The 57,113-nt window shown below is 30.8% G+C and carries 63 protein-coding genes, 2 tRNA genes and 1 pseudogene (1 of these 66 running past the window's edge); 44 read left to right on the top strand and 22 right to left on the bottom strand.

The window, feature by feature from the left end:
• The 9 genes from murI to map form a co-directional block, all read left to right on the top strand.
• Positions 1–143, top strand: partial view of a glutamate racemase gene (gene murI / locus L8W40_RS01480; RefSeq protein WP_258107768.1) — the 3' portion only. The gene continues 598 nt to the left of window position 1, outside the view; only the last 143 of its 741 coding nucleotides appear in the window; the start codon falls outside the window, past its left edge; the stop codon is at positions 141–143.
• Between the two features lie 114 nt (positions 144–257).
• Positions 258–1,289: a type II asparaginase gene (locus L8W40_RS01475; protein ID WP_263664537.1), complete on the top strand. Its 1,032-nt coding sequence runs from the start codon at positions 258–260 to the stop codon at positions 1,287–1,289.
• 85 nt (positions 1,290–1,374) lie between these two features.
• Entirely contained in the window at positions 1,375–2,022 is a 648-nt protein-coding gene (locus L8W40_RS01470) for a ferritin family protein (protein WP_220567003.1), read from the top strand.
• Between the two features lie 54 nt (positions 2,023–2,076).
• Positions 2,077–2,550 carry a DNA-deoxyinosine glycosylase gene (locus L8W40_RS01465; RefSeq protein ID WP_263664498.1) on the top strand — a complete coding sequence of 158 codons (474 nt, stop codon included), beginning with the start codon at positions 2,077–2,079 and terminating at the stop codon, positions 2,548–2,550.
• Positions 2,550–3,101 carry a ribonuclease HII gene (locus L8W40_RS01460; RefSeq protein ID WP_263662692.1) on the top strand — a complete coding sequence of 184 codons (552 nt, stop codon included), beginning with the start codon at positions 2,550–2,552 and terminating at the stop codon, positions 3,099–3,101. The genes L8W40_RS01465 and L8W40_RS01460 overlap by 1 nt, the downstream gene beginning before the upstream one ends.
• 160 nt (positions 3,102–3,261) lie before the next feature.
• Positions 3,262–4,290 (top strand): tRNA-dihydrouridine synthase, encoded by a 1,029-nt coding sequence (locus tag L8W40_RS01455; RefSeq protein WP_220567006.1) that lies wholly within the window; start codon positions 3,262–3,264, stop codon positions 4,288–4,290.
• Between the two features lie 98 nt (positions 4,291–4,388).
• Positions 4,389–5,672 (top strand): aromatic amino acid transport family protein, encoded by a 1,284-nt coding sequence (locus L8W40_RS01450; protein WP_133319191.1) that lies wholly within the window; start codon positions 4,389–4,391, stop codon positions 5,670–5,672.
• Between the two features lie 11 nt (positions 5,673–5,683).
• Positions 5,684–7,051 carry an L-serine ammonia-lyase gene (locus L8W40_RS01445; protein ID WP_263664497.1) on the top strand — a complete coding sequence of 456 codons (1,368 nt, stop codon included), beginning with the start codon at positions 5,684–5,686 and terminating at the stop codon, positions 7,049–7,051.
• A gap of 89 nt (positions 7,052–7,140) precedes the next feature.
• The gene (map, locus tag L8W40_RS01440; RefSeq protein ID WP_263664496.1) at positions 7,141–7,896 is read left to right on the top strand and encodes a type I methionyl aminopeptidase; all 756 of its coding nucleotides are present in this window, start codon (positions 7,141–7,143) and stop codon (positions 7,894–7,896) included.
• A 16-nt stretch (positions 7,897–7,912) separates the two neighbouring features.
• Here map and L8W40_RS08100 read toward each other — a convergent pair whose 3' ends face one another.
• The 4 genes and pseudogenes from L8W40_RS08100 to L8W40_RS01425 form a co-directional block, all read right to left on the bottom strand.
• Positions 7,913–8,539 (bottom strand): methyl-accepting chemotaxis protein, encoded by a 627-nt coding sequence (locus tag L8W40_RS08100; protein ID WP_263665375.1) that lies wholly within the window; start codon positions 8,537–8,539, stop codon positions 7,913–7,915.
• Between the two features lie 501 nt (positions 8,540–9,040).
• A pseudogene (locus L8W40_RS08095) lies at positions 9,041–9,715 on the bottom strand (DAHL domain-containing protein); the annotation flags it as partial.
• On the bottom strand, positions 9,699–10,622 hold the full coding sequence (locus L8W40_RS01430) for a cytochrome-c peroxidase (RefSeq protein WP_263659248.1): 924 nt from the start codon (positions 10,620–10,622) through the stop codon (positions 9,699–9,701). The pseudogene L8W40_RS08095 and the gene L8W40_RS01430, both read right to left, overlap by 17 nt.
• Positions 10,623–10,677: 55 nt before the next feature.
• Entirely contained in the window at positions 10,678–11,967 is a 1,290-nt protein-coding gene (locus tag L8W40_RS01425; RefSeq protein ID WP_133319144.1) for an MFS transporter, read from the bottom strand.
• A 135-nt stretch (positions 11,968–12,102) separates the two neighbouring features.
• On the opposite strand from L8W40_RS01425, the gene infA reads away from it, so the two are divergent.
• From infA to flgE, 17 genes are all read left to right on the top strand, one after another.
• Positions 12,103–12,321, top strand: a complete 219-nt coding sequence (gene infA / locus L8W40_RS01420; protein WP_012660842.1) for a translation initiation factor IF-1 — start codon at positions 12,103–12,105, stop codon at positions 12,319–12,321.
• A gap of 173 nt (positions 12,322–12,494) precedes the next feature.
• The gene (rpmJ, locus tag L8W40_RS01415; protein WP_002781429.1) at positions 12,495–12,608 is read left to right on the top strand and encodes a 50S ribosomal protein L36; all 114 of its coding nucleotides are present in this window, start codon (positions 12,495–12,497) and stop codon (positions 12,606–12,608) included.
• Between the two features lie 3 nt (positions 12,609–12,611).
• The gene (rpsM, locus tag L8W40_RS01410) at positions 12,612–12,977 is read left to right on the top strand and encodes a 30S ribosomal protein S13 (protein WP_012660843.1); all 366 of its coding nucleotides are present in this window, start codon (positions 12,612–12,614) and stop codon (positions 12,975–12,977) included.
• Between the two features lie 9 nt (positions 12,978–12,986).
• Positions 12,987–13,379, top strand: a complete 393-nt coding sequence (gene rpsK / locus L8W40_RS01405; RefSeq protein WP_133319145.1) for a 30S ribosomal protein S11 — start codon at positions 12,987–12,989, stop codon at positions 13,377–13,379.
• Between the two features lie 30 nt (positions 13,380–13,409).
• Positions 13,410–14,036 carry a 30S ribosomal protein S4 gene (gene rpsD / locus L8W40_RS01400; protein WP_263659172.1) on the top strand — a complete coding sequence of 209 codons (627 nt, stop codon included), beginning with the start codon at positions 13,410–13,412 and terminating at the stop codon, positions 14,034–14,036.
• Between the two features lie 14 nt (positions 14,037–14,050).
• Positions 14,051–15,064 (top strand): DNA-directed RNA polymerase subunit alpha, encoded by a 1,014-nt coding sequence (locus L8W40_RS01395; RefSeq protein ID WP_039627711.1) that lies wholly within the window; start codon positions 14,051–14,053, stop codon positions 15,062–15,064.
• A gap of 3 nt (positions 15,065–15,067) precedes the next feature.
• Complete coding sequence (gene rplQ / locus L8W40_RS01390) at positions 15,068–15,421, top strand: 50S ribosomal protein L17 (protein ID WP_012660847.1); 354 nt, start codon at positions 15,068–15,070, stop codon at positions 15,419–15,421.
• A 116-nt stretch (positions 15,422–15,537) separates the two neighbouring features.
• Complete coding sequence (hisG, locus tag L8W40_RS01385; protein ID WP_133319147.1) at positions 15,538–16,437, top strand: ATP phosphoribosyltransferase; 900 nt, start codon at positions 15,538–15,540, stop codon at positions 16,435–16,437.
• A gap of 9 nt (positions 16,438–16,446) precedes the next feature.
• Positions 16,447–17,727, top strand: a complete 1,281-nt coding sequence (hisD, locus tag L8W40_RS01380; protein WP_263664494.1) for a histidinol dehydrogenase — start codon at positions 16,447–16,449, stop codon at positions 17,725–17,727.
• Positions 17,724–18,791, top strand: coding sequence for a bifunctional histidinol-phosphatase/imidazoleglycerol-phosphate dehydratase HisB (hisB, locus tag L8W40_RS01375; RefSeq protein ID WP_263660371.1), 1,068 nt, complete (start codon positions 17,724–17,726; stop codon positions 18,789–18,791). Before hisD ends, hisB begins: the two co-directional genes overlap by 4 nt.
• Complete coding sequence (gene hisH / locus L8W40_RS01370; RefSeq protein WP_263659168.1) at positions 18,788–19,369, top strand: imidazole glycerol phosphate synthase subunit HisH; 582 nt, start codon at positions 18,788–18,790, stop codon at positions 19,367–19,369. Before hisB ends, hisH begins: the two co-directional genes overlap by 4 nt.
• Positions 19,370–19,375: 6 nt before the next feature.
• Positions 19,376–20,110 (top strand): 1-(5-phosphoribosyl)-5-[(5-phosphoribosylamino)methylideneamino]imidazole-4-carboxamide isomerase, encoded by a 735-nt coding sequence (gene hisA, locus L8W40_RS01365; RefSeq protein WP_263664493.1) that lies wholly within the window; start codon positions 19,376–19,378, stop codon positions 20,108–20,110.
• Entirely contained in the window at positions 20,092–20,859 is a 768-nt protein-coding gene (hisF, locus tag L8W40_RS01360) for an imidazole glycerol phosphate synthase subunit HisF (protein WP_263664492.1), read from the top strand. Before hisA ends, hisF begins: the two co-directional genes overlap by 19 nt.
• A gap of 11 nt (positions 20,860–20,870) precedes the next feature.
• Positions 20,871–21,497, top strand: coding sequence for a bifunctional phosphoribosyl-AMP cyclohydrolase/phosphoribosyl-ATP diphosphatase HisIE (hisIE, locus tag L8W40_RS01355; protein WP_263664491.1), 627 nt, complete (start codon positions 20,871–20,873; stop codon positions 21,495–21,497).
• Between the two features lie 122 nt (positions 21,498–21,619).
• Positions 21,620–22,765, top strand: coding sequence for a methyl-accepting chemotaxis protein (locus L8W40_RS08035; protein WP_012660856.1), 1,146 nt, complete (start codon positions 21,620–21,622; stop codon positions 22,763–22,765).
• A gap of 344 nt (positions 22,766–23,109) precedes the next feature.
• Positions 23,110–23,715 (top strand): NYN domain-containing protein, encoded by a 606-nt coding sequence (locus L8W40_RS01345; protein ID WP_263664490.1) that lies wholly within the window; start codon positions 23,110–23,112, stop codon positions 23,713–23,715.
• 135 nt (positions 23,716–23,850) lie between these two features.
• Complete coding sequence (flgE, locus tag L8W40_RS01340; RefSeq protein ID WP_263664489.1) at positions 23,851–26,307, top strand: flagellar hook protein FlgE; 2,457 nt, start codon at positions 23,851–23,853, stop codon at positions 26,305–26,307.
• Positions 26,308–26,474: 167 nt separating this feature from the next.
• Here flgE and L8W40_RS01335 read toward each other — a convergent pair whose 3' ends face one another.
• Both L8W40_RS01335 and L8W40_RS01330 read right to left on the bottom strand, forming a co-directional pair.
• The gene (locus L8W40_RS01335; protein ID WP_263664488.1) at positions 26,475–27,056 is read right to left on the bottom strand and encodes a zeta toxin family protein; all 582 of its coding nucleotides are present in this window, start codon (positions 27,054–27,056) and stop codon (positions 26,475–26,477) included.
• 133 nt (positions 27,057–27,189) lie between these two features.
• Positions 27,190–28,431, bottom strand: coding sequence for a multidrug effflux MFS transporter (locus tag L8W40_RS01330; RefSeq protein WP_263664487.1), 1,242 nt, complete (start codon positions 28,429–28,431; stop codon positions 27,190–27,192).
• Between the two features lie 122 nt (positions 28,432–28,553).
• Here L8W40_RS01330 and L8W40_RS01325 point away from each other — a divergent pair, with 122 nt between their 5' ends.
• The 12 genes from L8W40_RS01325 to L8W40_RS01270 are packed head-to-tail and all read left to right on the top strand — an operon-like array spanning position 28,554 to position 38,555.
• Positions 28,554–28,823, top strand: coding sequence for an iron-sulfur cluster biogenesis protein NfuA (locus L8W40_RS01325; RefSeq protein ID WP_039619526.1), 270 nt, complete (start codon positions 28,554–28,556; stop codon positions 28,821–28,823).
• Positions 28,810–29,349: a histidine kinase gene (locus L8W40_RS01320; RefSeq protein ID WP_133319159.1), complete on the top strand. Its 540-nt coding sequence runs from the start codon at positions 28,810–28,812 to the stop codon at positions 29,347–29,349. Before L8W40_RS01325 ends, L8W40_RS01320 begins: the two co-directional genes overlap by 14 nt.
• Positions 29,333–30,616, top strand: a complete 1,284-nt coding sequence (locus tag L8W40_RS01315) for a UDP-N-acetylmuramoyl-L-alanyl-D-glutamate--2,6-diaminopimelate ligase (protein WP_263664486.1) — start codon at positions 29,333–29,335, stop codon at positions 30,614–30,616. Before L8W40_RS01320 ends, L8W40_RS01315 begins: the two co-directional genes overlap by 17 nt.
• Positions 30,617–30,922, top strand: a complete 306-nt coding sequence (locus L8W40_RS01310) for a YbaB/EbfC family nucleoid-associated protein (RefSeq protein WP_039667857.1) — start codon at positions 30,617–30,619, stop codon at positions 30,920–30,922.
• Positions 30,919–31,998 carry a PDZ domain-containing protein gene (locus L8W40_RS01305; RefSeq protein ID WP_263664485.1) on the top strand — a complete coding sequence of 360 codons (1,080 nt, stop codon included), beginning with the start codon at positions 30,919–30,921 and terminating at the stop codon, positions 31,996–31,998. Before L8W40_RS01310 ends, L8W40_RS01305 begins: the two co-directional genes overlap by 4 nt.
• Positions 31,998–32,843: a polyprenyl synthetase family protein gene (locus L8W40_RS01300; protein ID WP_220567046.1), complete on the top strand. Its 846-nt coding sequence runs from the start codon at positions 31,998–32,000 to the stop codon at positions 32,841–32,843. Before L8W40_RS01305 ends, L8W40_RS01300 begins: the two co-directional genes overlap by 1 nt.
• A gap of 3 nt (positions 32,844–32,846) precedes the next feature.
• The gene (gene tkt / locus L8W40_RS01295; RefSeq protein ID WP_263664484.1) at positions 32,847–34,751 is read left to right on the top strand and encodes a transketolase; all 1,905 of its coding nucleotides are present in this window, start codon (positions 32,847–32,849) and stop codon (positions 34,749–34,751) included.
• Between the two features lies 1 nt (position 34,752).
• A complete protein-coding gene (locus tag L8W40_RS01290) occupies positions 34,753–35,853 on the top strand; it encodes an MlaE family lipid ABC transporter permease subunit (RefSeq protein ID WP_393921358.1) in 1,101 nt (366 codons plus the stop codon).
• A complete protein-coding gene (locus tag L8W40_RS01285; protein ID WP_220567028.1) occupies positions 35,850–36,572 on the top strand; it encodes an ABC transporter ATP-binding protein in 723 nt (240 codons plus the stop codon). Before L8W40_RS01290 ends, L8W40_RS01285 begins: the two co-directional genes overlap by 4 nt.
• A complete protein-coding gene (locus tag L8W40_RS01280; RefSeq protein ID WP_133319166.1) occupies positions 36,572–37,399 on the top strand; it encodes an MlaD family protein in 828 nt (275 codons plus the stop codon). Before L8W40_RS01285 ends, L8W40_RS01280 begins: the two co-directional genes overlap by 1 nt.
• Position 37,400: 1 nt before the next feature.
• Positions 37,401–37,991 (top strand): hypothetical protein, encoded by a 591-nt coding sequence (locus L8W40_RS01275; protein ID WP_133319167.1) that lies wholly within the window; start codon positions 37,401–37,403, stop codon positions 37,989–37,991.
• Positions 37,992–38,033: 42 nt separating this feature from the next.
• Positions 38,034–38,555, top strand: coding sequence for a flagellar FLiS export co-chaperone (locus L8W40_RS01270; protein ID WP_133319168.1), 522 nt, complete (start codon positions 38,034–38,036; stop codon positions 38,553–38,555).
• Between the two features lie 28 nt (positions 38,556–38,583).
• Here the strand turns inward: L8W40_RS01270 and L8W40_RS01265 are convergent, their stop codons facing one another.
• Entirely contained in the window at positions 38,584–39,123 is a 540-nt protein-coding gene (locus tag L8W40_RS01265; protein ID WP_133319169.1) for a superoxide dismutase family protein, read from the bottom strand.
• A gap of 110 nt (positions 39,124–39,233) precedes the next feature.
• Between L8W40_RS01265 and L8W40_RS01260 the strand changes: the two genes are divergently transcribed.
• Positions 39,234–40,115 (top strand): helix-turn-helix domain-containing protein, encoded by an 882-nt coding sequence (locus tag L8W40_RS01260; RefSeq protein ID WP_133319170.1) that lies wholly within the window; start codon positions 39,234–39,236, stop codon positions 40,113–40,115.
• A 66-nt stretch (positions 40,116–40,181) separates the two neighbouring features.
• Complete coding sequence (locus L8W40_RS01255; protein WP_220567032.1) at positions 40,182–41,018, top strand: ATP-binding protein; 837 nt, start codon at positions 40,182–40,184, stop codon at positions 41,016–41,018.
• A 20-nt stretch (positions 41,019–41,038) separates the two neighbouring features.
• On the opposite strand, the gene L8W40_RS01250 is transcribed toward L8W40_RS01255, so the two are convergent.
• From L8W40_RS01250 to L8W40_RS01225, 6 genes are all read right to left on the bottom strand, one after another.
• On the bottom strand, positions 41,039–41,293 hold the full coding sequence (locus L8W40_RS01250; RefSeq protein WP_133319172.1) for a zf-TFIIB domain-containing protein: 255 nt from the start codon (positions 41,291–41,293) through the stop codon (positions 41,039–41,041).
• Between the two features lie 48 nt (positions 41,294–41,341).
• Positions 41,342–42,031, bottom strand: coding sequence for a uracil-DNA glycosylase (gene ung, locus L8W40_RS01245; protein ID WP_220567033.1), 690 nt, complete (start codon positions 42,029–42,031; stop codon positions 41,342–41,344).
• Positions 42,032–42,039: 8 nt separating this feature from the next.
• Positions 42,040–43,347 carry a sensor histidine kinase gene (locus L8W40_RS01240; protein ID WP_263664483.1) on the bottom strand — a complete coding sequence of 436 codons (1,308 nt, stop codon included), beginning with the start codon at positions 43,345–43,347 and terminating at the stop codon, positions 42,040–42,042.
• Complete coding sequence (locus L8W40_RS01235) at positions 43,337–44,023, bottom strand: response regulator transcription factor (protein WP_263661454.1); 687 nt, start codon at positions 44,021–44,023, stop codon at positions 43,337–43,339. The genes L8W40_RS01240 and L8W40_RS01235 overlap by 11 nt, the downstream gene beginning before the upstream one ends.
• Position 44,024: 1 nt before the next feature.
• Positions 44,025–44,450 carry a DUF1104 domain-containing protein gene (locus tag L8W40_RS01230; protein WP_258108242.1) on the bottom strand — a complete coding sequence of 142 codons (426 nt, stop codon included), beginning with the start codon at positions 44,448–44,450 and terminating at the stop codon, positions 44,025–44,027.
• Between the two features lie 62 nt (positions 44,451–44,512).
• Positions 44,513–45,265, bottom strand: coding sequence for an SIMPL domain-containing protein (locus L8W40_RS01225; protein ID WP_263660360.1), 753 nt, complete (start codon positions 45,263–45,265; stop codon positions 44,513–44,515).
• Between the two features lie 89 nt (positions 45,266–45,354).
• Between L8W40_RS01225 and mutY the strand changes: the two genes are divergently transcribed.
• The gene (mutY, locus tag L8W40_RS01220; RefSeq protein WP_263661456.1) at positions 45,355–46,383 is read left to right on the top strand and encodes an A/G-specific adenine glycosylase; all 1,029 of its coding nucleotides are present in this window, start codon (positions 45,355–45,357) and stop codon (positions 46,381–46,383) included.
• Positions 46,373–47,224 (top strand): radical SAM/SPASM domain-containing protein, encoded by an 852-nt coding sequence (locus L8W40_RS01215; RefSeq protein ID WP_263664482.1) that lies wholly within the window; start codon positions 46,373–46,375, stop codon positions 47,222–47,224. The genes mutY and L8W40_RS01215 overlap by 11 nt, the downstream gene beginning before the upstream one ends.
• Here the strand turns inward: L8W40_RS01215 and L8W40_RS01210 are convergent.
• Genes L8W40_RS01210 through L8W40_RS01195 form a run of 4 tightly spaced genes read right to left on the bottom strand, consistent with a single transcriptional unit; the run spans position 47,214 to position 50,738 of the window.
• Positions 47,214–47,891 (bottom strand): class I SAM-dependent methyltransferase, encoded by a 678-nt coding sequence (locus tag L8W40_RS01210; RefSeq protein ID WP_263664481.1) that lies wholly within the window; start codon positions 47,889–47,891, stop codon positions 47,214–47,216. The two genes, L8W40_RS01215 and L8W40_RS01210, sit on opposite strands and share 11 nt — an antisense overlap.
• Before the next feature lies 1 nt (position 47,892).
• On the bottom strand, positions 47,893–48,768 hold the full coding sequence (locus tag L8W40_RS01205) for a CsgG/HfaB family protein (RefSeq protein ID WP_243705634.1): 876 nt from the start codon (positions 48,766–48,768) through the stop codon (positions 47,893–47,895).
• Positions 48,762–49,382 (bottom strand): penicillin-binding protein activator LpoB, encoded by a 621-nt coding sequence (gene lpoB, locus L8W40_RS01200; protein WP_133319180.1) that lies wholly within the window; start codon positions 49,380–49,382, stop codon positions 48,762–48,764. Before lpoB ends, L8W40_RS01205 begins: the two co-directional genes overlap by 7 nt.
• Before the next feature lie 9 nt (positions 49,383–49,391).
• Entirely contained in the window at positions 49,392–50,738 is a 1,347-nt protein-coding gene (locus L8W40_RS01195) for a hypothetical protein (protein ID WP_263664480.1), read from the bottom strand.
• A 53-nt stretch (positions 50,739–50,791) separates the two neighbouring features.
• Here L8W40_RS01195 and L8W40_RS01190 point away from each other — a divergent pair.
• Positions 50,792–50,879, top strand: a tRNA-Ser gene (locus L8W40_RS01190).
• Here the strand turns inward: L8W40_RS01190 and L8W40_RS01185 are convergent.
• The gene (locus tag L8W40_RS01185; protein ID WP_220567041.1) at positions 50,880–51,530 is read right to left on the bottom strand and encodes a putative metalloprotease CJM1_0395 family protein; all 651 of its coding nucleotides are present in this window, start codon (positions 51,528–51,530) and stop codon (positions 50,880–50,882) included.
• 126 nt (positions 51,531–51,656) lie between these two features.
• Here L8W40_RS01185 and L8W40_RS01180 point away from each other — a divergent pair.
• Positions 51,657–51,733 (top strand) — tRNA-Met (locus tag L8W40_RS01180).
• Positions 51,734–51,970: 237 nt separating this feature from the next.
• Here the strand turns inward: L8W40_RS01180 and L8W40_RS01175 are convergent.
• The 4 genes from L8W40_RS01175 to L8W40_RS01160 all read right to left on the bottom strand — a co-directional run bounded on the left by L8W40_RS01175 (position 51,971) and on the right by L8W40_RS01160 (position 56,811).
• The gene (locus tag L8W40_RS01175) at positions 51,971–52,612 is read right to left on the bottom strand and encodes a potassium channel family protein (protein ID WP_133319183.1); all 642 of its coding nucleotides are present in this window, start codon (positions 52,610–52,612) and stop codon (positions 51,971–51,973) included.
• The gene (locus tag L8W40_RS01170) at positions 52,609–53,952 is read right to left on the bottom strand and encodes a TrkH family potassium uptake protein (RefSeq protein ID WP_263664479.1); all 1,344 of its coding nucleotides are present in this window, start codon (positions 53,950–53,952) and stop codon (positions 52,609–52,611) included. The genes L8W40_RS01175 and L8W40_RS01170 overlap by 4 nt, the downstream gene beginning before the upstream one ends.
• Positions 53,953–54,045: 93 nt before the next feature.
• Positions 54,046–55,380, bottom strand: coding sequence for an anaerobic C4-dicarboxylate transporter (locus L8W40_RS01165; protein WP_263664478.1), 1,335 nt, complete (start codon positions 55,378–55,380; stop codon positions 54,046–54,048).
• 18 nt (positions 55,381–55,398) lie between these two features.
• Positions 55,399–56,811 (bottom strand): aspartate ammonia-lyase, encoded by a 1,413-nt coding sequence (locus L8W40_RS01160; protein ID WP_263661463.1) that lies wholly within the window; start codon positions 56,809–56,811, stop codon positions 55,399–55,401.
• Positions 56,812–57,113 lie beyond the last annotated feature (302 nt).

The raw sequence follows: 57,113 nt of genomic DNA, 5'->3' as shown, positions 1-57,113 counted from the left end.
AACTTATTCATTCAGGCGAGGCTATAGCTTTGCAATTGCAACAAGAATTTAACTTAACATCAATCCAAGAAGAAGCTAACATTCAATTTTATGCTTCAAGCGATGTGGAAAAACTAAAAAAAATTGCAAATTTATGGCTTTAATTAATGAATATTTACTAAAGTATTTTTTATATTAATAATTTATTTTTATTTAAACATAGTTGCATTATAATTTTTATCATTTCTAATGAAAGGACTAACATGAAAAAAATGTTAATGTGCGCAGCTATGGCACTAAGTTTAGGAGCAGGAATTTTGGAAGCAAAACCAAAAGTTGCAATTTTAGCTACAGGTGGAACTATTGCAGGCTCGATTGATAGTTCGGTAGCTACAACAGGTTATACAGCTGGTGTTTTAGGGGTTGATGCTTTGATTAAAGCAGTGCCTCAAATTCAAGATTTAGCAGTAATTAGCGGGGATCAAATTGCAAATATTGATAGTAAAGATATGACAAATGAAATTTGGCTAAAACTTGCTAAAGAAGTCAATAGGCTTTTAAAATCTGATGTAGATGGAGTTGTGATTACTCATGGTACTGATACCATGGAAGAAACTGCATATTTCTTAAATTTAACCGTAAAAAGCGATAAACCTGTTGTTTTAGTTGGTGCAATGCGCCCATCAACTGCAATTAGTGCAGATGGTCCTAAAAATCTTTACAACGCTGTAGCGTTAGCAGCAGATCCACAAGCAAAAAATAAAGGCGTAATGGTGGCTATGAATGATAGAATTCAAAGCGCTAGAGGCGTTATGAAAACTCATAGTTTAAATGTAAATGCATTTAGTTCACCGGATATGGGTGATATGGGTTATATAGTAGATGGAAAAGCATTCTTCTACAATACTAATACAAAATTACACACTAAAAAATCTCCATTTGATGTTAGCAAGCTAAAAGAATTGCCAAAAGTAGATATTCTTTATAGTTATGCAAATGATGGTAGCGGTGTTGCAGCAAAAGCTTTGTTTGAAAATGGAACTAAAGGTATAGTTGTAGCTGGAACAGGTGCTGGCAGTATTCATGATTATCAAAAAGATGTATTAAAAGAATTGCTTAAAAAAGGTCTTAATGTAGCGGTAAGCTCACGCGTAGTAGCTGGTAGAGTTGCAGTAAGTGATACTGATGCAAAACTTGGTTTTATTGATACAGGTGATATGAGTCCTCAAAAAGCTAGAGTATTGTTAATGCTTGCTTTAACTAAAACAAGTGATCCTAAGAAAATTCAAGAATATTTCTTAAAATACTAAAATCTTTTAGCACCCAAATGCTACAATAACATTTGAGTGAGTTTTTCAATCAAAATCTTACTTAAATTAATCACAAGGATATTAAATGAGACAATATGAAAGCTATAAATGCCAAAAATGCGGCAATGAAGTAGAAGTGCAAAATGTAGGTGGTGGAAAGCTTAGTTGCTGTGGTCAAGAAATGGAGTGCATTACTAAAGATTTAACAGCCATAAATTTGATGAAAGCTTTCGCAGGTGAATCTATGGCAAGAAACAAATATGATTTATTTGCAGATATTGCTCAAGAAGAAGGTTGGCATGCTATTGCAAAGCATTTTAGAGAAGCTGCAGAAAATGAAAAATGGCATGCAAGAGCTGAGTTTAAAGCTTATCATGAATTAGTAGATGGTAAAGCTTTAGAAGAAACTGCTAAAAATTTAATCTGTGCAGCAGAGGGTGAAAATTACGAGCATACTACCATGTATCCAAATTTTGCACAAATTGCAGAAGATGAAGGCAAGAAAAACATAGCAAGATTATTTACTGCTATTGGTAAAGTAGAAATTGAGCATGAAAGAGAATATTTAGCACTTAAAAAAATGCTTGAAGAAGAAGATTTCTTTAATTCAGAGGTAGAAGAATTATGGGTTTGTGAAGTTTGTGGGCATATACACCGTGGTAAAAAAGCACCAAATGCCTGTCCTTTGTGTAAAGCTCCAAAAGAATACTTCAAACGAGAATTTTTAGGATAATTTTAAAAATCTTGATAAAAATGATAAAATATTTTATTTTTATCAAGGCCTAATATGCAAATTCTAACTCATCCTTTTGAACCTTTTTTTGATGAAAACTCAAAAGTTTTGATACTAGGTTCTTTTCCATCTATTAAATCAAGAGAAGAAAATTTTTATTATCAACATAGTAAAAATCGTTTTTGGCGTATTTTTGAAATATTATTTGAGTGTGAGTTAAAAACAGTGCAAGAGCAAAAGGCTTTTTTAAAAGCAAATCATATAGCACTTTGGGATGTTATAGCAAGTTGTAAGATAAAAAATTCAGATGATAAAACTATTTCTTATGCCAAAGCAAATGATATAAGTATTATTTTAGATAAGGCAAATATAGAAAAAATTTGTGTATTAGGTAAAGTTGCAAGTAAATATTTTGCTAAATTTTATCCTGAGCAAGAATTTTTTGAACTTCCTTCAAGCTCACCTGCCAATATAAATTATTCTTTAGAAAATTTAGTAGAAAAATATACTACTATAAAGGAAAAATAATGGCTTTAGTTGGAGTAGATGAGGCTGGGCGTGGAGCTTTAGCTGGAGATATGCACTTGGCAGCTTGCAAGCTTTTAAAAAATATTGATGGTTTAGCTGATTCTAAAAAATTAAGTGCAAAAAAAAGAGAAGAATTATATGAGCAAATTCTTTCTAATTCAAATTTTTTAATCCTTGCTTTTTCACCTTTGCAAATTGATATTTTAGGACTTAGTCAGTGTTTAAATTTGGGCTTAAAGATAATAAAAAAACATTTTAACCAAGATGAGATTTTATATGATGGAAATTTAAATTATGGTGTTTTGGGTATTAATACTATGATTAAAGCTGATATGAAAGTGCAAGAAGTTTCAGCCGCTAGTATATTAGCTAAGGTAAGTCGTGATCAAAAAATGTGTTATTTTTCTAAATTATATAATCATTATGATTTTGATAAACACAAAGGTTATGGTACAAAAGCTCATATAGAAAAGATTAAAGTATTTGGTTATTCACCTTTGCATCGCAAAAGCTTTATGTTAAAGTGTTTTGAGAAAAGCTTATTTGATTAGATTGTGTTTTGTAGTTTTAATAATGAAAAAATATAATTAAAAACTATTTTTTTAATAATAATCTATTAAAAATTATAATATTGGTCTAAAATACTCTATGTTTTAAGAAAAATTAATTTTTTTCTATTATAGTAATATAAAAAATATTTTAAGGGGTATTATGTCTTTACTTTTGAGTGAGCTAAAGATTGGAAATTTTTATGTAAAAAATCGCATCGTAATGCCTCCTATGGATATGTATGAAACACAAGTTTTAGATGGTAAGATTAATCAATTTCACTTGATACATTATGGAGCTAGAGCTTTGGGTGGTGTTGGGCTTATCATAGTTCAAGCTTGTGCGATTAATGAAAATGCAAAAATTGCTGATAATGATATAGGCCTTTGGGGAGATTTTCAAATTCGAGGACATAAGGAGCTTGTCGATCTTTGTCATCATTTTGGTGCTAAAGTTGCTATCCAACTAAATCATAGTGGTCGTAAAAATTCATGCAAACAAGCTATATCAAAAGCCCCAAGTAATATCGCTTTTAGTGAAAAATTTTCTAAACTTCATGTTTTAAGTAAAGATGAAATTTTACAAATAGAGCAAGAATTTATCCAAAGTGCTAAAAGAGCTAAAGAAGCAGGCTATGATGCGATAGAACTTCATAGTGCTCATGGGTATTTGCTTAGTTCATTTTTATCTCCTTTATCAAATCAAAGAGATGATGAATATGGTGGTAGTTTTGAAAATAGAGCGCGTCTTTTGTGTGATATCATTAAGCGTATAAAAAAAGAAGTTGATATTACTTTATTTGTAAGAATTTCAGCTACAGAGTGGCAAGAGGGTGGTTGGAATTTGGAAGATAGTAAAAAACTTGCCTTGATTTTAGAAAATTTAGGCGTTGATATGTTAGATATTTCAGCAGGTGGAAATATCAACAAACCTTCTTTAGTGCCAAATATAGCACCACTTTACCAAGCTCCTTATGCTAAGGCTTTAAAAGAAGTTGTTAAAATTCCTATATCTTGCGTGGGTCTTATAAATAGTGCTAGCGAAGGTGAGGCTTTGCTTTTGGGTGAGGTGTGTGATTTAGTTTGTTATGGTAGAAAATTATTAAGAAATCCAAATTTTGCAAATGAAGCCGCAGTTGCTTTAAATGAAAGGGAAAAAATCACGCCAAACTACTCAAGAGCATATTTGTAAAATAATACAAAAAGTTTTTAGGTAAAAGCTTTTTTTATTATTTTTTACAAGGAGAAAATGTGGATAATCTTAAGTGGAATTCTTTTGATACGCGTTGGATGCTTTCTCTTTTTGGGACTGCAGTTGGTGCGGGGATTTTATTTTTACCTATTAAAGCAGGTGTTGGTGGTTTTTGGCCAGTTGTTGTAATGGCTTTGATTATTTTTCCAATGGTGTATTTAAGCCATAGAGCCTTAAGTCGTTTTGTATGTCAAGCAAATGGTAATGATAAAGATATTACTCATGCGGCTGAAGAGTATTTTGGTAGAAAAGTAAGTATTTTTATTTCTGTGCTTTATTTCTTTGCAATTTTCCCAATTTGTTTAGCATATTGTGTAGGTATAACTAATACTTTTGAGAGTTTTATTTATAATCAATTCTTACCACTTTTAGATCCAAATGGTTCTTTCGCAAACGCAATTAGTGCTATGTATCAAACAAGTGTAAATGAGCAAGGAAAAACTATAGCTAATTTACTTCCTTTTTATAGGGCGCTTTTTGCTTTTGTTTTGGTAAGTATTTTTATGCTTATTATGCTTTTTAGTGAAGAATTAATTACCAAAGTATGTGAGTGGCTTGTATATCCTTTATGTGCTATTTTATTTTTATTTTCTTTATATCTTATCCCGCAATGGTCGTTTGAAAGTTTTAGTGCTATTCCTGGAACAAAAGAATTTATTACTATAGTATGGCTAACTTTACCGGTTTTAGTGTTTTCATTTAATCACTCACCAGCGATTTCTACTTTTTCTTTAAGTGTAAAAAGACAATATCCTGAAAATTCAGTACAAAAAGCAAATCAAGTGTTATTTAGAACTTCTGTAATGTTACTTGCTTTTGTAATGTTTTTTGTGGTATCTTGTGTGCTTTCTTTAACTCCTGCAGAACTTGCTGAAGCTAGAGCACAAAACATACCTGTACTTTCTTATTTTGCTAATAAACTTGATAATCCATTTATTTCTTATGGTGGTCCACTAATCGCATTTTTAGCAATTTCTAGTTCATTCTTTGGGCATTATTTTGGTGCTAGGGAAGGTGCTTATGGTATAGTTAGAAAATGTTGCAAATTAGCAGGTAATGATAATCCGGATTTGAAAAAAATCGCAGTTTATTCAACTTTGGTAATGTATATTGTTATGTTAATTACTGCTTATGTAAATCCAAGTATTTTAGGTTTTATTGAAAGCTTAGGTGGTCCAATCATTGCCGCAATCTTGTTTTTAATGCCTATGATTGCAATTTACACTGTATCTAAAATGAAAAAATTCCAAAACAAAGCTTTAGATGCATTTGTGTTTATCACAGGTATTTTGACAATCATCACTGTAATTTATACTTTTTAAGGTGCTGATGAATGAGTAGTAATTTAAGTATATTTAAAGTTGGTGTCGGTCCTTCATCTTCTCATACTTTAGGACCAATGCTAGCAGGGAATATGTTTTGTGAAAAAATCAAAGATAAAATCACACAAATTACAAAAATTCAAATCAAACTTTATGGCTCTTTATCGCTTACTGGTAAAGGCCATTTAAGTGATAAAGCTATTATATGGGGGTTGAGTGGCTTAAGAGCAAAAGAATTAAATGTTGCTTTGCAAGATCGTGTGTTTAATAAAATTTTGCAAGATAAAATTTTGGTTTTAGATGCTCAAAAAGAATTAAATTTTGATTATGATAAAGATTTGATTTTTGAAAAAGACTTTTTACCTTTGCATGAAAATGGATTGAAAATAAGTGCTTATAATGAAAATGGAGAAATCATTGCTGAAGAAATTTATTATTCAGTAGGTGGTGGTTTTGTTATGAGTGAAGCTGAACTTCAAAAACACAAAGACGGAGCTTGTGAGCAAAAACATACTAAATTAGAACTTGATATTAATAACGCAAGCGATGCTTTAAGAATTTGCGAAGAAAATTCATGGGATCTAGCAAAACTCTCTTATGAATATGAGCTTCAATTTCACACTAAAGAAGAAATTAGAGCTTATTGTTTAGAAATTTGGGAAGTAATGCAAGAAGTTTATTATAATGGTATTCATCCAAGCTCAGATTTTCTTCCAGGGAATTTACATTTAAAACGCCGCGCCAAAGGACTTAATGAGCGTTTGGCTATGACAAGTGATCCTTTAGGAATTATTGATTTTATTTCTTTATATGCTATTGCTATTGCAGAGGAAAATGCAAGTGGAGCTAGAGTGGTAACTGCACCAACTAATGGCGCATGTGCTGTTGTGCCTGCTGTAATGCTTTATCTTAAAAATCATACTATTGGTTTTAACGATGAAAAAGCCATTAATTTTTTACTTACTGCTATGTTAATAGGCTCTTTTTATAAGAAAAATGCAAGTATAAGTGGTGCTGAAGCTGGCTGTCAAGCTGAAATTGGTAGTGCAAGTTCTATGGCAGCAGGAGCTATGGCTACTGTAATGGGTTTTGATGCAAAGATAGCTTGTAATGCTGCTGAAATTGCAATGGAGCATCATTTAGGTTTAACTTGTGATCCAGTAAGTGGTTTAGTGCAAATTCCTTGTATAGAAAGAAATGCCTTTGGAGCGATTAAAGCAATTTCAGCTGCTAGAATGGCAATGAGTAGAAAATCAACTCCAAAAGTAAGTCTTGATGAGGTTATAAAAACTATGTATGAAACCGGCAAAGACATGAACTCAAAATACAAAGAAACTTCTTTAGGTGGTCTAGCTACTAATCTTACAAGTGTATGTTAAAACCTTAAGTTTTAAAACTTAAGGTTTTTCCTTAAAGCTTTTAAAAGCGCATAAATGCTAAATTTTTAAAAATTTTAAGGAAAATATAAATGATAGAAATCAAAAAACCAGCAGAAATAGAAAAACTACGCAAGGCAAATGAACTTGTAGCTAGAACGCTTGACTATCTAGAGGGCATTATAGTTCCGGGTATGAGCTTAAAAGAAATTGACATTAAAGCAGAAGAATTTATACTTGATCATGGTGCAAAACCATCTTTTAAAGGCTTATATGGTTTTCCAGGCAGTATTTGTATCTCGCTTAATCAAGCTTGCATTCATGGTGTAGGGGATGAGCGTATTTTAAAAGAAGGCGATATTTTAGGGCTTGATGTGGGTACTTGCATAGATGGATATTATGGAGATGCAGCAAGGACTATACCTATAGGTCAAATTTCAGCCACTGATGAGGCTTTGATTGCTTGTGCTAAAGATGCTTTGTATTATGCTATAGATATTATCAAAGAAGGTATGCGTTTTAAAGAGCTTTCATATGAGCTTGGCGAGTTTATCGCTAAAAGAGGATTTGTACCTTTGAAAGGTTATTGTGGTCATGGTATAGGTAAAAAGCCACACGGTGAGCCTGAAATTCCAAATTATTTAGAACCAGGTGCTAGTGCAAAAAGTGGACCTAAAATCAAAAATGGCATGGTATTTTGCATAGAGCCTATGGTATGTCAAAAAGATGGCACACCAATACATTTAAAAGGTAATTGGGAAGCAGGAAGCAAAGATGGATTAAATGCTGCTCATTATGAGCATTGTGTTGCAATTATAAATGGCAAAGCAGATATTTTATCTAAGTAAGAAAGTTTAAACTTTCTTACTCAAATGTTTTTAGTTTTTCTGAAAGTTTAGAGGCATTTTCTAAAACATCTTGTGAAATTTGTGTTAGCTCGAGTGAATAGTTTTTAACACAATTTGCAAGTTCAGTCACTTTTTCTACATTTTGTTCTAACTCATTCATTTTAGCTTTTGACTCATCACTTTTTTCTTCCATAATTTTAGTAGAATGGATACTTGTTTTTAATTTTTCTATAGAAGCACCGACTTCACCTTGTAAGATATTAGCTTTGTTGGAAGTATCACTCATGGATTGATGAATTCCATCCATCAAGCTTTTGTTGTCATTGATTTGTTGTACTATAGTTCTTACAGTAGTTTCTATAGCGACTAAAGATTTTGTAGTTTTATCAGCTAAGTTTCTAACTTCATCAGCAACAACAGCAAAGCCTCTACCATGTTCTCCTGCACGAGCTGCTTCAATAGCTGCATTTAAAGCTAGCAAGTTAGTTTGATCGGCTATATCTTTAATAGCTGCTGTAACTTCTACAATACTATCAGCACTTTGTACTAGTATATCCATAGCACTTAAAACACTTTGTTCTTTTTCTCCACTTAGTAATATAAGCTCTACTAACTCTTTAAGTGTTTTTTCAACTTCTCCCATAACTTCTTGCATATCATGCATATCTTTTATAGTATTTTTAGCTAGATTTTGAGTTAAGTCTATATGACTTTCTAAAACAGAACTTATTTCATGGACATTAGAAATTTGCTCATGCTGTAAAAGTGAACTTTGCTGTAAAATTTCAGCATTTTGGGAAAGTTTTTGTGAGCTTTTGTGGCTTGAATTTGCAGTTTGTATGGCTTCTAAAACTGAATTTTGCACTATCTGTATGAAAGAATTAATATAGCCAGCACTTGTAGCTAATTCACTTTTTTTATCAATGTCTAATCTTGCACTTAAATTCGCATGTTCTCCCGCTAGATTTGCACTTAGTTTTTCAAGTAAAGATATAGGTATGATTACTTTTTTTAATGTTAAAAGTATGAAAAAAATCAATACAACTAAGGTAAATAGGAAAATTCCTATAGCTGTATAAAGATTATATTTATTTTGTAGATTGATATTTTTAGCAATTAAATTTTGGTGTGCTAGAATTTGTTTTTGCAGTTCTTGATCAAGAAAACTTTGAGAATTATCTTTTAATATTTTAATTTGACTTAATATCATCTTACAATGTGTATTAAAAAGCTCAAATAACTCTTGTGGTAATTGAGAATCTTTTGCGTTTAAATTTGTGACAAGATTTTGTAATCTATTTTGCGCTAAAGGTTCTAATATATCCATAGTTCCTATAATGCTTAAAATATTTCCTATATATTCTATTTGTTTAGCCTCTTGAGTAGTGAGTGCTAATTGATTTGTTTGTTTGATGATTTCTTGTTGAATTTCGTAAAGATAAAGCTTTGAATTTATAGCAATAGAATTGGCTGATTTAAAATGTTGTAGTTGTGTATTTTTTTTCTGAAAAATTGCTTCTAGCTTTTTAGTATCTATTTCATTGGCTTTTAAAATAGCTAAAGTATTTTCAAAATCTCTTACTAGTTTGACGCTAATGTCATAGTTTTGTAGATTTAGTTTATTTTTAAAAATTTCATCTATTTTAGTATCTAGAATTTCTAATTTTTGAAAAGAATCCATAATAAGTGAATTTCTTTTGGTGGTATTGTAAGTATTAAAAATAAATAAAGTCAAAGTTAAAAGCAATACCAAAACCACTATGGATAAAGTGATGAATTGTTTTAAAAAAGAGAAAGTTTTTTTATTTGAGTGGATCATGGTATTCTCCTGTTAAAGAATTTAAAAATGCAACTATATCATCAACTACATCTTGCTCTAAAAATTTACCAAGCTGATAATACGCCATAAATTGTACGCAAGCATCAAGTGTTGGCATAGAACCATCATGAAAATAAGGAGCAGTTTTGGCTATGTTTCTAAGACTTGGCACTTTTACTACAAATTGATCGTGAGGATCTTGAGTGATCTCATAGCGTCCTTTCCAATTTGTTCCATTATCATAAGGAACAAATACCCCCATTTTTTGATACATATTTCCACCTATATTTTGTCCTTGATGGCACGCTATACAACCATTTGATAAAAAGGCATTATAGCCTCTTTTTGCTTGTTCGCTTATAGCATTTTTATCTCCCTTTAAGTAGCGGTCAAATGGGGAATTTGGCGTAAGTAAGGTTTTTTGAAATTCAGCTAAAGCATCTGCTATATTATCAAAGGTAACTTCTCCGTAAAGTCTTTTAAATTCTTTTTCATAAATTGCGTTAGTTTTTACTATTTGCACCACTTCATCTGCATCTTTTAACCCCATTTCTTTAGGGTTTAACAAAGGATGTTTGGCTTGTTCTTGTAAATCTTTTGCATTGCCTCTCCAAAATTGTGCTAGGCTAAAAACGGCATTAAAATTTGTAGGAGTATGGAATGGCTCATCTATTATGCCATTAATACCTGTTGAAAAAGTTTTATTATCTACTCCAAAATTTGCAATATCATGACAACTATTGCAAGATACTTTTTTATCTTTTGATAAACTTGTATCCATATAGAGTTTTTTTCCTAAAATAGCTTTTTCTTTATTATAAGGAATGCCTTCTGGTATAGGTGTAATCATTTCAAATGCTAAAAGTGGTAACAAAGAAAGTATTAAAACAATAAAAATTTTCATAATCATTTTCCTTTAATTTTATAAATTTTTAATTAATAATTTTTTTTTAATTATAACATTAAAATCTTAACCTCTTATAAGTAAATATGGTAGTTATCAGTGTTATCAGGGATAAGAACAAAATATAAATAAAAATTCCATACACGAAAGGATTTTCAGGTTTTATAGCCAAAGAATGTAATGCAAATACAAGTTGAGGAGTGAAGCCACCCGCTATTGCATAAGCTATATTATAAGAAAAAGAAATTCCACTAAAACGAATGCTTGGCTTAAAAATTTTACACATTAAAATAGGTGCTAAAGCATTAATACCACCAAAAAAACACGCTATAAAATAAAAATATATACTCAAATGCAAAATTTGAGCATAGAAAAAATAAAAATAAAAAAAGCACGATAAACTAAATCCTATGGTAAAAATTAAAGCGGTAGCTAAAAAACCAAATTTATCAACCCAAATTCCAGCAAGTAAAGTTCCACAAGATAAAATTACTATTGCAAACATTTGGATTAAAATCGCATCTGTTTTATCAAGAATCAAAACTTCTGATATAAAATTAGGCATAAGTAAAATAAGTATTATCACGCAGGCCGTGAGCATCCAAGTTAAAAGCATAGAAGCAATGATGTCTAAATAAATATTTTTTTCTTTAAAAAGTGTTTTTAAAGGAAATTTTTCTAAATCATTTTCTTGTCGCATTTTTTGAAAAACAGGTGTTTCTTCTAAAAATTTTCTAAGATATATAGAAATGATACCAAAAAATCCACCTATAGCAAATGGAATACGCCAAGCATATTCATAAATTGCTTCTTGATCAAAGTAATGATTAATCGCTAAGGCAACAATACAACCTAAAAGAATTCCAAAAGCCATAGAAGCATTAATAGCGCTAATATAAAAACTATCTCTTCCATCGGGTGCATGTTCTTTTACAAATACCCAAGCGCCAGGGAGTTCTCCGCCTATAGCTATACCTTGAGCTATTCTAACAAGTAGTAAAAAAATAGGAGCAAAATATCCTATAGTTTCAAAAGTAGGTATAAAAGCTAGAGAGAAAGTTGGAAGCACCATGAGTAATATACTAAGCATAAACATCTTTTTGCGACCCATTTTATCTCCAAAATGTGCCATAATTATACCACCGATTGGTCTAGCTAAATATCCTGCCGCGAAAGCTCCATAAGTGTTTAAAAGTTTCCAAAAATCACTTAAATCACTAGGAAAAAAATTTCTTGAAATATAATTAGCAAAAAATACAAAAATAACAAAATCATAAAATTCTAAAGCTCCACCCAAAGAAGATAAGGAAAGAGTTTTAAAATCACCTCTTTTTAAAGTTTTTGACATCTATAAATACTTTCTTTTTGTAGTAATTTTGTAATTATAGTAAAAATATTATAGTTTGTAAAAAAATATTAAAAATTTAAAAAGAAAAATTGTGATAAAATAATAGCTTTGTATTTTATAGAAAGGAGAGAAATATTGGCAAAAGATGATATTATCGAAATCGATGGTAATGTAATCGAAGCTTTACCTAATGCGACTTTTAAAGTCGAATTAGATAATAAACATGTGATACTTTGTCATATTGCAGGTAAAATGCGTATGCATTATATTAGAATTATGCCTGGCGATAGAGTTAAAGTAGAGCTAACGCCTTATAGTCTTGATAAGGGTCGTATTACATTTAGATACAAATAAGTCTAAGTTGTTTAAAAGCAAAAGTAAAGTATAATTAGCACTTTTGCAGAAATTGCAATAAAACTGTATGAAGAAGTATTTTCAAAATCACCACTTATTTTGAAAATAGTTGGTTGCTCTAAAAACCTGGTGCAGTTGTAAAAAAGTGGAATTTACAATAACAGGAGTAAAGCATGAAAGTTAGACCATCTGTTAAAAAGATGTGTGACAAATGCAAAGTAGTTCGTCGTAAAGGCGTAGTTCGCATTATTTGCGAAAATCCAAAACACAAACAAAGACAAGGATAATTTATGGCTCGTATTGCAGGTGTAGATTTACCAAAGAAAAAAAGAATTGAATATGGTTTGACTTATATTTATGGTATAGGTTTACATACTTCAAGAAAAATCTTAGATAAAACCGGAATTTCTTATGATAAAAGAGTTCATGAGTTAAGTGAGGACGAAGCAGCGGCTATCCGTAAAGAAATTCAAGAAAACTATATGGTTGAGGGTGATCTTAGAAAACAAGTTGCTATGGATATCAAAGCATTAATGGATCTAGGAAGCTTTAGAGGCTTAAGACATAGAAAAGGCTTACCGGTTCGTGGTCAAAAAACAAAAACAAATGCCAGAACTAGAAAAGGTAAGAGAAAAACCGTTGGTGCAAAATCATAAGGATAGAAAATGGCAAAAAGAAAAGTTGTTAAGAAAAAAATAGTTAAAAAAAATATAGCTAAAGGTATAGTTTATATCAGTGCAACATTTAATAATACTATGGTTACTGTAACTGATGAAATGGGAAATGCTATTGCATGGAGTAGTGCAGGTGGTTTAGGATTTAAAGGTTCTAAAAAATCAACTCCTTATGCGGCGCAACAAGCAGTAGAAGATGCTTTAAATAAAGCAAAAGAACATGGTATTAAAGAAGTAGGCATTAAAGTACAAGGGCCAGGAAGTGGTCGTGAAACAGCAGTTAAAAGTGTAGGTGCTATGGAAGGTATCAAAGTAACTTTCTTAAAAGATATTACCCCATTAGCTCATAATGGTTGTAGACCACCAAAACGTCGTCGTGTCTAAGAATAAGATATAAGATTTAGGAGAATTATAATGGCAAGATATAGAGGACCAGTAGAAAAATTAGAAAGACGACTTGGTGTAAGCTTGGCAATGAAAGGCGAAAGAAGATTAGCAGGTAAAAGTGCTTTAGATAAACGCCCTTACGCACCAGGTCAGCATGGACAAAGAAAAGCTAAAATTAGTGAATATGGACTTCAATTAAGAGAAAAACAAAAAGCTAAATTTATGTATGGTGTTAGTGAAAAACAATTTAGAAGATTATTTAGTGAAGCTGCTAGAAAAGATGGCAATACCGGTGCGCTTTTGATCCAGCTTTTAGAACAAAGACTTGATAATGTTGTTTATAGAATGGGTTTTGCTACAACACGCCGTTTTGCTAGACAACTTGTAACTCATGGACACATTTTAGTAAATGGTAAAAGAGTAGATATTCCTAGTTATAGAGTAGAAGCAGGCCAAAAAGTTGAAGTGATTGAAAAAAGCAAAAACAATCCTCAAATTTCAAGAGCGATCGAACTTACTGCTCAAACTGGTATAGTTGCTTGGGTTGATGTAGAAAAAGATAAAAGATTTGGAATTTTTACAAGAAAACCTGAAAGAGAAGAAGTTATCATTCCAGTTGAGGAAAGATATATCGTTGAGTTGTACTCTAAATAATAAAGGTTTTTGATATGAGACATATTACAACTTCTGCTTATACACCAACAGAGTTTAGTATTGAAAATATCAGTGATACAGTAGCAAAAGTAAGTGCATGGCCTTTTGAAATTGGTTATGCTATTACTTTGGCGCATCCTTTGCGTCGTTTGCTTTATTCAAGCACAGTAGGTTTTGCTCCAACAGGAGTTAAAATCAAAGGCGTAGCACATGAATTTGATAGTATGCGTGGTATGCTTGAAGATGTAGCATTGTTTATTATCAATCTAAAAAAATTAAGATTTAAACTAAAAACAGATTCTGAAAAAGAAATCGTAACTTTTAGTTTTAAAGGACCAAAAGAAATTTGCGGAAAAGACTTAGACAATGAAGTTGTTGAAGTTGTGAATGCAGATAGCTATCTTGCAACGATTAATGAAGATGCAGATTTAGAATTTACTTTAATCATTGAAAAAGGTATAGGTTATGTGCCTTCTGAAGAAATTCAAAATTTCTTAGATCCTGAATTTATAGCACTTGATGCGTTCTTTACTCCGGTAAAACATGCGGTTTATGATATAGAAAAAGTGCTTTTTGAAGATAATCCAGATTATGAAAAAGTTGTTTTTACAATCACAACTGATGGTCAAATTTCACCAAGTGACGCTTTTAAAAATGCTTTAGAAGCAATGTATAAACAATTATCAGTGTTTGATAAAATCACTAATGCACAAAGCGTTGTAAGAAGTCAAACACCAAATAATGAAGTAGAACATGTAAAATTACTTCAAAATATAACTGAGTTAAATTTAAGTGCAAGAAGTTTTAACTGCTTAGAAAAAGCAAATGTAGTTTATATTGGTGAACTTGCTTTAATGAGTGTTAGCGAACTTGCAGATTTAAAAAATCTTGGTAAAAAATCTTTAGATGAGATTAAAAGTGTAATGGAATCTATAGGTTTCCCTATAGGAAATTCAAAACTCAGTGATAGTGCAAAAGAAACGCTAAAGAAAAAAATTACAGAATTAAAAGCACAAAATGAAGGATAATCAATGAGACATAGACATGGATATAGAAAGTTAGGTCGCACTTCTACTCATCGTGCAGCCTTATTAAAAAACCTTACCATTGCTATTATTAAAGCAGGTAAAATAGAAACAACATTACCTAAAGCAAAAGAATTAAGAGGTTATGTTGAAAGATTGATCACTCGTGCAAGAAAAGGTGATTTCAATGCTCACAGAGCAGTTTTTGCTAGCTTGCAAGATAAAGAAGCTACAAATAAACTTGTAACAGAAATTGCACCTAAATTCGCAGATAGAAATGGTGGTTATACAAGAATTATCAAAACAAGAATCCGCCGTGGCGATGCTGCAGAAATGGCTTTCATCGAATTCGTAGCTTAATTTTTAGCCTTTTAAAGGCTAAAAACTTCTTATTTTTATTTATTTACTTACTATTTTTTGTATTTTTATCCATTTTTTGCTACTATTAATTTTTTTAACTACAAAAAAGGAAAAAAATGCAAGAAAATTCAAGATTACGCATAGCTATACAAAAATCAGGTCGTTTGAGTAAAGATTCTATTGCCTTGCTTGAGTCCATAGGCGTAAAACTTCGCATACATGATCAAAGTTTAATTGCTTTTTCTACAAATTTACCTATTGATTTACTTAGAGTAAGAGATGATGATATACCAGGATTAATTTTTGATGGAGTAGTAGATCTTGGCATAGTTGGAGAAAATGTTTTAGAAGAAAATGAGTTAGAAAGAAAATCAAAAAACGAAAATGCAGATTTTATAATGCTTAAAAAGCTTGATTTTGGTGGGTGCCGCTTGTCTTTAGCATTACCAGAAAATAGTGAGTATAAAGGTATAGAAAGTTTTAAAAATTTACGCATAGCAACTTCTTATCCACAGCTTTTAAAGCGTTTTATGGAAGAAAATAATATCCCCTATAAAACTTGTATGTTAACAGGCTCAGTTGAAGTAGCACCAAGTGCAAATTTAGCTGATGGAATTTGTGATTTAGTTTCAAGTGGAGCTACTTTAAAAGCAAACGGACTTAAAGAAGTTATGGTGATTTATAAGTCAAAAGCTTGCATTATCCAAAGAAAAGAAAGTTTAGCTTCACACAAACAAGAATTAATCGATAAATTACTCATTAGAATTCATGGAGTTATGCAAGCAAGAGAGTCAAAATACATCATGTTGCATGCTCCTATTGAAAAGTTAGAAAAAATCACAGCCTTGTTACCAGGTGTTGAAAAACCTACGATTTTACCTTTAGAAAATGATAAAGCTAGAGTGGCACTGCATATGGTAAGTCAAGAAAATTTATTTTGGGAAACTATGGAAGCTTTAAAAAAAGAAGGTGCAAGTGCGATTTTAGTTTTACCTATTGAAAAAATGCTCTCTTAAAGGATAAAAATGCAAATACTTGATTTTGAAAAATTAAACCAAAGCGAACAAGAATTAGCACTCAAGCGTCCTGCTATGAGTGCTAATGCGCAGGTTAAAACCATAGTAGAACAAATCATTGAAGATGTTAAAATAAATGGCGATGAAGCTTTAAAACAAATGGCTATAAAATTTGATAAAGTAGAGTTAAATTCCATCAAACTAAGTGATGAAGAGCTTAGTAATTTAGCAGAGCAAATTGATGATGAGTTAAAACAAGCTATCAAAATAGCTTATGAAAATATCTATAAATTCCACAAAGCTCAAGAAAGTCAAACCATAGAGGTTCAAACCTTTGAAGGGGTAACTTGCAAGGTGCTAACAAGAGCCATTGAAAAAGTAGGGCTTTATATACCAGGAGGCTTAGCACCACTTTTTTCAACCGCACTTATGCTAGCTATCCCTGCTAAAATTGCAAAATGTAAATTCATAGCCTTAGCTTCCCCAGCGCCATTACATCCTGCCATTGCTTTTGTGGCAAAACTTTGTGAAGTTGATGCAGTGTATCAAATAGGTGGAGCAGGAGCTATAGCAGCGCTTGCTTATGGAACGCAAAGTGTGCAAAAAGTAGATAAAATTTTTGGCCCAGGAAATGCTTTTGTAACTGAAGCCAAAAAGCAAGTTAATAATCATGGAGTAGCTATTGATATGCAAGCAGGGCCTTCTGAAGTGTTAGTTTTAGCAGATGAGTTTGCTAATGCTAAATTTATAGCTTCAGATTTACTCTCGCAAGCTGAACATGGAGCAGATTCTCAAGCGATTTTAGTTTGCACAAGTGAAAAATTAGCTAAAGAAGTAGATAATGAAGTTGCTTTGCAGCTTGAAAAACTCTCGCGTAAAGAGATTGCTTCAAAATCTTTAGCACACTCTAAAATCATTCTTGCAAAAGATATAAAACATGCCATAAGTATTTCAAATGACTATGCACCCGAGCATTTGATCATTCATACACAAAATCCATCTAGCTTGCTTGATGATATTATGCATGCAGGTTCGGTATTTTTAGGTGAGTATTCTCCAGAATCCATGGGAGATTATGCAAGTGGAACAAATCATGTATTGCCAACTTATGGTTTTACCAAGTCTTATTCTTCACTAGGGCTTGCTGATTTTATGAAAAGAATGACTGTACAAGAACTTAGCAAAGAAGGCTTTAAAAAGCTTGGTCCTGTGGTGGAAATTTTAGCAGCAGCTGAAGGGCTTGATGGGCATAAAAATGCCGTGAGTTTAAGATTAGAAAGTCTAAAATGAGTGCAAAAATTTTATTTATCGATAGAGATGGCACGCTCATTGATGAGCCAAAAGATGATTTTCAAATCGATTCTTTGGAAAAACTTGAGTTTGAAAAAGGTGCTATCAATGCGCTTTTAAAGTTAAAAAATTTTGGTTTTAAATTTGTTATGGTAAGTAATCAAGATGGTCTAGGCACAAATTCTTTTCCTAGGGAAAATTTTGACAAGGCTCATGAAAAAATGCTAAGTGTTTTTCAAAGTTGTGGCATAGAATTTGAAGATATTTTTATATGTCCGCATTTTGAGCATGAAAATTGCGCCTGCAGGAAGCCAAAAACTGCCATGCTTGAAAACTACATCAAAAATAAACTTTATGACAAAAATAAAAGTTTTGTTATCGGCGATAGAGACAGCGATATGCTTTTGGCACAAAATCTTGAAATTCAAGGTTTAAAATATGACAAAAATGACTTTAATTGGGAGCAAATCGCTGATTTTATTTTGCAAAATTACCGCAGCGCCTGTATAGAGCGTAATACCAAAGAAACTCAAATTCAAGTTAAAATAGCTTTTAATGAAAAAGCAAAAGCTAATATAAAAACAAATATCGCATTTTTTGATCATATGTTAGAGCAAATTGCTACGCATGCAAATATATCTTTAGAGATAAAATGCAAAGGGGATTTAGAAGTTGATGAACATCACAGCGTAGAAGATATCGCACTTGCTTTGGGCGAGGCTATTAAAAATGCACTTGATCAAAAAATAGGTATTGCAAGATATGGCTTTGTTTTACCTATGGATGAGTGCTTGGCAAGTTGCGCGATTGACTTTTGTAATAGACCGCATTTAGTTTATAAGGCTAAATTTAAAAAAGAAAAGCTTGGAGAATTAAGTACAGAAATGATAGAGCATTTTTTCTACTCACTAAGCTATGCTATGGGTGCGAGTTTGCATTTAAAAGTTAAAGGCAAAAACGATCATCATAAAGCCGAAGGGCTTTTTAAAGCCTTTGCAAGAGCTTTAAAAATGGCTATAAAAATAGAAAATGAAAATCTAGCAAGCTCAAAAGGAGTGATATGAAACTAGCTATTATAGATACAGGTTGTGCGAATTTAGCTTCACTTGCTTTTGCACTCGAGCGTTTAGGACAAAAAAGTATTATCACGCATGATTTAAAAGAACTCTCACAAGCAGATAAGCTTTTACTTCCTGGGGTTGGCACAGCAGCTAAAGCAATGGCTAATCTACAAGCACTTAATTTAGAAAATTTTATCCAAACTACCACAAAACCACTTTTAGGCATTTGTCTTGGTATGCAAATTTTGGGTAAATTTTCAGAAGAATTACACCAAAAAACACTTGGTATTATGCCTTTTGAAACACAAAAATTCCAAGAAAAAGCAAATTTTACTTTCCCACATATGGGGTGGAATCAAGTCTTTAGCCCTCATGAGCTTTTTAAAGGCTTAGATGGAGCTTATTTTTATTTTGTGCATAGTTATTGTGTGAGTTTAAATGAATACACCATCGCAGAGTGTGAGTATTCTACCAAATTTAGTGCAAGTTTAAACAAAGATAATTTTTATGGTGTGCAGTTTCACCCTGAAAGAAGCGGCGAAGCGGGCGAAGTATTATTAAAAAATTTCATAAATATGTAGGTAAAAATGCAAACTCAAATCATTCCGGCATTAGACTTAATAGATGGCAAAGTAGTAAGGCTTTATAAAGGAGATTATACTAAAAAGCAAGAATATAGCTTCGATCCTTTAGCTAAATTTCAAGAGTATGAGACTCAAGGTGTTGTTTGGCTTCATTTGGTGGATTTAAGTGGTGCAAAAGATCCTAGCAAAAGACAACTAAAACTCATAGAAAACCTAGCTTCTAAGATTAGAGTAAATCTTCAAGTAGGTGGAGGAATTCGCACTAAAGACGAGGTTAAAGCTTTGTTTGATAGTGGTGTTAAACGCGTAGTTATAGGCTCTTTAGCGGTTAAAAATAAGCCCCTTACACAAGAGCTTTTAAATGAATTTGGCGTAGAAAATATAGTCTTAGCACTTGATAGTATTTGCGTTAAAGATGAGTTTTTTGTGGCTGTTGATGCATGGAGTAAAACAAGCGATGAGAGTTTGTTTGAGCTTTTAAATTTTTATAAAGATGTAAAACATATCTTATGCACAGATATTTCTAAAGATGGCACGATGAGTGGAGCAAACATCACTTTATACAAAGCTTTGCATGAGAAATTCCCACATTTGCAAACCCAAGCAAGTGGAGGCGTGGCGAGCTTAGAAGATTTTAAAAAGCTAAATGGCATAGTAAGTGGTATCATCGTAGGTAAAGCCTTGCTTGATAAAGAATTTAGCATAAAGGAGGCTCAAGAATGCTTACAAAACGCATAATTGCATGTTTAGATGTAAAAGATGGTAGAGTAGTTAAAGGGGTGCAGTTTAAAAATCATGAAGATATGGGAGATGTTATAGAACTTGCTAAATTTTACTCACAAAATGGCATTGATGAGCTTGTGTTTTATGATATTACAGCTTCAGCCAAGAATGAGCGTATCAATAGAGCTTGGGTAAGCAAAGTAGCACAAAATATCTCTATACCATTTTGCGTCGCAGGGGGTATAAAAAGCGAAGATGACGCAAAAGAACTTTTAGCAAATGGTGCTGATAAAATTTCTATTAATTCCCCTGCTTTAAATGACCCTGATTTAATCTCACGCCTTGCAAAAAGCTTTGGAGTTCAATGCGTAGTCGTAGGCATAGATACTTTTAAAGATGAAAACAACGAGCTTTTAGTATATAAATACACTGGAGATGAGAGCAAATCTCATCATAGTGGTAAAAAAACACTAGAATGGGTAAAGCAAGTATGTGAGCTAGGAGCTGGCGAAATCGTGCTAAATATGATGAATCAAGATGGTATGAGAAAGGGCTATGATCTTGATCAACTTGCTAAAGTTAGACAAATTTGTCCCGTACCTTTAGTAGCAAGCGGTGGCGCAGGAGCTAAAGAGCATTTTTTAGATGCTTTTAAGCTTGGTGTTGATGGGGCTTTAGCAGCTTCAGTGTTTCATAAAAAGCTGATAGATATTAAAGAATTAAAACTATTTTTAAAAGATCAAGGCATACAAATTCGCATTTAAAAGGAAAAGCTATGAATATAAATGAAGAAGAATTTATAAAAAGTATAAATTGGCAAAAGGTTAATAACCTTATCCCTGTGATCATTCAAGATTATCATTCTTGTGAAGTTTTAATGCAAGGTTTTATGAATGAACAAGCTCTAAGAGAGAGTTTTAAGCACCAAAAGGTTGTATTTTACTCACGCACTAAAGAGCGTTTGTGGATGAAAGGTGAGCAAAGTGGGAATTTCTTGCATATCATAGATATGGGACTTGATTGTGATAGAGATTGTATTTTAATCCTTGTAAAAGCTCAAGGCGCTACTTGTCATACAGGCGATACTTCTTGTTTTGAAACGCTTTCTAAAAAAGCTGATTTTGTATTTTTATCGCGTCTTGAAAGACTTATCAACTCACGCAAAAACACTTGTGCAAGCTCTTCTTACACGGCTGAACTTTTTTCAAAAGGCACTAAACGCATAGCACAAAAAGTAGGTGAAGAAGGCGTTGAAACCGCTTTGGCTGCTACTATTAAAGATAAAGATGAGTTGATAAATGAAGCTGCTGATTTACTTTATCATTTAGAAGTGTTATTAGCTGATGCGGATTTGAGTTTAAATGATGTGATTGCTAAATTAAAAGAAAGAAATACTAAATGATTGTTGCGAAATTCTACATATTATTTTTTAAATAAGATTAATTTAGTTTTATTAACATAAATCAAGAAAATTCAATAACACTTTATGTTAAAAGTCTATAAAACAAAAAAAAGGATTTTAATATGTTTCGTTCATTGTATTTTCGTATGAGAATAATTCATATTGTAGGTATTATAGTTTTGTTGATTAATGCTTATTTTTTTACTCAAAATATAATAGGTCAGATTATCCAATATTTTATGGCTCTCGCTTTGATTTTTCACGACACAGATGAGAAGAAATGGGGTGTGGATATGACTAAAACTATTACTAATGAGTTGGAAAATCTTTCTTTAAATTCTACTAGCAAAATTAATACTTATTTAAGTATAGAAAATGAGAAAATTCTTTCTTTGATAGAAAAATTCAAACAAAAAATCAAAAATATTCTTGTTGTTATCACACAAAAAAGCATCTGTGTAGAAAAAAATATAAAAGGTTTAGATGGTATCTCAAATGCCTTGTTTGATTCTAGTAAAACTATGAAAGAATTGATTGATTATACGCAAGATAAAAGTATGCAAAGTAATGATTTATTAGACAATTTTATAAAAGATATTTTATCAGGAAAAAATAATCAAGAAAATATGTTTGAAGTGGCACAAGAAATCAAATCATTGCTAGAAAATGTAAAAATCATAGTTGAAAAAATAGTTCTTCAAAATTCAGATTTAATCAAGCATTTTGATGATTTGCACTCGAATACACAATCTATTACTAAAATAGTAGAAGCTGTAAGAAATATAGCTGATCAAACCAATCTTTTATCACTTAATGCAGCTATAGAAGCAGCTCGTGCAGGCGAGCATGGAAAGGGTTTTGCTGTGGTAGCTGATGAGATTAGAAAACTAGCAGAATCGACTCAAAATTCTCTTTTAGATATTGATTTAAATGTAAAATCTATCACTCAAAATGTAGATAAAAGCAAGGAAAGTTTAAATTCTAGTAAGTTTAGCGTGGAAAATCTTCTTTTAGAAAGTAATACTACAAGCGAAAAGATAGATAGTTTTGAAACATTATTTCAACAAAATTTTAAAAACATAGAACAAATCATATCTCATAGTTCCACTACTAAAGAAAATTTAAATTTTATAGTAAAAAGTATCAATCACATAGTTGCTTTAGCAGATGAAAATCTTCAAAATTCACATAATATAAAAGAATTTTCAAGATACATAAAAGATGATTTTTCACAATTACAAAAAGAAGTTTCTAATCTATCAAGCTAGTATAAAGTTAAGCGTGATTTCTCACGCTTAATTAAGCAATATTTTTGAAAAGATTCACTAACTATATCGAGTAATTTTAAAAAAACTTTACAAAATTTTTACAAATGCCTTTTTGAAAAGTTATAGCAATTTTAATTTATTATGTTATAATAAATCATCATTGCATAGCGAGAAGTCGTCTAGCCGTTTATTTTTAGATTGACATCTCGTTATGTATTTAGAATTTTTATGAGTAACCTTAACGAAAACATAAATTTTTCCATCATACAGCCTAGAAAAACCGCAGTTTTAGTGGATTTGTCTTTTTTATAGAAAGATATAACACTTTAAAACATATCAAAGATATGACTCCTGAAGAATTAGCTAAAAGATTAAAAGATTATGTGTTTGAGTCTGTTAAAAGAAATAGAGATTATTTATATAGAGTTTATGTTCATGACTGCGAACCATTAAATAAAAATGTTCCTATGCCACCTATAGAAAAAACAGATAAATCATTAAATCTTGGAAAAACTGATACTTTTAAATTTAGAACTAGTTTGTTAGATTGTCTAAGACAGCAACCATATTTTGCTGTAAGATTGGGCGAGATTGATGAAAATAACTTCCAATGGAAAATCAAAAATTATGATAAATTTAAACAACTTTTATATAAAGAGATAGAAATCGATAGTTTAACTGAGGATGATTTTGTTTTAGATATTAGGCAAAAAGGTGTTGATATGAAAATAGGACTAGATATTGCTACTTTATCTATAAAAAAGCAAATTGAAAAAATCATTCTTATCACTGCAGATAGCGATTTTATACCGGCTATAAAACACGCAAGAAAAGAAGGGGTTATTGTTCAGTTAGATCCTATGAGAGTTCCAAATTCTCAAATCAAAAAAGGTTTATTAGAGCATATAGATATTCTTTCATCAGTCTTTAAAAATACTAGCAATTCTTAATTACACAATTCACATTATAAATTTATACAAGTTTTAGAAATATTTACATTTTTGGAACACTTATTGCTTTGTCTTGGTTAAGCAATAGAAGATTGTGAGATATTCACAAAGCAATATTTTTTAAAGGATTTAATTATGATGAGATCTCTTTGGGCTGGGGTTTCAGGACTCCAAGCACACCAATACGCAATGGATGTAGAAGGTAATAACATAGCCAATGTTAATACATTTGGTTTTAAGTATTCTCGTGCGGATTTCTCAACGCTTATGAGCCAAACTTCTAAGATAGCTACAGCTCCAGATGGCAACCTAGGTGGTAAAAACCCTATGCAAGTTGGACTTGGTGCAGGCGTAAATTCTACGACTAGAATTCACTCTCAAGGTAATATCCAAACCACAGATAAAAACACCGATATGGCTATTAATGGAGATGGATTTTTCATCGTATCAAATGATGGTGGTACCACTCAGTATTATACTCGTGCAGGGGACTTTAAAACAGATGCAGTAGGAAATTTCGTAGATAATAACGGCTATACTGTTCAAGGTTGGAATTATAATCAAGAAACAGGCCAAATTGACTCTTCAACCTCAGTAGGTGATATCGTGATCCCACCTGGTATGAGTATGCCAGCTAGACCAAGCTCTTCAGTAAAACTTACAGCAAATTTAGATAGTGGTAATACTTTAGGTATGAATGCTTCTGCTAAGCGTCCTATTTATGCACTAGATTCTACTCATGGTATGAGAACTGATACAGGAACAGCTATAGATGAAAATGATACCGGCCATACTGAATTTTACACTACTTCAAAAAGTGGAGCCCAAGTAACCGAAAAAGGTGTAGATATGGGCGTAGTGTTTAATGCTCAGGGTGAGGGTTTAAATTTAAGAAGTGGTCAAGGTATATGGGTAAGTTATGCTGATGCCAAACATACTTCAAATGTTAAAATGCACGCTGATTTACCACAAGATAGAGCAAAATGGCAAGCAAATACTCAATATACATATTGGGGTTTTAAAGATGGTGAAACAACTCATGCTGCAAAATTGAATATTACTATTAATGGTGTAAATATTCAAGCAGAAGGTGTGGGGCAAGAAACTTTCATCAATGCTATTAATGCTAAGACAGCTGAAACTGGTGTAGTAGCTTCGGTGGTAAATGGACAAATCACTTTTACAAACGATAATAGCACAGGAACCACAGCAAAATCTAAAAATTTGGATATTGTTATACATGATGATACTACAGCAGGAGGGCAAATTCAGACCAATGGAAATCCTCAAACAGACCCTTTAAACAATGTATTAACTTTGCAAGGTACTGCACGTAGGGCTTGGCTAGGAACAACAGATAATGATCCAGTAAATGGGGCAGCTAAAACTTCTGTTCAGGTTGTAACAGCTCATGAATATATTTATAGTCCAAATAGTGTAGATATAGGACCAAATCCTAATCCAAGCAACAACCCACCACAAAATATGCCTACAGCAAATGGACAAAGAGTTTTTCACACTACGGAAGATTTAAGAGAGCTTTTACAAAGAGATGCAAGATGGGGTGTGGATTATGATGGCGATGGAAGTTTAGAAAATGCAACCAATAATGGGCAAGGTGTTGGTGAAGATGCAAATCCTTTGGTTGAAGTAGTAGTAGAAAGTGATGGTAGATTTAAAATCACCAATCCTAAAGGGACAAATTCTAAGGATATGACTTTTAAAGTTACGGGTTTTTCAGATGAGGTAAATAAAATCGCTACAAATGATAAATTCACAGCGATGTTTAGTGCTTTAGATGGAAATTTCAATGCAGGTAATAATGAAAAATACTCTCAAGACATGTATCTTTCAGCTCATACTGCTAGTATAGAAATTTTTGATTCATTAGGAACTAGACATGAGCTAACTGTGCAATTTACTAAGCAAAGTAAAACAGCAGATGGTGGAGCTGAATGGTCTATCATCATCTCAGTACCTGAGCCTGCAGAGATTAATTTCAGTGGTGATGGTGCTCCAGGAAATATAGTAGTAGGAAATTTAAGATTTGGTAATGATGGCTCTTTACAAAGCTATACGCCGAATGTGTTAAATTTCACCGGAAATAACGGCTCAAAACCTGATCAAGTTATAAAACTTGACTTTGGTACAACAGGTGGTTTTGATGGTTTAACAAGCTATGATAAAGACTCAGCTACCACTAAACAAGAAACTGATGGTTACACAGGGGGTAACTTAAAACCAGATGCATTAAGAACCGATGAGAATGGTTATATCTATGGAGAATTTACAAATGGTAAAACTCTAGCTCTAGCTAAGGTTGCTCTAGCTACTTTCCCAAACAACATGGGTCTTGAAGAAATGGGTAATAACCTTTATAAAGCGACAGCAAACTCAGGAACAGCTACCATAGGTCATGCAGGCGAAGGCGGTAGAGGGGGCTTAAAAGGTTCAGCCATAGAAATGTCGAATGTGGATTTAAGTCGTGCATTAACAGAGCTTATCGTAATCCAAAGGGGTTATCAAGCAAACTCAAAAACGATTACCACAAGTGATCAGCTTTTAAATACTTTGCTTCAATTAAAACAATAATCTTAACCCAAGGTTTTAAAAACCTTGGGATCAAGCTTTACAAGGTTATCGAGGTAGCCTTGTAATACTTGATAGCCTTGAAGCCTTCAATCTATTGCTAACTCACTTCTTTCTTGCCTTAAGGAGTGAGTAGCATGATTTGCATATCGACAAGTTAAAATAAAAATTTATAAACTTGGATTTTTAAAATTTATCATTAATGGTTCTAGCCATTTGGTAGTTTCAAATATTTCTAGCTTGTTGTTTTTAAATTCTAAGAGTTTTTTATAATTTTGAGTATTGTCAAAAATAGTAATGCGATTACAGAACTTAGCAACGGTGTTAAAATTTTGTAAAGACTCGTAGTATCTTTTTTCTATAAGTTCTTCTTTTATATCATGCCCGCCTTTAGCTACGCGAATTTTAACTCTTTGTTTTGCTGTGTTTGGAGAGTCTAGTCCGATGTAGTAAAGATTTATAGTGTAAGAATTTTTTTGTAGCTTTTTGAATAAAGATAAAATGCTAGTGCCACAAAGTGTGGTTTCTTGGTTAAAATCATAAGCTTTTTTAATATAGTTTTCACGCATTTTAATGGCTATCCTTGAAGCTCTAAATTGATCTTCTCGATTTTTCCAATCACCAAAGCTACTTACGATTTCATCGATGTTGATTCTAAGTCCAAAGTCTTTGTTTTTTTCAAGTTCATTATAATATAAGGTAGTTTTTCCACATCCTTCGGCTCCTGCAAAAATAGTAGCTATTTTTTTCATTAATAAAGCCTTTATTTTATTGATTGATGAGAAATTTTAACATAAATTGTTTATAAGTGTTTTGAAAATAAATATAAAGTTTTTTGAAAAAGGTTCGATATAGTTAGTGAATCTTTTCAAAAATATTGCTTAATTAAGCGTGAGAAATCACGCTTAACTTCTTTTTGATTTTATTTAACTTTCTTTTATTAATCAAACTTAGATAAGAAATCAAAGATAAAAATGTGCAAGTTCCTAAAATAAGTGATAAAAATATAGGTGTATTAGCATTTAAAAGACTTACTAAAAATGCCATTACTCCCGCCATAGCAAATTGTGCTGCACCTAAGAGTGCTGAAGCACTGCCTGCATTTTGTTTTGATCTTGCCATAGCTAAGGTTGTGGTATTTGGCAGGATAAAACCCAAACTTGCTATGATAAAACATAAAGGAATTTCAAAAGCCCAAAAACCTAGCTCAAAAGTTGCACCCAAAATGAGTAAAAAAGTTAAAAAAGTAATTACCATAAGCGCTCTAGGGAGTATATAATAAGGAGAAAATCTAAGGACTAATCTTGCATTGATATTTGCACATATAACAAAACTTAGAGCATGAGCTCCAAAAAGGGCTGCGTATTGTTGCTCGCTTAATCCAAAAACGCGTGTAAAAACAAAAGATGAGCCGGTTAAATAAGCAAAAAAACCTGCAAAGATTAAATTCCCACAAAGTAAATACACCACAAAACGACGATCTTTTAGGATTTTTTTGTAACTTTTTGCAACTTCTTTGTGATTGAATTTTTTACCTTGGGTGTTGAGGTTGCTTTCTTTTAGAACAAAAATAACAAGTAAAAATAAAATAAAGCCTAAAATAAACAATGTCAAAAATATACTACGCCAAGAAAAAAATTCAAGTAAAATTCCACCAAAAGTAGGAGAAAGCATAGGTGCTAAAGAAGTAAAAACCATCATTAAAGCATAAACTCCTGCTGCTTCTTTAAGCTCAAAAACATCATTTACTATAGCTCTTGCTACGACTACACCCACGCAACCCCCTAAAGCTTCAAAAAAACGCAAAGCTATAAAAGCATGAATGGAATCAACTAAAACACAAGCAATACTTGAAGAAATAAAAATAAAAAGTCCTATATATAAAGGTTTTTTTCTTCCATACACATCACTTAATGGTCCATATAAAAGCTGACCTAAAGAAAAGGCGATGAAAAAACTTGCAAGAGAAAGTTGAGTGTAAAAAGAATTTGTTTGAAAGCTTTTTTCTACTTCATTTAAAGCAGGTAAATACATATCAGTTGAAAGTGGTGCTATGGCAGATAAAAAGCCTAGTATGATAATGAGTTTGAGTTTTTCAAAACCTTTTATTTGGGTGTGTTTTTGCATAAAATTTCCTAAAGTCTTTTTACCATTGTATAGCAAAAAGTCTAAAATAAACAATAATTTACATTTTTTAAAGGCAAATAAGATAAAATTAAACTAAAAATAATCAAGGAAAAATTATGAATATGCCTTTTAGTGATGAGGAATTAATCGAACCTGTAAAAGCCAGTCTAGCTAAAACTATGCATATTTTAGAAAATGATGGCGGAGGGCTTGATTTTTTGGGTGTGAAAAATGGTGTAGTTTATGTGAAGCTAACCGGAGCTTGTCATGGCTGCCCAGCTAGTGGGACGACTTTGAAATATGGCTTGGAAAAACAACTTAAAATCGATATACATCCAGATATTACTATAGTAAATTTAGCAGGCGGGGAAAGCGAATTTGCAAAATTATAAAAAAATAGCCATAGAATGTTTTTACAAAAAAGATTTTAAAAATGCTAAGATGTATTTTTCTCTCGCTTATGAAAAGCGTAAAAATAAGAGACTTTTAACTTTTATTAATATTTGTGATTTGGCTTTAAAAAGCCCTGAAGAAGCTTTTGTTTTTTTTGAATTTTTTATGCAAAATTATAAAAATACTAAAGTAGATAAAGACTTAGAAAAACTCATTAATCTTAGCCAAAGTGTGCAGTTTGAAGAAGATAGCGAAGATTTTGAGGGCTTGAGTTATCAAGATTTTTTACTTAGCGAAGCAAAAGTTGGGTTTAAACAAGCTTTAGAAAATGTTATAATATCTAATAAACTTATTATTAACGATAAAGAAGATTTTGTGGATTTTTTAGAAAAGCTTTTAGAACATGGTTATAAAGATATGCTCGTAGCTTATATGGAAGATGTTTCAGCGCATTTTTATTCTAATTATAGATTTATTAAGCTTAGTGAGAAAATCAAGGAATTAAATTATGATAGTAAAGATTGAAAATACTTTCATTTGTGATAATTCTAATGAATGCGAAAAAGATTGTTTTTTCTTAAAAACTACTCAAAATGAAAAATTTCTTCATCAAGCTTTAGAAAAACAAGCAAAAGTTATTGGCATTGGCGAATGCAAGAAGCTTTTAAATATAGATGAAAATATTAAAATCATAGGCATTACAGGCACAAATGGCAAGACAACTACCGCGGGGGCTATTTACTCTATCTTGCTTGATTTAGGTTTTAAATGTGCCTTAATGGGAACTAGGGGTAGTTTTATAAATGATAAAAATATCACTCCAAAAGGCTTAACTACTGCTCCTATTTTACAAACCTTAGAGTTTTTATCTTTAGCAAGTAAGGAAAAATGTGAATTTTTGATTATGGAAGTAAGCTCGCATGCTTTAGTGCAAAATCGCATTGAAGGGCTTGAGTTTAAGGCTAAAATTTTTACTAATATCACTCAAGATCATTTAGATTTTCATGGGGATTTTCAAAACTACCAAGCGGCAAAAGAAAGTTTTTTTACCGATGAGTGTATGAAATTTATCAACAAAGATGCAAAAGCTATAAATTTTAATGTCAAAGGTGCTTTTACTTATGGAGTGGAAAATCCAAGTTATTATCACATTAAAGCTTATGCTTTAAAAAATGGCATTGAAGCTGTGGTAAATTTTGGTAAAGAAACTTTTATGATTGATTCTTCTTTGGTGGGGCTTTTTAATCTTTATAATCTTTTGGCCGCAAGCGCTTGTGTAAATGAACTTGTTAAGCCAAATTTAAAAGAGCTTGAAAAGGCCATTAGTAATTTTGGTGGCATTGAGGGTAGAATGCAAGTGGTTGCAAAAGATGTGATTGTAGATTTTGCTCATACGCCCGATGGCATAGAAAAAGTTTTAGATGCTTTAAAATATCGTGATTTGATTGTGGTTTTTGGAGCAGGGGGAGATAGAGATAAAACTAAGCGTCCGTTAATGGCTAAAGTTGCCAAACACTATGCTAAAAAACTCATCATCACAAGTGATAATCCGCGTTCAGAAGAGCCAATGGATATAATTAATGATATTTTAAATGGTATAGAAAAAGATGAGAGTGTTTTTATAGAATGTGATAGAAAAGAAGCGATCAAAAAAGCATTAGAGCTTAAAACAAAAGATGATTTTGTAGTGATTTTGGGTAAGGGCGATGAGACTTATCAAGAAATCAAGGGTGTAAAATATCCTTTTAATGATAAACAAGTAGTATTAGAGATATTAAAAGAAGGAAAATAAATGTTTGAAAATATGGATTTTTCTAAAATGGGCGAGCTTTTAACTAAGGCTCAAGAAAAAGCAAATGAATTAGAGCAAGAAGCTTTAAAAAAAGAATTTAGTGCAAAAAGTGGTGGTGGTTTAGTAAAAGTTAGTGCTAATGGAAAAGGTGAAATCATCGATATAAACATTGATGATTCTTTGTTAGAAGATAAAGAGTCTATGCAAATTTTACTAATAGCAGCGATTAATGATGTGATGAAAATGGTAGAACAAAATAAAAAATCAATGGCTAGTAATTTATTTAGCGGAATGGGAATGCTATGAGAATTTTACTTTGTATTTTGGGTGTAGTTTGCACACTTTTTGCTGTGCCAAGACCGACTTTTAATGATTTTTTGGGTTGTTATGAAAAAAATAAAGCTAGTATGTTGATTTATGAGGGCTTACCTGCCTTTGCCTTAAATGAAAATACTTTAGCAGTAGTTAAAACTAAAAACGCGAAATTAAACAGCTATACTAAATATGATCCCTTTTTAAATTTGTATTTAGTAAAAACAGATTTTAGTTTAATTCCTGCACCTATGGGAAATGAAGAAGATTTAACACGCAATAGTTGGGTGGGAATTTTAGATAGCAATAAAAGCTATATAGGACATTTGAAGTATTTTGGGCAAAGTTTGACAGAGCGTGATCAACTTGACTTTGCTTCTAAAATCGGAGAACTTAACTCGCCGTGTTGTAAAATGCTTGGTATAAGTTTAGAAGATGGCAAACTTATAGGTAATCGTTATTTAAAACACTTTGCAAAATATCCTGATGCTTATTGGGGTGATATAGGTGTGGATTTTGATATGCGTGATGGCAAAATTTATGTTAAAAATGTGCGTAAAAATGGACAATTTTTACTTAATGATGAGCTTGTGAGTGTTGATGGACAAGCTTATGATGATTTAAGAAAACTAAATGAAAAAATTTTATTTGCTGATCGCGGTGCAACTTTATACTTTAATGTATTAAGAGATAATAAAGATGTTAATATCTCCACTATGGTTTTTGATAAAGACTTGGGTGCATTTGCTAAGCCTAAAAAAGTGGTTCAAACTAAGCCAAGTTCTTTTTATAGTAATCTAGGATTACGCGTAGATATGAAAATGAATGTTACAGAAGTTACTCCAAATTCTAAAGCACAAATGGCTGGATTTTTAAAAGGGGATAAGATTTTAAGAATTAATAATCAAAAAATCAACAATTTTAATGAACTTCAAGCTGTTTTAGCTCAAGCTAATACTTTTGATATTCTAGTCTCAAGACAAGCAAGCAATATCCCTTCAGCGAAAAATAATGACTTTGAGCATTTTAATAAAGGATACTTTGACTTTTTTATAAGGCTAAATAAGTGATTTTAGAAAAATTCAAACAGCATTTAGAGCAAAATTTTCCTAAAACTCAAAGTTTTCATCCATTTTTTAATGAAGCATTAAAATGGATGTTAGAAGCTGGTGGGAAGCATTTTAGAGCCCAACTGCTTTTGGGTATAGTTAATGCTAAAAATCCTGCTTTGTTTGAAAAGGCTTTAAATGCAGCTTTGGCTTTGGAATTTATCCACACTTACTCTTTAATACATGATGATTTGCCCGCTATGGATGATGCTTCTTTGCGTAGAGGAAAGCAAACTTTACACAAAAAATATGATGAAACTACGGCTATTTTAGTGGGCGATGCTTTAAATACTCAAGCTTTTTTACTTCTTTCTAAGCTTGATTTAAAAGAAAATGTTAGATTAAAACTCATAGAAACTCTAGCCTTTAATGCAGGGCTTGGTGGTATGATTATCGGGCAAGCTATTGATTGTTATTTTGAAGATATGCCTTTAAATTTAGAGCAAGTTGAGTTTTTGCACATTCATAAAACTGCAAGATTGATTGCAGCGGCTTTAAAAATGGGTTGTGAAATTTGTGAGTTAGATGAAAAAGAATGCGAGCAAATTTATGAAATAGGGCTTTTGATAGGATTAGTTTTTCAAATCAAAGATGATATTATCGATGCGACTTTAGATACTCAAGAAGCAGGAAAGCCAACTCATAATGATTTGCATAAAAATTCTTTTGTTAAACTTTTAGGTTTAGAAGGTGCTAAAAAGGCAAAAGATGATAAAATTGCTTTATGTGAAGAAAAAATGAAAAATTTAGACTCTAAGCTTGCTAATGAGCTTCAAATTTTGATTGATAAATATTTAAAAGGTTAAACAATGTTACAAAAACAAGCCAACACTATAAGATTTTTATGTGCGGATATGGTGCAAAAAGCAAATTCAGGCCACCCAGGTGCTCCAATGGGTTTAGCAGATATTATAAGTGTTTTAAGTACTCATTTAGTGCATAATCCAAAAGATCCTACATGGTTAAACCGCGATAGATTAGTCTTTTCAGGTGGTCATGCTAGTGCTTTGCTTTATAGCTTTTTACATTTGAGCGGTTATGATGTAAGTTTAGAAGATTTAAAAAATTTCCGTCAATTACACTCTAAAACCCCAGGTCATCCTGAAGTTTTCACTCCAGGTGTTGAAATCGCCACAGGGCCTTTAGGACAAGGCATTGCAAATGCGGTTGGTTTTGCTATGGCAGCCAAAAAAGCAAGTTTGCTTTTGGGTGAGGATATTATCAATCATAAAGTATATTGTTTATGCGGTGATGGAGATTTACAAGAAGGAATTTCTTATGAGGCTTGTTCTTTAGCAGGTGTGCATAACCTTGATAATTTAATCATCATTTATGATAGCAATAATATTTCAATTGAAGGTGATGTGGCCATTGCTTTTAATGAAAATGTAAAAGAGCGTTTTAGAGCGCAAAATTTTGAAGTACTTGAGATAGATGGGCATGATTTTGAGCAAATTGATTTAGCATTAAAAACTGCTAAAGAAAGCAAAAAGCCTTGTTTGATTATCGCTCATACTACTATAGCTAAAGGAGCTTTAGATCTTGAGGGAAGTCATCATTCTCACGGAGCACCTTTGGGCGAAGAGCTTATAAAAAAGGCAAAAGAGGCTTTAGGTTTTGATCCACAAAAAACTTTTGAAATCCCAGAAGAAGTTAAAATTCGCTTTAGCGGGGCAATAGAACTTGGGGATTTAGCACAAGCTAAATGGAATCAAAAAGTGCAAAATTTAAATGCAGAGAAGCAAGCATTGCTAAAAGAGCTTTTAGAGCCTGATTTTTCAAAAATACAATTTCCTGATTTTAAAGGACAAGATTTAGCTACTAGAGATAGCAATGGTGTGATTTTAAATGCTATCGCTAAAGCCTTACCGGGATTTTTAGGTGGTAGTGCAGATTTAGGTCCATCAAATAAAACTGAACTCAAAGATATGGGCGATTTTCCAAATGGAAAAAATATCCACTATGGTATAAGAGAGCATGCAATGGCTGCTATATCAAATGCTTTTGCAAGATATGGTTTGTTTTTGCCTTATTGTGCTACTTTTTTTATATTTAGTGAGTATTTAAAACCTGCTGCAAGAATAGCAGCTTTGATGAGGGCTAAACACTTTTTCATCTTTACTCACGATAGTATAGGTGTAGGTGAAGATGGCCCAACACACCAACCTATAGAGCAGCTTAGCACTTTTAGAGCTATGCCAAATTCATTGACATTTAGAGTAGCTGATGGGGTTGAAAATGTAAAAGCATGGCAGATTGCACTTAAAACTAATATGCCAAGTGTTTTTGTTTTATCGCGTCAAAAGTTAAGTGCTTTAAGCGAGCCTGTTTTTGGAGATGTTGAAAATGGGGCTTATTTATTAGAAGAAAACGCAAATGCGCAATTTACACTTTTAGCAAGTGGTAGTGAAGTGTCATTATGTGTAAAAACAGCTAAGATTTTAAAAGAAAAAGGTGTGATTACTAATGTGGTTTCTATGCCTTGTTGTGAGTTATTTATTGCTCAAGAAAAATCTTATAAAGAAAGAATTTTACAAGGTAAGGTTATAGGCGTGGAAGCTGCAAATTCAAACGAGCTTTATAGAATTTGTGATGAGCTTTATGGTATAGAAAGTTTTGGTGAGAGTGGTAAAGATAAAGATGTATTTGAGCATTTTGGATTTAGTGAGGAGAAATTAAGCTCATATATTTTAAGTCTATGTAATGAAAAATAAAATAATCAAAGATGTTAAAAATCAAGAATGCATTTTTAGCGTCTTTGGTATATGGGATAAAACAAGCGTAGGAAAATTGGAAAAATTAGATTTTCCTACTCAAAAAAATATTATTTTTGATTTTGCAAATTTAGATTTTATAGATACTGCCGGAATTAGGTATTTTCTAGCTTTAGAAAATGAATTTAAGCAAAAAGGTTTTGAGCTTAGTAGGATAAATCTTAAAAGCGAGCATGCTAAGCTTTTTGAACTTTGTCAAAAACACTACAAAAGCTTTTGTGATTCTTATGAAGATAAAAAAACAATCAAAGATTTTTTTGAAAATTTAGGAAAGAAAGTTGCAAATTCTTTTACAATTTTAGTGCAGTTTTTAAATTTCATAGGACTTATTATTTATACTTGTTTTAAAACACTTTTAAACCCTAAAAAACTTCGCTTTAAGGCATTTTTATATCATGTAGAAAATAGCGCTATTAATGCTTTACCTATTATTATGCTAACTTCATTGCTTGTGGGTGTGGTGCTTGCTTATCAAGCTGCGTATCAACTTGCACAATTTGGAGCTAATATTTATATTGTCGATTTAATGGGAATTTCTGCCACTAGAGAGCTTGCACCATTAATTAGTGCTATTGTTATTGCAGGCAGGAGTGCAAGTTCTTATACAGCTCAAATTGGAGTAATGAAACTTACTGATGAAATTGATGCGATGAAAACTATGGGTTTTAAAGAAAGTGAATTTATCATTTTGCCTAGAGTTTTAGCTTTAGCACTTGCTATGCCTTTGGTAGTAATAGTAGCTGATATTTTAAGTATTATAGGTGGAATTGTAGTTGCTTGGTTTAGTTTAGAAATTAGTGCGAGTGAGTTTATGAGTCGTTTCAAAGAAGCAGTGGAGCTAAAACATATTATCATAGGACTTATAAAAGCACCTATTTTTGGATTTTTGATTGCTTCTATTGCTTGTTTTAGAGGATTTTTTGTACAAAAAACTACCGAAAGCATAGGTGTTTATACGACAAAAAGTGTGGTAAATGCTATTTTTTGGGTAATAGCTTTTGATGCGATTTTCTCTGTATTTTTGACAAAGGCTGGATTTTGATTATAAAGGCTAAAAATATCAGCACTTATTTTGGAAGTAAATGTGTGCATGAAGATATTAGTTTTGAAGTGCAAGATAATGAAATTTTTGGCATTTTAGGTGGTAGTGGTAGTGGTAAATCTGTGCTTTTAAGACAAATGTTAATGCTTGAGCATTTTGATAAGGGAGAGTATGAAATTTTAGGTAAGAGATTAAAAAATATAAGCGATGAAGATGCTCTGTTTTTGCAAAAACAATGGGGTGTTGTTTTTCAATATGGAGCATTATTTAGCTTTTTTAATATACTTGAAAACATTAGCATACCTTTGGTTGAATACACAAAACTTAGCAAAAACGACATTAAAGAAATAGCTATGATGAAGCTTAAGATGGTAGGGCTTGATGAGAGCGTGGCAAAGCTTTATCCTAGTGAGTTAAGTGGGGGTATGAAAAAAAGAGTGGCCATAGCTAGAGCTTTGGCGCTTGATTCTAAATTACTTTTTTTAGATGAGCCAACTTCTGGGCTTGATCCTTATAGCTCAAGAGAATTTGATGAGTTGCTTTTGAGTTTAAAACAAAGCTTTAAATTATGTGTAGTCTTAATTACTCATGATAAAGAGAGTATGAAAAATGTTTTAAACCGCTTTTTGATTATAGAAGAAAAAAAAGTTGGTTTTTTGGGAAATGTTGAGGCTTTGCAAGAGCAAAATCCAAGACTTTATGAGAGGTTTATGCAATAATGGAAAACAAAGCAAATTATATTTTGATTGGAATTTTTGTTTGTGTGTTATTTTTTATCAGTTTGTTTTTTATAGTGTGGTATGGAAATTTAAAAGATGAAAAATCATTCAAATATTATGAAATTTATATGGAAGAATCAGTTGCAGGACTTAGTGTAAAAGCTCCAGTTAAATTTTTAGGAGTAGATGTTGGAAGTGTTGAAAATATCAGTATAGATAGCTCAAGTAAGCAACTAAGAGTAAAAATTTTAGTTAAGCTTGATTCTAGTTTGGTTGTTAAAACAGATACTTATGCAAGTTTGCAAATTCAAGGCATAACAGGATTTAAATTTATTCAGCTTGCAGGAGGTAGTGAGGAAGCTAGTGTTTTGAGAGCAGGTGATGATGTTTATCCTATTATAAAATCAAAAGAAAGTTTTTTTGCAAGCATAGATAAGCAAACTTCAAATTTATTAGAACTAATCACAAGTTCAAAAATAAAATTAGAAAAACTTTTAAGTGATAAAAATTTAAAAAACATAGAGCAAATTTTGCAAAATTCATCAGAATTTTCTGCACATTTAAATGCTAATGTACCAGCATTCTTAGCAAATTTAAATAAAACAAGTTCTAAACTTGGCAAAAGTGCAGATGAATTTTCAAATTTTTTAAACAATGCTAATGGCCAACTTAATGAGCTTAATAAAAGTAGAATGCTCTTAAATGAAAATTTGGATATTTTAAGAGTTTTGTTTTTAGATTTTACGCAATTATTAAATATTTTAAAGCAAAATCCTTCAGATATAATTTATAAAGATAAGGCTACTCAATATGCTCCAGGAGAATAAAATGAGATATTTATATATTAGTTTAATAGCTATTTTTTTTAGCGCTTGCTCTTTGATTAATCCAAGTCAAACTTTACCTGCAAATAAATATTTTAGTATTAATTTAGAAAAGCTAGAGCAAAGTCAAAATAAAAAAAATGCAACTATTATAGTTTCCTTACCTAAAGGCTTAGCTTATACTAATGAAATTTTTTATAAAAAAGATTATACTATCAATACCTATGCTTATCATTTTTGGAAAGAAAATCCTGCTTTAATGATAAAATCTTTTTTGGAATTTCATTTGCAAGATTTAGGGGTATTTAAAGCAGTTTTAAATCAAGATAGTCTAGCTAGTGCTGATTATGTTTTAGAAAGTAAAGTGGATATTTTAGAGCAAGATTTTAGTGATGAGTTGCATTCTAAAATAAAGTTTGGTATTAATTTAAATTTAGTGCAAATAAACACTAAAAAACTTATAGCGAGTAAGTACTTTTACTATGAAAAAGAATTAAATGATAATAATCCTCAAATTTTAATCCAAAACTATGATGAGGTTTTTTTGCTTTTTGCTAAAGATTTTAGAGTTTGGGTAGATCAAAATTTGGAATAAAAAATGCTTTTCTTGTTATAGCAATAACAAGGAAGGTGTATTATGAGAGATGAATTAGAAATCTTACAAAAACATTTAGGACAAGTAGGTTCAAGTATAGATGGTGCGAATTTAAAACATCAAACGCAAAAATTTAGTGAAGATATTACTGATGCTAATGACTTTATAGGTGCTTTGCAAATTTTAGATTCTTCATTGAAAAAAATTTCAAAACTTCTAGAAGATAAAAACTATGAAGATGTGCAAGATAAAGTTTTAATTGCTAGTGAAAGTTTGAAAATAGTAGATAATTGCTCATTTTTAGGTAATGCTTTATTTGATAATAATTATAATGTAAATGTTGGTTCAAAGGCATTTGCTTTTGAAATTTATAATCCTTTAAAAATTTTAGAAACTAGTGATTATGAAGGTATGAAAGCTTATATAGTCGATAAAAGAGAAGAAATAGCTTCTATGCTTAGTGAGCTTGCAGTGGCTATTGCTACTTATAGTCCTAGTCAAAGTTTTGGCGGATCAAGCCATGATTTTATGGGTGATTTTGATTTTACTAAGCTTTTTAAATAACACTAAAGGCTAAAAAGCCTTTAGATTTTTATTTTATAACACCACATGCCATTCTAGCACCGCCACCGCCAAGTGCTGCAGGATGATCGCTGTGATTGTCTCCTCCAAAATGTATCATTAGAGCATGATTTTTAAGCTCATCAAGAGTTTTGATTTTTGGTGCTAATACAGGGTTAGTTGCTTTACCATCTTTTTCTACATAAAGTGGTGGTAAATCCCCTTTGTGACCTTTATCATCCCATGGGCTTGAGTGAGCATCTGTTTTTTCAGGATCCCAGTGTCCACCTGCTTTCATACCTAAACCTTTATCAGTTGCTCCACAATCAGCATTTGCATGAACATGAAAGCCATGAATTCCACTTTCTAAACCTTTAAGATTTGGATAAAATGCTACCCCATAAGGAGTTTGTACTGCTACAACTTCGCCTGCATCTTTATTAGCTTTTTTATCAAGAATTTCCATTTTGATAACTAAATGATCTTTTTGTGCTTTTGGATTAAAATTTTCTAAATTTGCTCCAAATAAAAAGCTTGATGCTAGTAAAGAACCTAGAATGATTTTTTTCATTTTTTCTCCTTTTTTTAATTGAAATTAATTATATTGTAACATAAATTCTTAATAAAAAATATTTTTTATTGTATTATATACATAATCAAAAAACTTATAAAAAGGTATATATGTTAATTTTTCCAAAAGATCTTGAAAAAATCAGTCAAAATGTTTTGAAAAATACTTTTTTTTCTTTATGTTGGTATCAAAAAGATTTTTCAAATGATAAAAATCAAGAAGTTGTATTTAAAGATTATGCTTTAGTATTTATTTTAAAAGGTTCTAAAAGTATTTATACTATGGATAATCAGTTTAATGTAAAAAAAGATGAGCTTGTGTTTTTTACAAAAAATTCTTTTTCCATTAGAGATTATTTAAATGATGAAAATATATATGAATCTATTATTTTGTGTTTTAAGGAAAGTATTTTAATAGAACTTATTTTTAAATATCAAGAATTAATTTGTAAATTAGATTCTCCAAAATATGCTAAAAGTTTATTTAGTTTAAAAACTAATCTGATAACTAAAGGTATTTTCGAGTCTTTCTTACCTTGTATAAATGAATTTAATGAGAAAAATGAATATCTGCTTAGATTAAAATTTGAAGAATTATTTTTGTCTTTATTATATAGTGAAGATAATGCAGAGTTTTTAGCTTTTTTAAAAGCCATTTTAAGTGGTTTTAAATTAGAGCTTTATAAGATGTTTGCATATTGTCAAAATGACTTTGAAAGTGTAGCTTCTATGGCCAAATTTAGTAAAATGGATATAGCAAGTTTTAGTCGTAATTTTAAACAAAGTTTTGGTATTACTCCTAAAGAATGGCTTGATAATAAGCGTTTTGAAAGAGCTAAATTTTTACTTGAATTTTCTACGAAAAATATCACTCAAATTTGTTATGAACTTGGATTTAATTCTCCTGCTTGGTTTATAGCAAGATATAAAAAAAGATATGGCATTACCCCAAAACAAGAACAAAAGTCAAAAAACTTATATTTTTTATCTTAAAAATGATAGATTTTATTTTGGTTTTTTATTAGAATTTGTTAATAAAATTTAAGAAAGGTAACAATTATGAAAAAAAGTATTTTAACTTTGGCCTTATTTGCATTTTGCAGCGCAAATGCTTTAGAGGTTCAAGAATTTAAAGGTTTTGCACATCCTGAAAGTGTATATGTAGATAAAAATGCAGTTTATGTATCTAATGTAGGAAAAGAGCTAACTCCATTAAATAAAGACAATGATGGTTTTATTTCAAAATTAGATAAAGATGGAAAAATTTTGGAATTAGAATTTATAAAAGGTCTTAATGCTCCAAAAGGTATGTCTAAAATAGGTGATGTTTTATATGTGGTTGATATTGATATTTTATATGGCTTTGATATAAAAAATAAAAAAGAAATTTTCAAACTTCCTATAGAAAATGCGGTATTTTTAAATGATATTGCTGTGTTAAATAATGACACATTATTAGTTAGTGACACAGGTACAGGATACATCCACAAAGTATTTTTAAAGGATAAAAAATATGAAAACTTTATCCATTTAGATTCAAAATATGGTGGCCCAAATGGATTGTTAATAGATAAAAATACTTTATTTGTAGCAGGTTATGATCCAAGTGATAAAGCAGGTGGGAAAATCATTAGTATTGATTTAAATTCAAAGAAAATTCAAGAATTAAGCAAAAAAATAGAACAATTTGATGGCATTGTGTATGATAAAAATAAAAATCTTTTAGTGTCAAGTTGGGGTAAAAATCTTCAAGGATATATTTATACTCTAAAAGATAATAAAGAAATAAAACTTGATTTGGCTTCTATAAAAGGTCCTGCAGATATGTTTTTTGATGGTGAGTATTTATGGGTGCCAAAAATGGCAGAAAATGCTTTAATTAAAGTAAAAATATAAAAACTTTTAAGCCTTTGGGCTTAAAAGTCAAATAATTCCCCAAGCCAACTTTCTTTTTTCTTGTATTTATAGCCGTTATTATGATGGTAGTTTGCTTGTTGGTTATAATTTTGTTGTTGAGGTTGTTGTGTACTTTGAGAAGAATTTCTTTCTATGATTTTATCAAGCTCACCACGATCAAGCCAAACACCACGGCATTTTGGACAATAATCAATTTCAACTCCATTTCTTTCGCTCATCAATAAGTCAGTATTTACACAAACTGGACAAGTCATTGTATTCCTTTTTTGAAAATTTTTGAAAGTATATAAGTTTTAAGTAAATTAAGGGTTTAAATTCCAATCAATAAGACTTTTACCAAGTTTTGATAAAATTTCATTACTTTTTGAAAAATGCTTGCAACCTAAAAAAGCATTTCTTGCTAAAGGCGAAGGATGTGCTGCTTCTAGGATAAAGTGTTTTTGAGGGTTGATTAAATTTTTTTTATTTTTAGCATAATTTCCCCAAAGTAAAAATATCAATCCTTCTTTTTCATTGCTAAGTTTTGATATAACCGCATCGGTAAATTTTTGCCAACCAAAATGTGCATGTGAAGCAGGTTTATTTGCTTCTACACTTAAAATAGAATTTAAAAGTAAAATTCCTTGTTTAGCCCATTTACTTAAATCACCATGTTTTGCTATAGGGATGTTTAAATCATCTTGCAATTCTTTATAGATATTAAGCAAAGATGGGGGAATTTTAACACCCATTGGCACGCTAAAGCTCAAACCCATGGCTTGATGAGGGTTGTGGTAAGGATCTTGTCCTAAAAGTATGATTTTTAAATCTTGTAAAGGGGTTAGATTAAAAGCATTAAAGATTAAATTCGCGGGCGGATATATAGTTTTTCTTTCATTTAAAGCATTGATATAATGAGTTTTTATTTCTAAAAAATAAGGCTTTAAAAACTCTTCTTTTAAAAATTCTTTCCAAGCGTTATCTATTTTAATTTTTTCTAAGCAAATTTCCATTTTTATCCCTACCAAGAAAGTATAAATTCACTTCCTTTATCTTTTTTACTCAAAACTTTTATGTTGATATTGTTTTTATCGGCTATTTGTTTGACTAAATTTAAGCCTATGCCAAAACCACCTTGGTCTTGATTAAAGCGTTTGTAGCGTGTAAAAATTTGAGTAATTTCTTTAGCGCTCATACCTTGACCTTCATCTTTAATACTAAGTGTTTTTTCTTTTAAACAAATAAAGATTTTTTTATTAGTATTGGTGTATTTTATGGCATTGCTTAAAAGATTGTCAAGTAAAATTTGCATTTCTTCTTTATTTGCATAGAAATTTTGCTCTAAAAGCTCTTTTTCAATGATGAGATTTTTTTGAGAGATTAAAGTGTCAAAATATTCTAATCTTTGTTCTAAAAGCTCTTTTAAATTTATATCTTCTTTTGTATTTTCTTTTTGTAAGAAAAAATTTAAGGCTATGAGGTTTTGATAGATATGATTTAAATTTTTACTTGCTAGTTTGATATGATTTAGTTTTTTAGTGTTATTTGGATTTAAATTTGTATCATCAAATTTTTTAATACTAGCTAAAATCACGCTCAAAGGTGTGTTAATTTCATGCGTGGTATCTTTAATAAAATCATTGAGTGTTTTAAATTGTTCTTTGATATTTTTAAAAACAAGCAAGATGAGTATATAAGCAATTATAGCAAGTAGTAAAATACATATAAGTGTATAAAAAATAGTTTTTAATTTTAGTTTCCAAAGTTCATTAGCATAATCGTTAATATCTAAATTATTGTAATTATCTTTGCGGTATTGTTCTTTTTTAAAGCCAAGATCTTCCGTTTCTATAATGATATGGATATTTTTATGTCTCAAAAAATGAGAATGGTGTTTTGGCTTTCTTAAATTACTCGTATCTATATAAGTATTAAGATTTCTAATCCTTGAAAAATCTATGAATAATCTTTTGTTTTCGTTGTAAATAAAGTTGTTTTCTTTAAGCTGTGTTAATATTTTTAAAGCATCAAAAGTTAAATTACTAAAAATGATTTGATTGTTTGCAACAATAGCAAATTGAGTATTTATTTTTTTAGAAATATAAGAAAAATCATCTTTGTTTAATAAATTTTTATCGTGTCTTGCTTCGATGATATTTTGTAAAATATAATTATAGTGAGTGTATGAGTGTGTGATTTGATTTAATCGTATATAATTTGCTTCTTTTTGATAAAAAGTAATAAAAAAAATCGTTAAAAATACGCCACTTGTGATGATATAAAGGGCTAGGATTTTAAAAATGGTATTATTAAAGTTTTCACTTTTCATTTTCTAGCCTAATGGCATAGCCTATATTTCTTTGATTGATGATAAGGTCTTTACCAAGAATTTTTCTTAAATTCTTGATATACACTCTAAGGCTCATGATCACAGGCTCTTCATCTAAACTCCAAATTTCGTCAAAAATAGTTTCTATATTTACAAAATGAGGGCGTTTTTTTAAAAGTAAAGCTAGGAGTTCTTTTTCTTTATTAGTTAGGTTGATAATTTCTTCATTTTGATAAAGGGTTTTATTGATAGGATCAAAAGAAATATTTTTTGAAGAGCTAAGTAAGATTAAGTCTTCCTTTTGATGACTAAAATTTCTTTTAATGATATTTTTTACACGGATAATTAACTCATCAACATCAAAAGGCTTTTTAATATAATCATCACAACCTGATAAAAATCCTTGTTTTACATCATCAAGCATGGATAAAGAAGTTAAAAATATAGCAGGAGTGTTTTTAGCACTTTCTCTTAATTCCTTTAATACTTCAAAACCATTGCCTTTTGGAACTTTAACATCAAAAATCCAAAGATCAAAATTTTCTTCATAAGCTTTTTCTAGTGCCTCTTGTGCATCATATACACAAGAGACTTTAAAACCTTCATCGCTTAAGGCTTCATTGATGATTTCATTTAAGCTTAAATCATCTTCTAAGAGTAGAATTTTTGCTGCCATTTTATCTCATTGAGCAATTTCCATGATTTGCACCATGCCCTTGATGATTCATTTTATGGGCTTTGTGTTCATTTTTATTATAATGATGTAAATTTAAATCTCGTATTTCTTTGCCACTCATTTCATCGGTTAGTTTTTGCATATCTTCTTGAACGATAGCCTTTCTTTGACTTCTTTCTTGAGGAGAAAGTTTAGAGATGTTTTCGCGTAAGTTACTTTTAAATTGTTGATGAAAAACTTTTGCGTCTTTGTATTTCATCTCATTCATTCTCTTTTTCATTTCTATAATTAAGTCAGCTTGATCTTGTGCTTTTACGCTTTTTGCAAGATTTAAAATTTCATCATTGCTTTTTTTGGAAAAATCAGCACTAAATGCCAAAGAGGCTGCTAAAGAACCCATAATAAATAAACCTATAATTTTTTTCATTTTTTCTCCTTTAAATTAATGATGAGAAATTATAAAAACCCAAGATAAAGCCAAAATAAAATTTATTGACAAACAAAAAGCACATTAGCTTTTAAGCTTTGCTTTTCATTTTTAATAACAGGAAGCACTACACTATCTGCACTAGCTGCTAAACTTGGAGAATTGTATTTGATATTACAACTATCAAAATGAACATTTTTTACTATGCAAGTTTTTGTTAAAGTTTTAGAATAATATTGAGCTTTTTCAAAAGCTTTTTTAAGCGCAAGATCGTATAAATCTTCTTTGTTTGCTTCTAAGGTTGCTTCGTCAAATCCTGCTTGCAAGGCTTTAGTATTAAAAGAAATTAAAGTATTAGTATTGCTGATATTTTCTATATCTTTTATAAGATTTTCATAGTCTTTATTTTTATTTTGTGGGATTTGACAAGTGAAATTAGAATACAATCTATACCCATTAAGTGTTTTTACTCCTTGATAATAATTATAACTTGGCTCTAAAGTATAACTTCCACCTTTACAATAGTCTTCTTTGGCAATACGATCTGAAATTTCTTTGAAAGTTTTAGCAATATGATTTTTTTCATCACTAGAGATGATAGTTTTTTTACTAAGTTCTTCGCTCGCGCTAAAATTTAAAACAGCATTAAAAACATTTGGCATGATTTCATTTGATACTTCTATATTTCTTGAAAATTCTACATTTTGTTTATTATGATTTTTTAAACCTAAAAATTCAGTATTAAAAACTACTCCTAGTACAAACAATACCAAACAAAGTAATCCTAATCCTAAACCTTTTAAAAAACTTTTCATTTTTACTCCTTTTTAAAAATATTTTTTTAATTTTAACATAAAGCTTTTAAGAATAGATTGTATAATTTTTAAAAACAAAGAAAGTTTTAATGCGAAAAATTCATGAAAGTATTTTAAAATGGTATAACGAGAATGGTAGAAAAAACCTTCCTTGGCGTATTTTGCATAAAGAATATAGAAAATATGGTAGCGAGGATGATTTAAAAAAGCTAAAAAATATTGACAATGCTTATGCTGTTTATATTAGCGAGATTATGTTACAACAAACTCAAGTAAAGAGTGTTTTGCAAAATTATTATTTTCAGTTTTTAGCTAAATTTCCTTCTTTAAAAGCGCTTTCTATGGCAAGCGAAGATGAGGTTTTAAAAGCTTGGCAAGGACTTGGGTATTATACTAGAGCTAGGAATATACATAAATGTGCAAAAATTTGTGTGCAAGAATTTAATGCAAAATTACCATTTGACATAAAAGAGCTTCAAAAACTTCCTGGTATTGGAGAATATACAGCTGGTGCTATAGCTTGTTTTGGTTTTTTACAAGCTAAAGCTTTTGTGGATGCAAATATTAAAAGAGTTTTGAGTAGATTTTATAGTTTGCAAAATCCAAACTCTAAACTTTTAACGCAAAAAGCAAAAGAGTTTTTAAACTATGATAATGCATTTGATCATAATCAAGCTTTGTTGGATATAGGGGCTTTGATTTGTTTACCTAAAAATGCAAAATGCAAGCTTTGCCCCATAGAGAGTTTTTGTAGTGGAAAAAATGAATATGAAAAATTTCATGTATCTAAAAAAACTCAATATGAAAATATTATTTTAAATATACTCATAGTGCAAAAAAATGAGCAGTTTTTGCTTATCAAAAGTAAAGAAAAGCTATATTTTAATATGTATAATTTTTTAGAATACAATAAAGAAAAAAATGCAAAATTTATAGGTGAATTTAAACACTCTTACACCAAATATAAAATTAATGCCAAGGTGTATTTTTTAAAAGATGATGATTTTGAAGATTTCAAAGCAAAAGCATTTTCTTATAAAGAATTAGAACATCTTGCACTTTCAAAACTTGCCTTAAAAGCGTTTGAGCTTTTTAAAAAGAGTGATTATGCATTTTGAGAAAATTTATATAGAATTAAGTGATATTTGTGGATTAAAATGTGATTTTTGTCCTAGTCAAAAAGCGCAAAGAAAACAAATGAGCCTTGAAAATTTTGAAAAAATTTGCAAAAGTGTGCATAGTCATGCCAAGCTTTTTACTTTTCATGTGCTTGGAGATCCTTTAAGGGTTTTAAATTTAAAAGAGTATCTAAAAATAGCTTTTAAATTTAATATGCAAATAGAACTTACTACAAGTGGGTTTTATTTTGATGATGAGAAAATAAAACTTGTTTTAGATTCTAAAAACATACGACAAATCAATATTTCTTTGGGTGCTTTTTTATCTCAAAGTAGAATGAGTTTAAAAGAATACTTTGAGCCTATTTTGAAGCTTATTTTTTTACACTTAGAAAATAAAAACAATTCTTTTATCAATTTAAGACTTTGGAATTTAGATAAAAATTTCAACCCACCTTTAGAAAATGAGAAAATTTATGATTTTTTAGAGCAAAATTTTAAAGTAAAAATTCAAAAGCAAAAAGCTAAAAATCGCCTAGAAAGGCATGTTATATTACACCAAGCTAGGCTTTTTAAATGGCCTTCTTTGAAAGATGAGGTTATTAGGGAGAATGGGTGTTGTCATGCTTTAAATGGACAAATTGCTATTTTAAGCGATGGAACTTTAGTGCCTTGTTGTTTGGATACTAAAGGGGATATAAAACTTGGAAATTGTTTTGAAAAAGATTTTAGCGAGCTTTTAAATTCGTCTTTATATATAGAATTAAAAGAAGGCTTCAAGCAAGGAATTCTAAAAGCTGATCTTTGCAAAAGATGTGAGTTTTTGCAATTTAAAAACTGATTTTCCTTGCTCGGACAATTATGATTTCAGGAAATTCTTCATCTAAAAAAGGTTCTTCAAAAAATCCATCTATGATAAAACCATTTTTAAAACAAGTGTTGAAAATTTCTTCTAAAGAACGGTGGTAGTAGTGATGTTTTACAGGTTGTTTTTCAAATGCATACCCAAGATAATTATGCGGACTAAGATATTTTTTAGTTAATGTTACAAAACAAGGATGTTGAGTAGCAAAAACAAAAATTCCATTTTCTTTTAGTAGAAAATAAAGACTTTTAAATAAGGGCTGGATATTTTCCATATCCATGATAGCCATATTTGAAACAGCTTTGCTAAAGGTGTGTTTTTTAGTTAAATTTTGCAAAGTCAATTCATCGTTAGCGTCTATGGTTTGAAAATGAATTTTATGTAGAAAATTTTTCCATCTTTGTTTTGCTAATTTTATCATTTGATCACTATAATCAAAAGCATAAACATTTATGTTGTATTTTTTGCACATATAAGCGGAAAAATTTCCATTTCCACAAGCAATATCTAGAATATAATCATCATCTTGTATGTTTAGCAATTCTTCAACTTTAGGACGCACAACTTTTTTATGAAATTCATTAGAATCATCTCCCATTTGTACATCCCAAAATTTTGCATTAATATCCCATGCTTTTTGCATTTTAAAAACCTAAATTAACTCCACCTTCATTGTTGATTTGATAGTTTGCGTCTAAACCATGTTCTATTTCTTCTTCTTTGTCATTGTCTTTAGAATGTTTAAAAATATCTTCGGTAATTTTTGTAGCTATACCTCTAAGGGCTTTTTGTTTGCTTGATTTGCTTGTAGAACTCATTTTAAATTCTAAGGTATTGGAAGCTTTGATTTGAGTTGTAGCAAATTCTATCAAACGATAATCAATGTTAATATTATAAGTTTGAGTGTTAATTTCATTTTGTGTTTGTGTTATTTTAGGGTTTAAAATAAGTAAAAAATCAGCCCCTAAAACATTATAAAGCTTAACAAGTTCATCATCGCTTGCATTTTTTATAAGTAAAGATTTTTCTTGATTATAAAGATCAAGATTTGCTCTATCTAAAATTCTAAATTTTTTACTTTGGAGCAAAACGCTTAAAAGCTCTTGTTCAAATTTAGCCGAAAGTTCATCTTTAACTTTATTGATGATAATTAGCGAACTTTTATCTTCAAGATTTTTTTCACTATAAAGTTTTTTGTAAATCACAACTTTTGCATGGAATTCATTTTGATTTGTTTGAGTTAAAGATTTAATATCATAGCTATTAAAAACTCCATTGCTAACTAAGTCTATTTCTTCATCATAACCTATATTGAAATTTCCATTAAAGCTAAATTCGAATTTTTTAAGCTTAACTTGTTTTAAACCCTCCATTTTCCCAAGAGCTTCATTGATAGCATTTTTTATTGCTTCACTTCTTGTATTTCCAAAACCCTCACCATAACTTTCTTTGTTTAAAGCGCTTTGTGCTTGACAAAAATAAACAAGAGCGAAAAAAAGAATTAGTAGTTTTTTTACCATGTTACACTCTTGCTTTTACCTGTTTTATCAATAGTTTTTTCATCTTCCCAAAAAGCTAAACCGCTAGTTAAATCTGTAAGAATTAAATGGAAAAAATATTCAGTTTGGATTTTGCCATTATAAAGTTTAACGGTATCTTGTCTGATTTTACCAGAAAGTGAGAAATTTGGGGCCAAAAGTGTGCCTTTTTTAGCTATGGAATTTTGATTAAATTCTTCATTGTCTCTTAAATCTCTTACATCATGAGATAAACTATCTTTTGCTCCACCTGCTGCTACAGCGGTTGTTAATATAAATTTACCAGATTTTCTTAATGCTATAGTAATTTTTGAAGTGAGTTTATCTGTGTCTATTCTTTGCGGGGTGTCATTGATGATTTTTCCTATGGCAATAACTTTTCTATTAGAGCTATTTAAATTTGCAAAAGCAGGATCACTAAGCAAGCTTTGTATCATATCTTCAGCAGTTTTTTCAAAATCTTCTCTATCAAGTCCTAAAGTAAGTGCGTTTCCTTGAACTTTTTGCGAAGCTTTACCATCAGTATATTTTGGTTGTGAAGAACAAGCGCTGAAAATCAAAAGCGCAAAAACCATAAAAAATAAACTTTTTTTCATTTTATCTCCTTATTTTTCTTTAATTTTGTAAATAATATTTGAATTTGGCACAAAAGATCTTATAAGCACAATATAATTTTTATCTTTTTCCAGCTCGTCTTCAAAGATTATTTTTTCTTTATCATTATAAATTTTAACTAAACCTTCATTTTTTAGCATTAAAATACTAGCACTTTTTGGTAAAGCTTGCCACATTCTAAGATCTGCTTTATTGATTAAAGCAGTGCTAACAGTGCTAATAAATGATAAAAAGCCACTAGAATCATTATTAGCTATGGCTAAATTAATTGAAGTTTTAAGAGCGCTTGAGGCTAGGGTTTTCATCACCATAGAGGGTAAAAGAGTTTTAAATTCACTTGCTATAATATCATCAAAATAAATTAAATTTTGTGTTTTTTCATCTTGACTTTGCAAGAATTTATAAGAAGCATTTCTTGATTTTAAATAAGCAAAAGCTACACTAATATTTGCAAGATTATCATTAAAAACAAATGGTAGGGTAAGATCAAATTCTTCTTTTGTAGCACTAAAACCATCTTCATAAATGATAAAAATATATTTTTGTTGAGGGAAGGATGTTTTTAAATGAGTGAATTTTTCAAATACTTGAAATTGTTTTTGAAGTTGTTTGTTTTTTACATCGCTTAATGCTACTTCTTTTAAAAGATCATAAGCTTTAATATAATCTTTATCAAAAAAGAAAAATAAAGCACTAAGATAACTAGCATAGATATTAGTATAATTTTTATTTGCGTTAAATGCGCTAAGAAGATTATCATATTGTTTATAGATAGGGCTTAAATTTTGCTGAAAACTCGCATATGTTTTTTTATCTTTTTGAAGTTCTTTTTGGTATTCTTCTTGAGCTTTTTGTATATAATCATAAAAATATTCTTTCATTCTATCTTGTCTGTATAAAGCTCTGTTAAACTCTACTCTTGCATTTTTAAAATCTCCTAAGCTCATATAATTTAAGCCCTTGTAAGTATTTAGCATAATCCTTTCATAAAAATAACCTTGATAGTCATTGATGGTGTCATTAAGTAAAATTTCGCTAAAATTTCTTGTGGCTTTTTGAAGCCCGTTTTGTAAATCTACATCATATTTGTAAGCCTCTTCTGCTTTATCAAAAAAAGCATTACTTTTTTCATAATCTTTACAAACTCTTGCTAAAGAGGCTAAATTTAACCCTGTGTATATAGTGTCTTTGTCTGCATTTTTTAAAGTTAAAGTATTTTCATCGCATTGTTTATTTACAAAGGCTTTTTCATAAGATAAATTAACATTAGCATGATTTGAACAAGCACTTAAAAAAAGTAAAATAAAAAGATAAAAACAAGAGTAATAAAGCTTCATAATATCCCTTTTTTAGTATAAATTTAAAAAAATAAGTTATAATTTTCATTTTTAGAGAGGTGTCCGAGTGGTCGAAGGAGCATGCTTGGAACGCGTGTGTGGGGCAACTCACCGAGGGTTCGAATCCCTTCCTCTCTGCCACTATGCACTTTTGTTATACTGACTTCCTATGTAATCTTGTGATGAATTTTGTGTGTATGATTTTATGGCTTTAGAATTTGGATTTGCTTTTTTATCGTCTTCGTCTTTATTTTTATCGTTTTGAGCTTTTGATTCTTCTGCTTTTATTTTAGCTTGCTCGGTGCGCGCATCATTTTGCATTTGCATAGCATTAGCTGCTACTTTATAATCTTGGGGGCTAGGATCAGCTGGTGCCATAGCTGCAGCAATTACTTGCATAGCATTGGCTATAGTTTCTTCAGGAGTATTGCCTTTTTGCATTCTTATAGGCACTTCTCCTTCAACTGCATACATTTTATTATCAGGACCTCTTGTATAGCCAAAACTTGCAGCTCCTGCTAAGGCTCCACCTGCTGCTTGGTGGGCTGCTTCATGAGCCCTTACTTCTCTGTCGATTTTTTCAAGCTCTCGTACCTGTTTTACTTCTTCACTACTTAAGTCTTTACCATTAACTTTTTGAGTTTTTTCATCTTTTTCTTGATCGTTTTTATTTTCTTTTGTTTGCTGTGGGTTTTCTTTTTCAGAGATATTTTCTTTTGTTTGTTCTTTGTCTTTGTTTTGATAAGGATTTTGCGTATAAAAGGCACCGCCATAACTTGAGCTAATTTGCATTAAAATCCTTTTTAAATATAATTTCATATTTTTAGCACAAAAAAGTTAAAAAATATATAAAATTTATAAAATAAGTATTTTATAAAATGTTAAGCAAAATAAAGTATAATTTTAACTTCTTTTTATGTCAGGGTAGCTCAGCTGGCTAGAGCGCTGGTCTCATAAGCCGGAGGTCGGGAGTTCAAGTCTCCCCCTTGACACCACTTAAAATATCTCTTTAATGTTATATTTATTTTTTATATTTTGTAAATTGGCTTTCAAGAATGCTTATAAGTATAGTTTTTTGATTATATTTAATTTATTGTAATGTCCTTATTTTACAAGGACATTAAAAATTTAGTGACCTAGGATATGGATTGGGTCTGTGTAGCCGTGCACTAGAGTTTCTTTTCTAGATTTATCATATTGATAGTGCAAAGTAAAAGTAGCATTTAAAATCTTCAATAATCATATTGATTAAGTTCTTCTTGAGTGCCAAGTAGCATTAATATATCGTTTAAATAAGCGGTATTTTCTAGATTTGGCATAATGCTCCAAGTATCATGTTGTTTGTGTGCAATGACTTTTAAATTTTGTCCAATGGATTGCAAAGTTTTCCCCGCTAAATTCTCATCGATTAAAAGTTTTGCTACCTTTATGGTGTTGGCTGAAAGATCTATGATTTCAAAATTTGGATTAGTGATAAGAATTTTAGCCAAACGCTTTGCAGATTCTTTTTCAGGATAGATGACTTTATTAACCCCAAGTTTTGAAAGAATTTGTCCATGTGTAGAAGAATTTGCTTTAGCTATGATATTTTTTACCCCTATTTCTTTTAAGGCCATGAAGGTAAGTATGCTTGATTCTAGATTTTCACCTATACTAAGTATGACAACATCAGCATTTGAATAGCCCGCTTCTTTCAAAGCTATGGTGTGAGTAGAATCTAAGATATAAGCAAAATCCGCATGATCTTGCAACTCTTTAACAGCTTCTTCATCAATATCTGAAACAATAACTCTTTTGCCTTGGTCAATAAGTTCTTTTGCTAAAACAGAGCCAAATCTTCCAAGTCCTATAATACCATAAGTTTCTTTTTTCATAGTATGATTTTTCCTTTTGGATAATTTAAATATTTTTCTTTTTCTTTAAAAAATATACTAAATAAAAACGCAAGCACGCCCACTCTACCGCTAAGCATTAGTAAAATAACAATAAGTTTGCTTTCGGAGCTAAAAAGCGCACTAAGTGATAAGGTCCCACCATCGCCAACTGAAACACCTACTGTGGCAAATGCTGAACTTGTTTCAAAAAGCAAAGGTAAAAAACTTTTATCATCTTCAATCAAAGATAAAAGTAACACGCAGGTAATAATATAAACAATTGAACTTACTGCTATAATGAAAGCTTTATTAATAGTTTCGCTTGGAATTTCAAAGTTAAAAATTCTTGTATTACTATCTTTGATACTCCAATATGCATAAATTAATAGTACCGCAATAGTAGTTACTTTAATGCCCCCTGCAGTTCCACCTGGTGCACCACCTACAATCATAAACAAAGATCCAAAAAATAAGCTTGCATCCTTAAAGGTGCTAAGATCAAGAGTATTAAATCCTGCAGTTCGGTAATTTACCGCTGTAAAATATGCACTCATAATTTTATCAAAAAGAGAAAATTCTCCTATGCTTTTTGGGTTATGATATTCAAATAAAAACACAATCAAACTTGCAAAAATGATTAGTATAATAGTGGAAATTAAAACAAGCTTTGTATGCAGACTTAGACTAGCAAAGCGTTTTTTTGAAAAAAAGTATAATTCTAGCAATACAAAATAGCCCAAACCGCCAATAATAATCAAAGAGGTAATGATAAAGTTAATCCAAAAATCATCCCTATAAGGCATTAAGCCACTTTCAAATATGCTAAAACCTGCATTATTAAAAGCAGAAATGGAGTGAAAAATACTAGCCCATAGAGCATCAGTTAAATTCATATCTAATTTAAATCTTAAAAATAATAAAACAGCACCAACAATTTCAATAGCAAATACAAAAAATAAAACCTTTTTCAAAAATCCTACAAGCCCATCAGCACCAGGATAAATTAAGGATTCTCTTAAAAGATTTTTTTCTCCAAAACTCATCTTTTTCCGTACTAAAATATATAAAGCCATGGCTATACTCATATAACCTAAACCACCTATTTGGATAAGTAGTAAAACAACAAGCTGTCCATAAAAACTAAAATCTAATGAAGTATTTAGCACAATGAGTCCTGTCATACTTACAGCTGAAGCACTGGTAAAAAATGCATCTAAAAAAGATATTGGTTTAGTGTGCATAATGGGTAGCATAAGGATGAAAGTGCCAAAAAGAGCTATAAGTATATAACCTATAAATAAGATTCTTATATTATTTCTATCTAAAGATAATTTTGCCATTTTATTTCTTTAAAAATTAAAAAAATATTCTACTTAAAATTAGTTAATAAGTAAAAGAAGAAAACTTTCCGCTAAAAGCGGAAAGTAAGAGCATTAAAGCATTCCTACTGCTAAAAATCCTAATGAAACAGCAATAGCAATAGCTAATACACCCGGAATAAAGAATGCGTGATTAAATATGAATTTTCCAATTCTTGTTGTACCTGTATCATCCATTTGAACTGCACCTAATAAAGTAGGATAGGTTGGAAGTACAAAAAGTGCTGAAACAGCAGCAAAACAAGCAACTAGCATATAAGAATCTGCAGGATTTGTAGCTGAAATTCCTAATGCAGCAACGATAACTGGGACAATAGCTTTTGCAGTAGCTGCTTGAGAGTATAAAAGCATACTAGCAAAGAAGAAAGCAACTGCAAGCATAGCAGGAGTTTGTTTAACCCATTCACCCGCTACTTCTTTAATACCTGCTTCATGGCCTGCAACGAAAGTATTTCCAAGCCAAGCAACACCAAATACACATACACAAGCTGTCATACCTGATTTAAATACACTTGTATCTAAAATTTTTGCAGGTTCAACTTTACATAAGAATGTAATTAAAGTTGCAGCAGTTAATAAAAAGCTCATAATTGCAGCATCTCTTGGGATAACTACAGGATCAATCCATTTAATATTATTAGAAATTGCAGTAGCATAAAGAACAACTGCTAATACCGTAAATAAAAATATAGCAACTGAAAGTTTTGCACCCGGTTTATCTTCACTATGTAAAACATCTGAAGCGCTTTTTACAAGACCAGCTTTTAAGCGTTCTTGATATACAGGGTCTTTGCTAAGATCCATTGGAGTAATTAAACTTACAATAAAAGCTGTAATCATACAAGCAGCAAAAGTAGTTACAATCCAAATTCCAATTAATGCAGGATAGTTCCAGCCAAGTGGCTCTAGTACACCAGTCATATAAACAACAGCAGCACTAACTGGAGAAGCTGTAATACCAATTTGTGAAGCAACAACCATTAATGAAAGTGGAGCTGATGGCTTAATATTTTGAGATTTTGCAACATCAATAACAACAGGCATTAATGAAAATACTGCATTACCAGTACCTGCTAAAATAGTAAGTAACCAACCGCAAGCTGGTGCAAGATAATTAATGAATTTTGGGTGTTTACGCAAAATTCTTTCAGTAACTTTTACCATGTAGTCTAAGCCACCTGCTTGTTGCATTGCAGAAATCGCAGCAATAGCAGCAGCGATGATTAAAATAACATCCCAAGGAATATTACCTGGCTTCATGCTTAAAACAAGACCTAAAATAACAACACCCAAACCTCCGGCATAGCCTATTGCTATGCCGCCAAGGCGGATACCTATGAATATTGCCCCAAGGAAGACAACAAGTTGTAAAATAATCATAATATCCATGATTAAACTCCTAAGTTATTAGGCTTTTCTTTTTTCTGTCATATGAGGATTTAACATATTTTCTGGTGTTAAAATCTCATCAATTTTTTCTTTTGGTAAATAGCCTCTTTCAAGGCAAATATCACCTACTGCTTTTCCAGTTTCTAGAGCTTCTTTTGCAATACTTGCAGATTTTTCATAACCTAAAACAGGATTAAATGCAGTCACGATTCCGATTGAATTTAATACAAGTTTTTTGCAGTTTTCAGGATTTGCTTTTAATCCTTTAATAGCTTTTTCAGCTAAAGTTTTCATTGCATTTTCAAGCAATACGATCGAGTTAAATAATCCATAAGCAATGCCTGGCTCAAAAGCATTAAGTTCAAATTCACCTCTTTCAGAGCAAAGCATAATAGTAACATCATTACCTATAACTTCATAGCAAGCTTCGCCAACTGCTTCACAAATTACAGGGTTTACTTTACCTGGCATAATAGAACTACCTGGTTGCATAGCAGGTAAACTAATTTCAGCTAGACCGCATCTTGGACCTGAATTCATCAACCTTAAATCATTTGCGATTTTAGATAATCTTACAGCTGCAGTTTTTAATGCGCCACTTACATGTACAAAATCAGCTGTATCTTGAGTAGCTGCAATGAAGTCTTCAGCAGGTTTAAAATCAACACCTGTGATTTCTTTTAATTTTTTTTCAACCACAAATTTATAATCAGGGTGGCAGTTAATTCCTGTTCCAATAGCTGTAGCACCTAAATTTAAATAGCTCATTGACTCACGAGCTGCTGTGATCTTTTCAATATCACTTTTAATATAGCTAGCAAAAGCATTGAAAGTGTTTCCTAAGGTTGTAGGAACCGCATCTTCAAGTTCTGTTCTACCCATTTTGATGATATCTTTGTATTCTTTAGCTTTAGCTTCTAATTCAGCTTTTAAGCCTTCCATAGCTTTTAAAAGATCACTAAGTTTTGCATAGGTTGCTACTTTGATTGAGCTTGGATAGGTATCGTTTGTAGATTGACCTAAATTTGTATGATCATTTGGGTGAAGGTATTGATATTCTCCTTTTTTATGACCCATACTTTCAAGAGCAATATTTGTGATAACTTCGTTAGTGTTCATATTTGTGCTAGTACCAGCACCACCTTGGATCATATCCACAACAAATTGATCTAAAAATTCACCAGCAATCAATCTATCGCAAGCTTTAGCAATAGCATCAGCTTTATCTGCATCAAGAACTCCAACTTCTTTGTTAGCTAGAGCAGCTGCTTTTTTAACTTGAGCAAAAGCTTTTACAAAATAAGGATAATCTTGTAGTCTTCTACCACTCATATTGAAGTTTTCTAGTGCTCTAAAAGTTTGCACTCCATAATAAACTTCATCAGAAATTTCTAACTCACCAATAAAGTCGTGTTCTTTTCTTGTTCCCATGATGTACTCCTTGTGGGTTTTATTTAAGTTTCGTTTATGAACTTAATAGGTATTATATAACAATTTTTTATAAAAGTTTCATAAAATTTTCCAATTTTTTCTAATTTTAATAAAAATATATAAAATAATATAAAGTATTGATATTCATTTTCTAAATAGTGGATATTTTATGGATAATTTTATTTATAATGATATTAATTATATTTATTTTTTGTATATTTTTTTGAAGTATTTGTTGAAGTTATGATTGTAATGGGTATGATTTTTCAGATAATTTGATTATAAGCTATCATCTTAACACT

This window comes from Campylobacter sp. IFREMER_LSEM_CL1846 (assembly GCF_025772105.1).
Classification (GTDB): Bacteria; Campylobacterota; Campylobacteria; order Campylobacterales; family Campylobacteraceae; genus Campylobacter_D; species Campylobacter_D lari_D.
Note: the sequence above shows the minus strand (reverse complement) of the source record. Positions and strands in the feature narration are given on the sequence as shown.

Coding starts and splice junctions, on each gene's coding strand:
- L8W40_RS01475 (WP_263664537.1), top strand. CDS start 258: ATGTGCGCAGCTATGGCACTAAGTTTAGGAGCAGGAATTTTGGAAGCA.
- L8W40_RS01470 (WP_220567003.1), top strand. CDS start 1,375: ATGAGACAATATGAAAGCTATAAATGCCAAAAATGCGGCAATGAAGTA.
- L8W40_RS01465 (WP_263664498.1), top strand. CDS start 2,077: ATGCAAATTCTAACTCATCCTTTTGAACCTTTTTTTGATGAAAACTCA.
- L8W40_RS01460 (WP_263662692.1), top strand. CDS start 2,550: ATGGCTTTAGTTGGAGTAGATGAGGCTGGGCGTGGAGCTTTAGCTGGA.
- L8W40_RS01455 (WP_220567006.1), top strand. CDS start 3,262: ATGTCTTTACTTTTGAGTGAGCTAAAGATTGGAAATTTTTATGTAAAA.
- L8W40_RS01450 (WP_133319191.1), top strand. CDS start 4,389: ATGCTTTCTCTTTTTGGGACTGCAGTTGGTGCGGGGATTTTATTTTTA.
- L8W40_RS01445 (WP_263664497.1), top strand. CDS start 5,684: ATGAGTAGTAATTTAAGTATATTTAAAGTTGGTGTCGGTCCTTCATCT.
- map (WP_263664496.1), top strand. CDS start 7,141: ATGATAGAAATCAAAAAACCAGCAGAAATAGAAAAACTACGCAAGGCA.
- L8W40_RS08100 (WP_263665375.1), bottom strand. CDS start 8,539: ATGGGAGAAGTTGAAAAAACACTTAAAGAGTTAGTAGAGCTTATATTA.
- L8W40_RS01425 (WP_133319144.1), bottom strand. CDS start 11,967: ATGTCAAAAACTTTAAAAAGAGGTGATTTTAAAACTCTTTCCTTATCT.
- rpmJ (WP_002781429.1), top strand. CDS start 12,495: ATGAAAGTTAGACCATCTGTTAAAAAGATGTGTGACAAATGCAAAGTA.
- rpsM (WP_012660843.1), top strand. CDS start 12,612: ATGGCTCGTATTGCAGGTGTAGATTTACCAAAGAAAAAAAGAATTGAA.
- rpsK (WP_133319145.1), top strand. CDS start 12,987: ATGGCAAAAAGAAAAGTTGTTAAGAAAAAAATAGTTAAAAAAAATATA.
- rpsD (WP_263659172.1), top strand. CDS start 13,410: ATGGCAAGATATAGAGGACCAGTAGAAAAATTAGAAAGACGACTTGGT.
- L8W40_RS01395 (WP_039627711.1), top strand. CDS start 14,051: ATGAGACATATTACAACTTCTGCTTATACACCAACAGAGTTTAGTATT.
- rplQ (WP_012660847.1), top strand. CDS start 15,068: ATGAGACATAGACATGGATATAGAAAGTTAGGTCGCACTTCTACTCAT.
- hisG (WP_133319147.1), top strand. CDS start 15,538: ATGCAAGAAAATTCAAGATTACGCATAGCTATACAAAAATCAGGTCGT.
- hisD (WP_263664494.1), top strand. CDS start 16,447: ATGCAAATACTTGATTTTGAAAAATTAAACCAAAGCGAACAAGAATTA.
- hisB (WP_263660371.1), top strand. CDS start 17,724: ATGAGTGCAAAAATTTTATTTATCGATAGAGATGGCACGCTCATTGAT.
- hisH (WP_263659168.1), top strand. CDS start 18,788: ATGAAACTAGCTATTATAGATACAGGTTGTGCGAATTTAGCTTCACTT.
- hisA (WP_263664493.1), top strand. CDS start 19,376: ATGCAAACTCAAATCATTCCGGCATTAGACTTAATAGATGGCAAAGTA.
- hisF (WP_263664492.1), top strand. CDS start 20,092: ATGCTTACAAAACGCATAATTGCATGTTTAGATGTAAAAGATGGTAGA.
- hisIE (WP_263664491.1), top strand. CDS start 20,871: ATGAATATAAATGAAGAAGAATTTATAAAAAGTATAAATTGGCAAAAG.
- L8W40_RS08035 (WP_012660856.1), top strand. CDS start 21,620: ATGTTTCGTTCATTGTATTTTCGTATGAGAATAATTCATATTGTAGGT.
- L8W40_RS01345 (WP_263664490.1), top strand. CDS start 23,110: ATGACTCCTGAAGAATTAGCTAAAAGATTAAAAGATTATGTGTTTGAG.
- flgE (WP_263664489.1), top strand. CDS start 23,851: ATGATGAGATCTCTTTGGGCTGGGGTTTCAGGACTCCAAGCACACCAA.
- L8W40_RS01335 (WP_263664488.1), bottom strand. CDS start 27,056: ATGAAAAAAATAGCTACTATTTTTGCAGGAGCCGAAGGATGTGGAAAA.
- L8W40_RS01330 (WP_263664487.1), bottom strand. CDS start 28,431: ATGCAAAAACACACCCAAATAAAAGGTTTTGAAAAACTCAAACTCATT.
- L8W40_RS01325 (WP_039619526.1), top strand. CDS start 28,554: ATGCCTTTTAGTGATGAGGAATTAATCGAACCTGTAAAAGCCAGTCTA.
- L8W40_RS01315 (WP_263664486.1), top strand. CDS start 29,333: ATGATAGTAAAGATTGAAAATACTTTCATTTGTGATAATTCTAATGAA.
- L8W40_RS01310 (WP_039667857.1), top strand. CDS start 30,617: ATGTTTGAAAATATGGATTTTTCTAAAATGGGCGAGCTTTTAACTAAG.
- L8W40_RS01305 (WP_263664485.1), top strand. CDS start 30,919: ATGAGAATTTTACTTTGTATTTTGGGTGTAGTTTGCACACTTTTTGCT.
- tkt (WP_263664484.1), top strand. CDS start 32,847: ATGTTACAAAAACAAGCCAACACTATAAGATTTTTATGTGCGGATATG.
- L8W40_RS01280 (WP_133319166.1), top strand. CDS start 36,572: ATGGAAAACAAAGCAAATTATATTTTGATTGGAATTTTTGTTTGTGTG.
- L8W40_RS01275 (WP_133319167.1), top strand. CDS start 37,401: ATGAGATATTTATATATTAGTTTAATAGCTATTTTTTTTAGCGCTTGC.
- L8W40_RS01270 (WP_133319168.1), top strand. CDS start 38,034: ATGAGAGATGAATTAGAAATCTTACAAAAACATTTAGGACAAGTAGGT.
- L8W40_RS01265 (WP_133319169.1), bottom strand. CDS start 39,123: ATGAAAAAAATCATTCTAGGTTCTTTACTAGCATCAAGCTTTTTATTT.
- L8W40_RS01260 (WP_133319170.1), top strand. CDS start 39,234: ATGTTAATTTTTCCAAAAGATCTTGAAAAAATCAGTCAAAATGTTTTG.
- L8W40_RS01255 (WP_220567032.1), top strand. CDS start 40,182: ATGAAAAAAAGTATTTTAACTTTGGCCTTATTTGCATTTTGCAGCGCA.
- L8W40_RS01250 (WP_133319172.1), bottom strand. CDS start 41,293: ATGACTTGTCCAGTTTGTGTAAATACTGACTTATTGATGAGCGAAAGA.
- ung (WP_220567033.1), bottom strand. CDS start 42,031: ATGGAAATTTGCTTAGAAAAAATTAAAATAGATAACGCTTGGAAAGAA.
- L8W40_RS01240 (WP_263664483.1), bottom strand. CDS start 43,347: ATGAAAAGTGAAAACTTTAATAATACCATTTTTAAAATCCTAGCCCTT.
- L8W40_RS01235 (WP_263661454.1), bottom strand. CDS start 44,023: ATGGCAGCAAAAATTCTACTCTTAGAAGATGATTTAAGCTTAAATGAA.
- L8W40_RS01230 (WP_258108242.1), bottom strand. CDS start 44,450: ATGAAAAAAATTATAGGTTTATTTATTATGGGTTCTTTAGCAGCCTCT.
- L8W40_RS01225 (WP_263660360.1), bottom strand. CDS start 45,265: ATGAAAAGTTTTTTAAAAGGTTTAGGATTAGGATTACTTTGTTTGGTA.
- mutY (WP_263661456.1), top strand. CDS start 45,355: ATGCGAAAAATTCATGAAAGTATTTTAAAATGGTATAACGAGAATGGT.
- L8W40_RS01215 (WP_263664482.1), top strand. CDS start 46,373: ATGCATTTTGAGAAAATTTATATAGAATTAAGTGATATTTGTGGATTA.
- L8W40_RS01210 (WP_263664481.1), bottom strand. CDS start 47,891: ATGCAAAAAGCATGGGATATTAATGCAAAATTTTGGGATGTACAAATG.
- L8W40_RS01205 (WP_243705634.1), bottom strand. CDS start 48,768: ATGGTAAAAAAACTACTAATTCTTTTTTTCGCTCTTGTTTATTTTTGT.
- lpoB (WP_133319180.1), bottom strand. CDS start 49,382: ATGAAAAAAAGTTTATTTTTTATGGTTTTTGCGCTTTTGATTTTCAGC.
- L8W40_RS01195 (WP_263664480.1), bottom strand. CDS start 50,738: ATGAAGCTTTATTACTCTTGTTTTTATCTTTTTATTTTACTTTTTTTA.
- L8W40_RS01185 (WP_220567041.1), bottom strand. CDS start 51,530: ATGCAAATTAGCTCAAGTTATGGCGGTGCCTTTTATACGCAAAATCCT.
- L8W40_RS01175 (WP_133319183.1), bottom strand. CDS start 52,612: ATGAAAAAAGAAACTTATGGTATTATAGGACTTGGAAGATTTGGCTCT.
- L8W40_RS01170 (WP_263664479.1), bottom strand. CDS start 53,952: ATGGCAAAATTATCTTTAGATAGAAATAATATAAGAATCTTATTTATA.
- L8W40_RS01165 (WP_263664478.1), bottom strand. CDS start 55,380: ATGGATATTATGATTATTTTACAACTTGTTGTCTTCCTTGGGGCAATA.
- L8W40_RS01160 (WP_263661463.1), bottom strand. CDS start 56,811: ATGGGAACAAGAAAAGAACACGACTTTATTGGTGAGTTAGAAATTTCT.